Below are 53438 nucleotides of genomic sequence, written 5' to 3' on the forward strand. Positions count from 1 at the left end.
TAAACCCGATATTATACCTTAACCTGATGATTGCACCAGTATATCTACTGCCTAATAAATTAATTCTCAAAATGCCTGGATCAGGAATTTGGAAGCGTCTGCTGCGCTCCAACAATTTTTAGAATCGTGGTTATTCGATCGAGATGATTTATCGGTTGACATTAGTCGACAAAAGTGCGCGGCAAGCATCCTGCTAATATATTCTGGATGTCTTTTGTGCATGCGGATAAAGGCATCTTAGCGGAAATATCTGTTACTGATAGCGTTCGACAAATACCATATTCGCTTATTTTGTTCATCAATGACCTTGAAATTCATCTGATGTCAAAGTCGTGGCATGATGTTCAGGTCATGTGCCGCTAATCGCAGCGTGACGGAATACCCGGTGTTGGGTCAAAAAAATCTTTGGTCTGTTATGTTGTGTTCTGGCTGAGATGGCTGGCGGATCAGGATTTGTCCCGCCCGTATACATCCTCAAAGCGCACAATATCATCTTCGCCAAGGTAGGAGCCGGACTGTACCTCAATCATTTCGAGCGGGACACGGCCCGGGTTTTCCAAGCGATGGCGGGTGCCGACCGGAATGTATGTCGATTCGTTTTCGGTGACCAGAAAGCTTTCTTCGTCACGCGTTACGCGGGCCGTTCCACGGACAACAATCCAGTGTTCGGCACGGTGATGGTGCATTTGCAGCGACAATGCGGCACCGGGTTTGACGACGATGCGTTTGACCTGGAAGCGTTCACCGGAATCAACGCCGTCATACCAGCCCCATGGACGGAACACCTTGCGGTGCAAATGGCTTTCAGATCTACCGGTTTCCTTGAGGCTGTCGACGATTTTTTTCACGTCCTGGGTCTGATCCTTATGTGCAACCAGTATGGCGTCTGGAGTCTCAACAACTATCGTGTTTTCAATTCCAATGCATGTGACAAGCCGGCTTTCCGAGATGGCCAGGGTGTTTTTGCATTCATGCATGAGAACATCCCCCTGGGTGACGTTGCCGCCGCTATCCTTGGGCAGGACATGCCACAATGAATCCCACGCGCCGACATCTGACCAGCCGACAGCAAGCGGAATGACTGCGCCGGCAGGCAATTGTGGATTCTGACCCAGGGCAATGTGCTCCATGACGGCATAATCAATTGATTTGCTGATACACTGCTCAAATGCCGTTTTCTCGACACGGATGAAATCACCGTCGGTACTGCCGCCGTGCCATGCTGTGCGACATGCAGACAAGATTTTCGGATGACAGAGCTCTATGGCCTGCAGCCAAATCGATGCGTGCATCAAAAAAAGCCCGCTATTCCACAAAAATGACCCGGCCTCGAGATAGGCCTGTGCGGTGGCGGTGTCCGGTTTTTCGACAAAACGCGCGATGTTGTATGCATCGGCACCGGTCAGTTTGTCGCCTGTCTGAATATAACCATATCCCGTTTCCGGCTTGTCGGGCGTGACGCCAAAGGTAACAATGAAGCCTTTGAGTGCGAGCTGAATACCTTGTTGAACCGATTGCTTGAAGGCGTCCGTGTCGACTATGACATGATCGGAGGGCATGATCAGCAGAATCGGGTCATCGTTTTGATGAAGTGCCGATAGTGCCGCAATGGTCAGCGCAGGTGCCGTATTTCGTCCGCTGGGTTCCAGCAGTATGGTGCTCTTGCGTCCCATCATGCGCAGTTGTTCGGCAATGACAAAACGGTATTCTTCGTTACAGACGACAACAGGGTCTGCAATATTGATGTCATCGAGGCCATCCATGCGGCGTACTGTTGCCTGAAGCAGTGAATCGTCACTGACCAGCGTCAACAGCTGTTTCGGATGTTTTTCGCGAGAAAGCGGCCACAGGCGCGTGCCAGAGCCGCCTGAAAGGATAACGGGTATCAATGTATGCATATCGACTTTCCTTGAGATGTATGGCGAACGGTTAGGAGCATAAGTTTATGATTTTGATGGATTAATCCGTTCAGGAGTGGTTTTTTCGCCGTGATCGGATAAGTTTTCGAGTACCCTTCCCAGAATGGCGACGATTCTCTCGGCAGCTTTGCCATCCCAGAGTTCAGGTCTGCGGCAGGCTGCCTGTGGGCTGCGCAATATGTCAAGTGTTTCATGAATAATGGTGGCCGGATCAGTGCCCGCCAGCCTGTTGGAGCCTTCGTCAACGGTGATGGGTCTTTCGGTGTTTTCGCGAATTGTGATGCATGGCACCCCCAGGGCCGTCGTTTCTTCCTGCAGGCCGCCACTGTCCGTTAGCACCACTGCAGCATCTTTCCATAAATGAAGAAATGACATATAAGACTGTGGCCCGGTCAGGGTAATATCAGCCCCGAGGTCAATTGCAAATTTCTCCAGATTCTGGCGCGTGCGTGGATGTACAGGAAAAATGAGCGGTAATTCCTGTGCGATCGTTTTGAGTGCGTGACTGATCTTTGTAAATGTGTCTGCATCATCGACATTGCTAGGGCGGTGCAGTGTGACGACCCCGTATCGTTTTCCGGCCTCAGCCTGTGTCTTTTTATACGCTGTGGTAGCCAGATTGCGGGTGTCCATGCGTGAGAGCTTTTCAGCCTGATAGAGCAGATTATCAACCATCACATGTCCGACGTTAAATATGGCGTCATCAGGTTTGCCTTCATGTTGCAAGTGGTGCATGCCGCTGGGTTCGGTGACAAAAAACCAATCGGAAATGCTGTCTGTGACCAGCCGGTTTATTTCTTCAGGCATGCGCATATCGCCGCTGCGCAGTCCAGCTTCGACATGCGCTACCGGGATCTGCAGCTTTTTGGCGACAATGGAACAGGCGAGTGTTGAGTTGACATCACCTACGACGAGAACGGCATCCGGTATGGTTTTTTGACAGTATTCCTCAAAAGCAACCATGATTCGTGCTGTTTGTTGCGCGTGTGAGCCACCGCCAACACCCATGAAGAAATCGGGTTGAGGAATACCCAGTTCTTCAAAAAAAATCGCGTTCATTTCCGGATCGTAGTGCTGGCCTGTGTGGATGATTTTGTAGGTCAGCGTTGGATGTGCGTTCAACGCACGCACGATTGGCGCGATTTTCATAAAATTCGGTCGCGCGCCGGCAACGAGATAAATTGTTTTTGGCATAGATTAGTGCGAATGAATTGCGGTTCCGAATACGTTCGAAGCAGCGTTAAAAAAGAATTGAGGGATCACTATTTTAGTTGATTTCATTCAATGGTTAAGTTGAATTTATATTCTTTTTTGGGGTCTTATTTAAAAAAAAGAAGTGGATATATCAAATATTTCTTCGATATCGCTTGCAATCTTTTTTAAGTAGAATATAATTACGAATCATTCTCATTAATGTCATTATTTTTGATCTGATTTGTCTGATTTTATCAGGTGGTTTGCTTACAAGGATATAAAACGCTTAAGGTTAAGCCATTCATCATGTATATTTGTGTGTGTAAAGGAGTTACGGACGGTGCGATTCGCGAGGCTGTCAATAAAGGCGCCGAGCGTATGCGTGACTTGAAAAACTGTCTGGGTGTTACTGAGCAGTGTGGTGTCTGTGCCTGTCATGCGAAAGAAGTTCTTGAGCAGGCGCGCCAGCAAAAGGCTCAGGTACAGGCTTCTGTGCCGGAAACGGTGTATAAACCGGGTTTTATATATATGAAACAACTGCCTGAGGAGACAAACGATGAAAGGGAATGCCGAAATCATTCAGTGGCTGAATCGCCAATTACTGCATGAGTTGACTGCGATTAATCAGTATTTTTTACATGCTCGTATGTACAAAAACTGGGGATTTGACAGTCTTGCCAAGCATGAATACGATGAGTCGATTGAAGAAATGAAGCATGCAGACGATTTGATAGAACGTATATTATTGCTGGAGGGACTGCCCAATCTACAGGAACTGGGCAAGTTATTGATCGGAGAAAAGGTAGAAGAATGCGTGGCTTGTGATCTGAAGCTGGAACAGAATTCACATGAGACACTGACGGCAGCCATAGCAGCTTGTGAAGCGCAAAAAGATTATGTGTCACGTGAGATCCTGGAGCGTATTCTGGAGGACACGGAAGAACATATTGACTGGCTGGAAACGCAGCTAGATGTGATGCAGAAAGTGGGTATTCAGAACTGGTTGCAAAGCCAGATCTGATTCTTACAGTGCATTTTTTGCTGTAACTGCTCCATAAATCATGATGTCGTTATTAACGGGTGATTTGAAGGCGGAATATACTACCGCGTGAAATTGCAAATCACCCGAAGGATCAGAATTTGTATTCAGAAATTTGGCGTCTGGTTGTAACGTTGGATGTTGTGATCATGGGACGCGACTGACTTACTCTCTATCGTGTCAGCGCACTACGCGAACAAGTTTCAAAGTATTTCTTGAAAAAACCTATCGTGCATCAATAATGGATCAATTAGTCGGGATGATACAGAAAGATACAGAATTTAATAATAAAAATGAGCGGTATATTCAAAAAGAATCAACAAAGATCCAGATTTTGTCTGCACGTATATTCAAGTTGTTTAGCATTACTGTGTTGCTTTTTGCTGAATCCAGCGATTGCTGAATCCAGCGGAAATCAGCAAACTGCGGTAACGGAGCGCGTCTATAGTATACCTGCTGGTTCATTGCTTGATGCGCTGGAAAAGTTCTCGCTACAGGCCGGTGTCGATCTGATTTACAACTCCGGTTTGCTGGAAGGTTTAAAAACTCGGGGCCTTGACGGTAGATATGATGTTGCGTCAGGGCTAAATTTATTGTTAATCGGCACCGGATATCGGTTTGTACAACAGCCGGGCGGGTTTGAGATAGTAAGCGCTCAACCTTCAGGCGACCTTGAAATTTCGGGATCCAAAACGGACGAGAAAGTTACCGTATTACCCACCATACAGATTTCTGCCAGCAATGCAGGAAGTTATGCTGCAACCAGCAGCGTGACCGCAACCAAAACGAACACCTTATTGCGCGACGTACCGCAATCCATCACTGTCGTAACCGACGAATTGATCAAAGATCAGGCGATTCAAAGTCTCGGCGATGCCGTGCGCTATGTGCCGGGAGTAGGTGTTTCTCAGGGTGAAGGTAATCGCGATGCATTGATTTTTCGTGGAAATCGTTCAACCGGTGATTTTTTTGTTGATGGTGTTCGTGATGACGTCGCTTTTTTTCGTGATTTGTATAATATCGAGCGCGTTGAAGTGCTGAAAGGCGCCAATGGAATGATTTTCGGTCGTGGCGGCTCGGGCGGCGTCGTAAACCGTGTGACTAAACAAGCCAACTGGAATCCGGTACGAGAATTCTCATTTCAGGGCGGATCATTCAATCGAAAACGAATGACGGGCGATTTCGGTCATGTATTCAATGATAAAGTAGCTTTTCGTGTGAATGGGCTGTTTGAAGATTCAGACAGTTTTCGCGACGATGTTGTAATGCGGCGGCGCGGTGTATCACCAACCGTTACCATTAAGCCCACCAATCGCACCAAAGTTGTGTTGAACATGGAGCGCTTTCATGACGACAGAACGGCTGACAGGGGAATTCCATCATTCACAGGTCGACCTCTGGATGTCAAACGTTCTCAGTTTTTCGGCGATCCGCATCGCAGTCATGCGGACGCAGAGGTGTTGTCTTTTAATTCGTTAATCGAGCATCACTTTGACTTCGGTGTGACCCTGCGCAACCGGACGAACTACGCGCAGTATGATAAGTTTTACCAGAATATATTCGCCAACAGTCCTGTTTTCGCTGATCGCGTATCGCTGGGGGCCTATAACGATACAACCGATCGCGAAAATGTGTTTAATCAAACAGATATTCTGTACTCAGTAGACACGGGGCCCATCAGTCATACACTGCTGGCGGGTGTTGAAATTGGTCAGCAGATAACCAGCAATGTTCGTCAGACTGGTTTTTTTAATAACGATCCACGAGGCACGAGTTTTCGCGTGCCAGTGAGTAATCCGGTAACAAATGTTCCCATTGCGTTTGTCACACAGGATACTGATGCGGACAATCGCAGCGTGGTCGATATCACGTCATTGTATATTCAGGATCAGATTGAACTGCTGCCACAACTGCAGGCCATCGCCGGTGTACGCTATGATTTGTTTGAGGTGGATTTTCGCAAAAGAAATGGTGATGCCGCTCAAATCAATACTACTGATCATCTGATATCACCGCGTTTTGGCCTGATTTTCAAGCCGATAGAGCCGCTGTCAATTTATGCAAGCTACAGCCAGGCGTTTGTACCCAGAGCTGGTGAACAATTAACGGGAATTATTGTTACCAGGGCAACGCTCAAACCTGAAAAATTTACCACTTACGAGGCGGGAATTAAATGGGACATTTATCCTGATCTGGCATTGACCGGTGCAGTGTTCAGACTGGACCGGACCAACGTGATTACTGTCGATCCCAACGACTCGACGCGTACGTTTCTTGCCAAGGGTCAGCGTACCGAAGGTGTAGAAATTGGTTTGAGCGGACGAATTACGCAGAGCCTGAGTGTTATGGGCGGTTACGCCTACCAGGAGGGAGAACTCACCAGTACGCAATCGGCAGATGCGCAAAAGGGTGCGACCATTGGCGAATTGCCTCGAAACACCTTTTCGATGTGGAGCCGGTATGATTTCACGCCACGTATTGGCGCTGCATTTGGCGTGATATATCGCAGCTCCATGTTTGCAGCAGTAGATAATACAGTACGAATACCCGATTTTACGCGTGTTGACGCGGCCTTGTTTGCACAATTTACACGTCAGGTTCGCGGGCAGATTAATATCGAAAATATTTTTGATACCCATTACTTCGCATCGGTGCATAACAATAACAACATATCACCCGGTTCACCAATTGCTGTACGCGCCACGCTTGTGGCCAATTTTTAGTTAACACGTTGTTCGCAAGGTAAGAACCTGGAAAATAAATATATTAATAATAACTATTATTATTAATATTTGTATTCTTTTTATTAAATAATAACTATTATTATTAACATTATCGTAATAATATTGTTTTTGCCTCAAATAGAAAAAAGGAGAGAGAGTATGATTGCAAATACAAAAGCACTGATCCTGGTCAGTGCGGTAATAGCATTAATGAGCGGTTATTTCATTTTTAGTCCCGACAGGATGACGGTACATGCCGCAACGCTGGAAACTACATCCAACGCCGAAGCGGTTGATACAGCCGTTGCGGCATTTCAGGAGATCGGTGCGCTCAGGCGGGAAGATCCGATTGATGCGGATGCTATTCGTAACGTTTATGTAAATTCGTTGCAGGCGCTGACGCAGCAAGTCGATACGGATAACGGCCTGACACTGGACAGCGATCTGCTTGTAGCGATTGATGAAATCAGTACCGGCAACGAACCCACACTGGCTGCTCAGGTGATCGATAAAACACTGCAGCGGGTGTTTTATTTGACTATTCTGGATCGTGTGACAGCCGCCCGCGATGATTTCGAGACCGCATCGACAGAGGCATTGAATGCTATGTGGAATGAGGCTGCTGCAGCATTTGAGGCGATCAAGGGCACAGCTGCTCGAGAAAACAAGGTCATTTCCGCTGATCGACAGTCAATAGAAACCGGTGACAACCCTGCGCTGGATGTCCAGGTTACTCTGGCGTTTGAACGGGGAAGAGCAGCTTTAAACAAGCAGAATCCGGCTGAGGATCTGATTGAGATCAAGATTGTACGACAAATTATTCGCTTGTCTCTGGTGCGCGCATACTATATTGGCGTGCTGCGTGAAGTCGAGGGCGTGGTGTCCAATCGAGACCGCGATATCGAAGAAGCCAGGGAAAAACAGAAGGAAGGCGAAATTTTCTATCGCCTCATTGAAGAGTTTATTACCCGTGAAAATGCTACCGGTAGCGAGCTTATCAAAGCCCAGTTTACCGGAAATATTGCATCCGTAAATGCGGATGCAATTGTCAGCGAGTTGAGCAAAGGATTTGTCGGCCGTGTACGCGCAGAACTGGATGCAAATGAAAGCAGCATACTGGATGATCGCGGGCGTGCGATGGAAGTTGCCGAAGAAGCACTTTTATATGCCAACATGTTTCTGGCTGACCTTGAAATACGCCTGGATTCGAACGCGCGAAGCGAAATTGAAACCGCGTTAAACAATCTTAAAGAAGCCAGTAACGCCTCGGATGCGACCGGTGCCGAGCAGGCACGTCTGGAAATAGACAGCGTACTGATGGCATATGAGCAGGCACTGGCAATTGCAGAATATGAGCAGACGGTGGAGACACCATTCGTTGATGCAGCAGTAACGGCTTTTCAGACTATCGGTTCGCTGCGGCGACAGGATCCAGTCGATGCACAGGCTATCCTGAGTACATATACCGGCGAACTGCAGCAGTTAACGCAAATTATAGACAGCATTTACCGGTCGTCAATGGACAGCGATGTTCTCTCAGCGATAGACGATATCAGTAATGCCCAGCAGGTACCGCTTGCTGCCCAGGCAATCGACAAAACCCTGCAACGAGTTTTTGCGCTGACAATTTATAACCGGTTAACTTACGTACTTGATTTTTTCGATGATCAGACCACAGGTGAGCTGGAGCTGGAATGGGATAGAGCATATTCGGCATTTCAGGCGATAAAAGGCACGGTCGCCAGAGAAAACAAGGTACTGACCGCAGACCGGCAGTCTATCGAAAGCGGCAGCAATCCGTTTCTTGATAGCCGGGTTGCATTGGCGTTAATCGATGGTAAAACGGCTATCGGCGGCACAGCCTCAAATAGCATGGAACAACTGGTCATTGCACGTGAACAGGTGATATTTCCTGTGGTGCGTGCGTTTCTGATAGGGGTTCTGCGTGAAGTTGAAGGTATTGTCGAAAACCGGGATCGGGATATTGACGAAGCGCTTGAAAAGCAGGTTGAAGGCATTTATTTCTATCGAATTGTTGAACCTGTGATTGCGGCAGGTAATCCGAATAGCAACGCTCGGATTAAAACACAGCTAGCAGGTGATTTGGCGGTCGTTAACGCTGATCAGATTGTCAGTGACATCAGCCGTGGAGTTATTGGTCAGATCAATAGTAGTTTGGGAATATATGAGCAGTCGTTCGATGCTGATAGGGCGCAGGCCAGATGGGCTGCGGAGGTCATAGCGCTGTATACGCAGATTCTGCTTCCTGATCTTGAGCTTCGCCTGGATGCAACAAGGCGCGTCAGAATCGAGAATGCTTTGCAGGATTTGATTGAAGCTGCTGTGCAAGGTGATTCAACGAAAGCTGAGTCCGCTCAGCAAACAATTACCGGATTTATTGTGGAATACGAGAATGAATTAAACTAATCGTTAGTGCGTCCATCAGCTATTTTCTGATGGACGCTTCCGGCACATTTTTGTTAGATTTGTGTTTGCACACGACTAGTGACAAGTGTCGGGGCTCGATTAAAACCCCTAATAAGACGACCAGATCGAGTGATGCGTATTTGTTTCAATCTTCATTTGACATGATCCGGTTTTTCCTGACATTGCTCCAAAATAGACGCGGCTGCACCCTGTTTACTGTGTAAATGATGCCTGCTACTTTTTTATGTTAAGAGCTGGTATTGACTAAAACCGAACAGCACAGAGTTTGGCACGTCGCAGTCTATCTTGTAGTCAGTCAATCCCTAAAATCTGTACATTCTTTCTCTTGAAAGAGTATAGTTGACGTTGAAACGAACTGAAAATATTCACATATTTCATGTATGACTTTTTTGTTCGATCTATCCATGAGCATTGCATCACTTGAACGTGACCTGGTATAAAAAAATAATACGTTACAGACAAGCTGAAATATGGCTATGGATTCGAAACAGGAAAAATGGAGTTGACTGGCCTTGTTTGGGGCGATAATTGATTGGAGAAGAGATGGGATTGCTGTTGATCCAGTTGCGAGGAAGTGGAGTGGTTATTATGAAATTTCAGGCCATGTTCATCCAAAAAAATGTTCAAATAGAACCGGAATATGCAATTGTTTCTGTATTGTTCAATTCAATTGTCCACGCGGACTGCTGCATCTGATATTGTGTGCGTTTTGTAGTACTGCGAGAATAAACTCGTTTTTCGAAAGTTCTTTGCCGAGCAACATTCTGGAGTTATTCTATTGCGTGAACTGGAAGATGTGCCGCTACAGTGAACAATTGATATCAGCTTCCGTAAGGGCTTGGATCATCCTTTGGTCAGCATAATAGTGGTGGCATCATAAGCTGCTATTTTTCAACAAGTGTCATGGCCATGAATTTACATTTCCTTCTTCTTGAGGATGCACTTAAATTTCAAAAATTCATTGATGTATTACCTCTGGCTGTTTTCATAAAAGATGCCGAGAGTAAAATTCTCGCAATGAATAAAGCATGTGAACTACAGTGGGGGCTTTGTTTTGAAGATCTGTATGGCACAGATGCTCGTCAGTATTTCCCAGCCGATCAGATGAAAATTTTTCTTGCCAAGGACAGGGAAGTATTTGCAAATGGCAGTCAAATTGATTTTGAGGAAACGGTCTGGAATACTTCACTGAAAGAAAATCGAATTGTGCATACGTTCAAAAAACCTTTTTGTGATGGTTCTGGAAAACCGTTGTATCTGGTTGGCATGTCCATTGATATTACTGAGCGTAAAAAAGCGGAGCAGCGTATCATAGAGATTGCGACTCACGATTTACTGACTGGTTTGCCAAACCGGATTTTATTGAATGACCGGATAGAACTGGCGCTTGAACATGCCCGTCGCAATCAGCATAAGGCAGCAGTGCTGTTTATCGATCTGGATAATTTTAAAGTAATCAATGATTCTATGGGGCACAACGTCGGCGACCTGCTGCTACAGAAAGTAGCGGAAAGATTCGAGGCAGCCGTGCGCAGTGAAGACACTGTTGCGCGCCATGGTGGAGATGAATTTATTGTCCTGTTATCGAGTCTTTCCTGCGCACAGGATGCACAAAAAGTTGCCCAAAAAATACGTGATGCATTATTGTTACCCTTTTATATCAATGGGCTAAAGCTTCGTCTTAGTTGCAGTATTGGTATCTCACTGTTCCCTGATGATGGAGAAGAGGTCCTGGGATTGCTGAAAAATAGTGATGCAGCCATGTATTGCGCTAAAAGCAGAGGCGGTAACAATTGGCAATTCTTTAAATCGCATATGAACAAACCGACGAACTGAATCGATTGGGTAGTCTGATGTGAAGTGAAAATCTCAGGATAAAATGACTAAAATTGCATGATACCATCCAGTTCTGGTTTGATATTTTGTTATGAGAGTCTCCTTTAGGTGGATATTCCAGATTTGAGGCCAATAACCCCTGCAATGATCAATCCAAGACAAACCAGCCGATACATATTGGCTGGCTCGTCAAATACAACGATGCCAAATATTGCTGTACCGACTATACCTACACCAACCCAAACCGCATAGGCAGTTCCCACGGGTAATGATTTCATTGCAGCACCAAGCAGGCTGACGCTAATGACAATGGCTAGAACTGTCCAGACTGTCGGCCAGAATCGTGAAAAGCCATCGGTATACTTGAGCCCGATTGCCCATCCGATTTCGAATAACCCTGCCAATATTAAAATCGCCCAATTAGTATTCATAGAAACCTCTCTGATTTTACGGGGCCGTCCCCGGTCGAATAGAGAGGTGGGGCCGTCCCCACTTCGAATAAATTCAATGGATAATAACCAGCTTGCTCAGCCTGATGTTAGTATCTAAACAGCAATACAGTCCGTTTTTTTACGTTGGTCTTAGTGTTAATATTTATTCCGCCTGCTCCTTAAGCCGCCTGCCTTCAGTCTCAAGTACTTTCCTTTCTTTTTCCAGTTCAGCAATGGTTTTTGTGATTGATTCTTTATCCATGACGTCTGGATTGGCGTCGATTAATTGTTGAAGCTCATACTTTTTCTGGTCCCACTCGTCCTTTTTTTGGTTCCAGTTATCAATTTCTTCGAGTAATTCATCGCCTTGTTCCCTAAGCGTACTCAATAAATGACTGATATTGTCAAGTGCCTGATCATACTTGCCATCCTGATATTTTTGATATTCCGATTTCAGCAGATCAGCGCCAGCTCCGACAACCTCTGTGCCCTTGGTGAAAATTTCCTGTGCCTGTTTCTTTTCTTCTTCGGTACCAAAGAAGTAGTTATAACTTAGCAGTGCAATCACCAAAAGGAACGCTGTAGTAAAAATGAATCTGATCATGATAGAGACGTATATCAGGTAAAATGTTGACAGTAATTTTTAGTCGTACAGACCGTTGCCAGTATGTGAGCAGGAGTGGCGAGTCTGTTTAAGGCTGAATACTGCTGTTTCTAGTCCGGCTTTATTGCGATTCTGCCGCTGCCAAGTAAGAAAACCGCAAGTCCGGTCAGTAAAAAGAACAGTTGAAGTTCCAGCGTCAGTCCGCCATGATCGGTTAGCGAAAAAAATTGATTGCGATGCGCCAGTACGATCGCAAATATCATATTGCCGAATATCACCAGGCCACCCAGTCGCGAAAATATACCAAAAATAACCATTAATGGCGCAACAATTTCTCCCAGATAAACCCCGTATGCAAGCACCTGGGGCAAATCAATTCCGACAAGCTGTCTGCTGATAAATTCAAGTGAATCCGGGTTGATTACCTTGTGAATACCATGAAACAACATCAGCACGCCAACGGTTAGACGCAGCATCAGTTTACCCGTTGCGTCACTTTGAAACGGAAGGTTCAATGCGGCTTCTCCTAACATATCATCTGAAACCTGAAAATATATCATTAAAGCCGTCTAGAATTGAAAAAAATAAGCATACTTCATCGCGACCGTGAAATGACGCTATACACCAGTTTTCTATTCGGCATATGAACAGGTGCGGGCACCGAACACTAAAAGACTGTTCGATTAAAGTGTCATGTTAAGGGAATGCATGATAAACCGTTTGTCTGTTGCAATTATGCGTACAGGTCGTACAGCATTTTTACGGCCAGACCGTACAGCAAGACGATAAATAGTTTTTTTAGTGTTGCTGTACGTGTTGAATGGGTGGTTCTGGCACCAAGCGGCGCAGTGAGCATACTGGCCGGTATCAGCCATCCTAAAGCGGGCAGGTAGACATATCCTAGACTATAGACCGGCAGATGTTGAGTTTGTGCAATGCCGTTTGCTATATATCCGATTGTTCCTGCCAGTGCAATCGGAAAGCCGATGGCTGCAGCTGTACCGATGGCGTGCTGAAGCCTGATTTGGCACAGTGTCAGGAAAGGTACTGTCAATATTCCGCCGCCGATGGCTACCAGACTGGATACACTGCCAATAATGCTGCCGGCGGTGAAAAAAACGGTTTTTTGGGGAAGTGGATAAGGATACTGGTTTGGATCTGCGCCTAGCTTTGTGTCGGGCCGAGGTTTTGAAATGAGTTTTAGCAACATGCTGGTTGCAGCATAGCAGATAAACAGCGTAAAAATAATGCGCAGAATCAAGGTGGATAGTGTGCCGGCCAATACGGTTCCCGCAAGCGTGCCAATAACGATGCCGGGCGTCATGTACCTGAATATAGTCCAGTTCACAGCGGCATGTTTGTGGTGGGTATACAAGCTGGCAGCTGATGTAAAAATAATGGTCGCCATTGTTGTGCCCAATGCAAGGTGCAGAATTCGGTCGGGTGGAAAATCCTGAGCAGTGAACATGTACGTAAGCGCCGGTACGATAAGTAATCCGCCGCCGATGCCCAGCAGTCCGGCAAAAAAACCGACCACGGCACCCAGTATCAGATACATCAACCACCATTCCATCGTACCGGGGCTATGCCTTCAGGAGTTGCAGAATAAAATGCCATTCATACGGATCAACCGGTGTGATGGATAACCGGTTGCCGGTTTGCAGCACGCGCATACGACTGAGTTCCTGATATTGGCGTAATTCCCTGATAGGCAAAAGTCGCGTTTTCTCCTTGAAGGTAATTTCAACGTTATACCAGCGTGGATTATCATGAGTGGCTTTGGGATCATAATATCTGCTTTGAGGGTCAAACTGAGTGACGTCCGGGTACGCGGGTGTGGAGATTTCAGCGATGCCGGTGATGCCGGGGTCGGCACAGCATGAATGGTAAAAAAATGTCCGGTCTCCCACGCACATCTGCCTCCACATGAAGTTGCGTGCCTGGTAATTGCGCACGCCGTCCCAGACAGTTGTTTGACCGGGCTAGGCGGCCAGGTCATCTATACTGAATTTGTAGGGCTCGGATTTCATCAACCAATAGCGCATTTGAATTTTAGTGTGATAGATAGTGATAACTCTAACGAGATAGGATCATAGATGATAGTGTTGCCAGTTGCTGAGACATTTGAGAACTAAATAAAATGCAATCACCGGCCAAAAAAGAAATTTAAATTGTTGGTTCATTTTTTATAATAGTGCCTTAGCAGCATTTAAGCTAACTGGATTTTAGTAACTGATTGACAATAAATGGAAGAGATTATATGACTGAAGAGGAAAAAAAATCTGTAAATCCCGGATGGGAAAGGCAGTTAATAGAAGGACTTGCGTTTGCGGCGGTACGAGAGCAAAGGCGAAACCGCATTTGGGGAATTTTTTTTAAATCGCTTACGTTTATTTACCTGTTTTTGCTGCTTTTTGCCTTCACAGACTGGTTTGGCGATTCGGCTGCGCGAATTTCGGATAAACATACCGCTTTGGTTGAACTGGATGGCATGATTATGCCAGACACGATTAATAACGCCGATAGTATCAACGCGAGTCTGAGGTCCGCATTCAAGGATAAAGGTACGCAGGGCGTGATATTGCGGATCAATAGCCCGGGGGGCAGTCCTGTTCAGGCAGGGTATGTCAATGATGAAATACGTCGCTTGCGCGCTGTGTATCCTGACATACCTCTGTACGCAGTTATTGGTGATGTATGTGCTTCAGGTGGTTATTACATTGCATCTGCTGCTGACAAGATTTTTGTTGATAAAGCGAGTCTGGTCGGCTCGATCGGGGTGTTGATGGATGGTTTTGGTTTTGCGGGTACTTTGGAGAAACTGGGTATAGAGCGCCGATTGCTGACTGCGGGCGAGCATAAGGGTTTTCTGGACCCTTTTACACCAATGGATCCGAAACAGCGTGAACATGCCACTGGCTTGTTGAAAGAAATACACGAGCAGTTTAAACATGTTGTCCAGATGGGTAGAGGGGAACGTTTGAAAGACTTGCCGGAGATTTTCAGCGGCGTGATATGGACGGGTCAGAAAAGTATTGAGCTTGGTCTGGCCGATGGCATAGGAAGCGCCGAGTACGTTGCCCGTGAAATAATAGAAGCCGAAGATATTGTCAATTATTCAACGCGCGAAAGCCTGATCGATCTGTTCGCCAAGCGCGTCAGTACAATGATGCTGGGAATGCTGACAAATAGCAGCTGGGGATTTAGATAGACAATTCAGTAAGTGCCCCTAGCGACAGCGTTGATGGAGCCTGTTATTGATAATTTAAGCCAAATTTCAGACTGATTGTTCACAGACCGTTCTGGATCTCGAGAATGATAAAAGCGGCACGGACAATGCAATATATACATAATTCCGATATTTCGGAATTGGCAAAGCTGGGGCGGCAGTCCGGGCCGTTGTGGTTATTCTGGCGGTCTGTTAGTCCGCATCGGTCTTTATCTTGCTGAATCATTTAAAAATATAGCCAGGACAATGCCGCTTTGTGCTAGAAAATCAGTAGAATCAATTTGTTCTGGCCCAATTATTCAGGCGTTTCTCAGGTATTGTTTTTTTTGTATTGGAGTGTTGTTAAGTTCTGTTAAATTCGCTAATAAACTGTACTTTTGGACAATAAAATGCAATAATTCTTCATGAGTGCGGAAAACATGGTCGCTGATAGAATCCTGGTTATTCATGGGCCGAATCTGAATCTTCTTGGAATGCGCGAACCGGAGATTTATGGTAGTGAAACGCTGCTGGATATTAACAGGAAATTAACCGGAATTGCGAAAAAAGGATCGGCAGATATAGCTTTTTTTCAAAGTAATGCCGAATCAAGGCTGGTTGACAGGATTCAGGAGGCCATGACTGATGGTACTAGTTTTATCATCATTAATCCGGCTGCTTATACACATACCAGTATTGCCATGCGTGATGCGCTGGCAGCAACACGTTTACCTTTCATAGAGATACATTTGTCCAATATTTTTTCTCGTGAAACTTTTCGTCACCATTCTTATTTCTCAGACATGGCTTTGGGTGTAATCAGTGGTCTGGGCTCCAAAGGTTATGAATTGGCGTTGGAATATGCCTTAACGGTGCGTCGATAAATTATGATTGATTATTTGGTTTATGCCTGAAGCAAACTATTGCCAGGCTAGCCACAGGTGCGATTGAACAGTCGAAAGTATTAATTTGAAAGTCGGTTGCGTGCTGATTGATTAGTTAGTCATTGGGTCTATATGTTGAAGTAATTTGTTTTTCAATGGCCCCGGATTCTTGGGGTGATGTCAGGGGGTGTTATGGATTTAAGAAAGCTTAAAAAGCTCATCGAATTGGTTGAAGAATCTGGTATCACTGAGTTGGAAATTACTGAAGGTGAAGAAAAGGTTCGTATCAGTAAATCAGGGGCGTCGGCACCTGGATATGCTTGGCTACCGCCCATGCATCAGTCCGTTATCCCTTTGCAACAGGGGCAGTCACAATCGGAACAGAATGCTGCGCCTGGCAACACAAAAACAGCGGATACCGAGGGTAAAGCAGATGCGCAACCTGATGGACATGTAGTTAAGTCCCCAATGGTCGGCACTTTTTACCGTTCGCCATCACCGGGTGCAGGTCCTTTTGTAGAAGTTGGCCAGACTGTGAAAGCAGGTGATACATTGTGCATTATCGAAGCAATGAAACTGCTGAATGAGATTGAAGCTGATAAGGATGGTGTGATCAAGTCGATACTCGTCGAAAACGGACAGCCTGTTGAATATGGCGAGCATTTGTTTGTCATTCAGTAATGCTGAATGATTGCCGGATAACCGTATGTCTGTTGATTTCAGAAGGTCAAGCTAATCTCTTGTGAGTAAATATGTTTGAAAAAATTCTTATCGCTAACCGGGGCGAAATAGCCTTACGTGTTCAAAGAGCCTGTCGTGCTATGGGGATAAAGACTGTGATTGTATATTCTGAGGCGGATTCTGAAGCCAAATACGTCAAACTGGCCGATGAATCGGTTTGTATCGGTCCCGCGCCTGTTGCACAGAGTTATTTAAATGTACCGGCAATAATCAGCGCCGCAGAAGTGACAGATGCTGAGGCCATTCACCCCGGCTATGGATTTCTTTCGGAAAATGCCGATTTTGCTGAGCGTGTGGAAAAAAGTGGCTTTGTTTTTATCGGTCCACGTCCTGAGACGATTCGTTTGATGGGCGACAAGGTCAGTGCGAAGAATGCCATGAAAGCGGCTGGCGTTCCTTGTGTGCCGGGCTCGGATGGTGCGCTGCCTGAGGATATCGATGCGATAAAGATAGTGGTCAAGGAAATCGGATATCCAGTAATCATTAAAGCTGCTGGTGGCGGGGGTGGTCGCGGTATGCGTGTAGTACATACCGAGGCTGCATTACCAAACGCAGTAATTATGACGCGTAATGAAGCGCAGGCAGCTTTCGGAAATCCCGTGGTGTATGCCGAGAAGTATCTGGAGAATCCTCGTCACATTGAATTTCAGTTACTGGTTGACGAGCAGGGCAATGCTGTCCATTTGGGGGAGCGTGACTGCTCGTTGCAGCGCAGACACCAGAAAATTCTTGAGGAGGCGCCCGCTCCGGGTATTTCCGAAGCATTACGAAATAAAATCGGTGAGCGGTGCGCAGAAGCATGCCGTCAGATCAGGTATCGCGGAGTTGGGACATTTGAATTTCTTTTTGAAAAAAATGAATTTTACTTCATTGAAATGAATACGCGGCTGCAGGTTGAGCATCCCGTGACAGAAGCCGTCACTGGTATTGATCTGGTGCAGGCGCAGATCAATGTGGCTGCAGGTAGTACGTTACCAATCAAGCAAAAGGATGTCGTCATTAAGGGCCACGCGATTGAGTGCCGCATTAACGCCGAGGATGCGTATAAATTAACGCCTTCTGCAGGACGCATCACCCAGTACCATGCGCCTGGCGGTCCGGGAGTGCGCGTTGACACCCATGTGTATCATAATTATATGGTGCCGCCTTTTTACGATTCCATGATCGGTAAAATTATTACCTACGGCGACACCCGTGAGCAGGCGATAGCGCGCATGCGTATCGCTTTATCTGAAACGGTGGTTCAGGGCATCAAGACAAATATTCCACTACATCTCGATTTACTTACAGACGCTACTTTCCTGAATGGACAGTTTTCAATTCATTACCTGGAACAAAAGCTTGCGCTGCATAATCAGCAGACAGACTGATTGAATTCCTGCAGATTGTCTGCCGGTGCGGCAAGACATTGTGTAGATTTGCCGATATGTCCTGGAAAACGATCATTATTCAGACCGATAACGCATCAGCTGAGGCGTTGAGCGAGGCGTTGATGGAGCAGGGGGCGCTGTCGGCTGATATTCATGATGCCGCGGCGGGTACGGATCAGGAGCAGCCGTTATATGGCGAGCCTGGTCTGCCTTTGGGAGAAGTGTGGAGAAAAGCCGAAGTCAGTGGAATATTCGAACACGATGCCGATTTGGATGCAGTGATGCAATTGATCACCAAAACACTTCGGTTAAGCGATACCCCATCCTACCGGAAGGGAATAATCGAAGAACAGGACTGGGTTCGATTGACACAATCGCAGTTTAACCCCATTTGTATCTCATCGCGGTTGTGGATAGTCCCGACATGGCATCAACCTCCCGACCCGTCTGCAATAAATCTTATTCTTGATCCGGGACTGGCATTTGGTACTGGCAGTCATCCAACGACGCAGCTATGTCTTGCCTGGCTCGACCAGAATCTACAACGGGGGGAAACGCTTCTGGATTATGGCTGTGGCTCAGGAATTCTCGCCATTGCAGCACTAAAGCTGGGTGCGGTGCATGTTACCGGTATCGATATTGATCCTCATGCTGTCAAGGCAAGTTATGCCAATGCGCTTCTGAATGCGTGTGAATCGTCGAGATGTTCGTTTGCATCACACTATCCGATACTAACAGCGGATACTGATGCTGTTGAGCAGGTTGATGTAGTCGTGGCAAACATTTTATCCAATCCTTTAATCCTGCTGGCGCCGATTCTTACCCGTGCGGTTCGCGCAGGTGGACGGATTGCGTTGTCAGGCATACTGGCGTCCCAGGCGGATGAAGTTTTGTCATTGTACAGACCGTGGTTTGACATGCACATTCATGCTGGGCAGGAAGACTGGGTATTACTGACAGGAACCAAAACCACGGATGTGTGAATGTGTTGTCAGCCCAAACCACACAAATTGCCACTGATGGTGATAGCAAAGATATAAATTTATACCTGACAGACGAATGAACGGAGAAACCGATGGCGCTGGTAACATTGTGCCCGGATTGCAGCACGACATACAAAATCTATCCTGAACAGTTACAGGTAAAAAATGGCCTGGTTCGTTGTGGAAAATGTCAGGTTGTTTTTAACGGGTTCTCTACATTGATCACAATTGATGAGACTGAAATAGAGTATTTATCAGCGCGCGCTGACACAGGTAGCGTTCTGGGAGAATCTTCCGAGCATCAAGAAATTGCCGACAATTCTGCCGGATTGCACAACATGACAAACGAGCAGCTGATACAGGCAAGTACCGCACATGTTTTCGAGAACAAACCTGAAACGTCGGTGCAACAGAACAAAGCTGCAGTCGCAGGTGTTACTTCGGTGTCGGAAAATTGCTCAGAAAATACAGATCCCGACAAACCTGTAAGTGATTTTCTGTCCGATGCAGTGTCTGAGTCTTCGTCCCGGTACTGGTTTTGGAGGGCCGGCAATCTGGTATTGTTTTTTTTGCTGATTGGGCAGGCTGTTATTACATACCGTGCGGATCTGGCGACGGAGTTTCCACAAACCAGACCATATTTGGAACAGTTTTGTAAAATATTGAGTTGCTCGGTGCCTCTGCCTGCAGATATCCGTCTGCTGAGTATCGTATCGTCGGATCTGCAAGTGAACGATCCCGAAAATCAACCGGGCGTGGCAACACTGACTGCGATTATCCGTAATCATGCGAAGCGGCCACAAGCGTTACCTGCGTTGAAATTGCTTTTAACGGATGTGCACGATCAGTTGCTTGCCAGTCGAATTTTTACCTCGGCAGACTATCTGTCGCCGGATATGCGGAAAAAAATATCAATTTTGCCGAATCATGAGATTACTGTTCAGCTTTATCTGGATAACAGCCAGATTAAACCAACCGGATACCGGCTTCAGATACTCTATATCTAATTTTTTCAGTAAGTTATAAGCGTAATTATGTGCGCTGGCTGATTGACTTTAGGCTTGAGGTGGCTGGTAAGGTATAATCAATTGCTTTATTTTAAATTCAAAAAGCACACAAAGTAATGAAAAAAAATCTTCGAACGAACCTGTTGGAAAACTTAATTGCCCAGAGAATTGTGATCCTGGATGGCGCAATGGGCACAATGATTCAAACATATAAACTGGAAGAGGCCGATTTTCGCGGCGAGCGGTTTGCCGATTTTCCGCATGATCTCAAAGGCAATAATGATCTGTTGACGTTGACACGTCCGGACGTGATTCGTTCTATTCATACCGATTATCTTGAAGCCGGTGCAGATATTATCGAGACCAATACATTTAATGCCAACGCGGTTTCGATGGCGGACTATCATATGGAGGAGCTGGTATACGAACTTAATGTAGCAGCAGCAAAGCTGGCCTGTGAAGCGGCACGCGAAGTGGAAACAAAAACACCGGACAAACCCCGTTTTGTTGCTGGTGTTATTGGACCAACAACAAAAACAGCTTCCATCTCGCCGGATGTAAATGATCCCGGTTTTAGGAATATTAGCTTTGATCAACTGGTTGACGCCTATACAGAATCCATACGCGGACTGGTAGACGGTGGTGCGGATATTCTGATGGTTGAAACAATTTTCGATACGCTGAATGCCAAAGCAGCGTTGTTTGCCATCGACCAATTTCTGGAGGTGAACGCGCTCAGCCTGCCCATCATGATTTCAGTAACAATTACGGACGCTTCCGGCCGTACGCTCTCGGGACAGACGCCTGAAGCATTCTGGAACTCGGTACAGCATGCAAAACCATTATCAGTAGGTATTAACTGTGCGCTGGGTGCCGAACTGATGCGGCCATATATCGAGGAGTTGTCCGAAATTGCGGAAGTCTACGTCAGCGTACATCCCAATGCTGGATTGCCGAATCCGCTGTCTGAAACCGGTTATGACGAAACACCCGAGTATACGGCACGTCAATTGAAAGATTTTGCGCAGTCCGGTTTTGTCAATATTGTCGGTGGCTGCTGCGGTACCACACCAGCACACATCAAGGCCATAGCCGAAGCCGTAGAGTCACTGCCTCCAAGAAAAATGCCGGAATTGCCCAAAAAGCTTCGTTTGTCAGGACTGGAACCGTTGAATATCGGTGACGATTCGCTTTTTGTGAACGTTGGTGAGCGGACTAATGTGACAGGTTCTCGTGCTTTTGCGCGACTGATTCTGGGAGATCAGTATGCCGAAGCGCTGGATGTTGCGCGCAGTCAGGTTGAAAACGGTGCGCAGATCATCGATATCAATATGGACGAAGCCATGCTGGATTCCTTGCAGGCAATGGTGAAATTCCTGAATCTGATCGCTACTGAGCCAGATATCTGTCGCGTACCGATTATGCTCGATTCAAGCAAATGGACGGTAATAGAGGCAGGGTTAAAATGCATACAGGGTAAATCCGTTATCAATTCCATCAGTCTCAAGGAAGGTGAGGCAGAGTTTATTGAACAGGCTAAACTGGCGCGCCGCTACGGGGCGGCAGTTATTGTGATGGCGTTCGATGAAACAGGTCAGGCGGATACGCTGGCGCGCAAGGTGGACATCTGCACCCGCAGTTACCGCGTGCTGGTGGATAAAGTGGGTTTTCCACCTGAAGACATTATTTTCGATCCGAATATTTTTGCCATTGCAACCGGGATAGATGAACACAATAATTATGGCGTGGATTTCATTGAAGCCACGCGCGAGATTAAAAGAACGCTGCCATATGCAAAAATCAGCGGCGGCGTATCCAATGTGTCGTTCTCTTTTCGCGGTAATGAGCCAATTCGCGAAGCAATTCATACTGCATTTCTTTATCATGCCATCAAAGCCGGTATGACCATGGGTATTGTTAATGCCGGGCAATTAGGCGTGTATTCGGATATTCCCGCCGATGTGCTTGAATATATTGAAGATGTTATCCTGAACCGCCGTGATGATGCTACGGAGCGCCTGGTTGATTTTGCAGAAAACTTCAAAGGGAAGAAAAAAGAGCAGGTTGAAGATTTAAGCTGGCGCGAAGAGCCGCTGCAGTCGCGCCTGACGCATGCGCTGGTCAAGGGTATTGCCACGTATATTGTAGAAGATACTGAGGAGGCACGACTGGAAATCAAGGCGCAAGGCGGGCGGCCGATTCAGGTTATCGAAGGCCCGTTGATGGAAGGGATGGGCGTTGTCGGTGATTTGTTCGGTGCCGGAAAAATGTTTCTGCCGCAGGTCGTGAAATCGGCACGCGTGATGAAGCAGGCGGTAGCGCACCTGCTGCCTTTTATCGAGGAGGAAAAGAGGCTGCTCGGCGATTCAAAGCCGAAAGGCAAAATCGTGGTGGCGACCGTCAAAGGTGACGTGCATGACATTGGTAAGAATATAGTAGCAGTGGTGCTGCAGTGCAACAACTACGAAGTGATCAATATGGGTGTCATGGTGCCCAGCACGCAAATTCTGGATATGGCCAGAAAAGAAAATGCCGATATCATCGGATTGTCAGGACTGATCACACCTTCGCTAGAGGAAATGACCCATGTGGCCAAGGAAATGCAGCGAGAGGACTTCAGCATTCCATTACTGATCGGTGGCGCAACTACTTCCCGTGTGCATACTGCTGTCAAAATTGCACCGCATTATGAAGGACCGGTGGTGTGGGTGCCGGATGCCAGTCGTGCCGTAGGTGTGTGCAGCAGCTTAATGTCTGAAGACCTGAAGACGGACTATGTGCAGAATATTCAAAATGAATATGACAGGGTGCGCACGCAGCATAAAAACAAGAAAGGCCCGTCCAAACTCCTGTCGATCGAAGATGCCCGGGCCAATGCCTTTAAGCCGGACTGGGCCGCTTATCAGCCGCCGCAGCCGGAATTACTGGGTATTCGTACCTTGAATAATTATCCACTGGAAAAAATCGTGCCGTTTATCGATTGGACGCCTTTTTTTCAGGCCTGGGAACTGGCCGGCCGTTATCCGGCCATTCTGGAAGACGAAGTTGTGGGTGAAACCGCGAGCAATCTGTTTCGTGACGCGCAAACGATGCTGAAAAAAATTGTGGAACAGAAATGGTTGTCCGCGAACGCTGTGTTCGGATTGTTTCCGGCCAATTCAGTCGGTGATGATATCGAGATCTACACCGATGAGAAGCGGGAGAAGATTGCCATGACCTGGCACGGCTTGCGCCAGCAAACCCAAAAACCGGCCGGAAAACCTAACCGTTGCCTGTCCGATTTTATTGCACCGAAGGCGACAGGGCTCAAGGACTATATCGGTCTGTTTGCCGTTGGCGCAGGTTTTGGCATTGAAGATCGTATTAAGGCGTTCGAAGATGTTAATGACGATTACAGCGCAATTGTACTCAAAGCGCTGGCCGACCGTTTGGCCGAAGCGTTTGCTGAACATATGCATATGCGTATCCGACGTGAATTCTGGGGCTACGCCAGTGATGAGGCTCTGGATAACGAACAGTTGATTAAAGAAGAATATCTCGGCATTCGTCCGGCACCGGGTTATCCCGCATGTCCGGATCACACTGAAAAAGGTCCATTGTTTGAATTACTTGGTGCTACCGAAAAAGCAGGCATAATCATCACAGAATCTTTTGCCATGGTACCTACTGCCGCAGTATCCGGATTTTATATTGCGCACCCGGAATCAACATTTTTCGCGGTTGGAAAAATCGGCAAGGATCAAGTGGAGGATTATGCGCGGCGAAAAGGTTGGGCGGTGGAAAAAACGGAGCAGTGGCTGGCCCCTGTGCTTGCCTATGAACGTTAATTGCTATTGCATTTTACCGTGTTCGGAACGGAATTAAGAAACCTATCATGAGGTCTATATCCAATATTTCTTGGGAAGATTGAAAATGAGTATTCTGGACAAGGCAAAGGAACTGTCAAATCGCGTGGCCGACAAGACTGTAGAGTTCAGTAGCGATGAGGTAATCGCCAGTACGATTATCAAAGCCGTGGAGAAGCAGGAGAAAGTCAATGCTATTCTGAAAGCGCGCGGCTCGAACTATCGCATTGGCAGCCTGAATCTCGGCATGGGCATTCCACCCAGCGTAACGTTTGGCATCTGGCGGTTATCGGATCTTGGCTCGGAAGAAACGGGCGAAACGGCGGCAATGGTTAAAAAAGGGCCGGTTGCCGAATAATCCATGGGTTGATCAGTCAGAATAAGCTCGATGCGTTTTGCGTCATGTGGGCTTATTTTGATGGAGTGTATTATTTTATTCCAACAGTAACTGAGCGAATATGGTCACAGCGCCCAGTCAGCAGCATTTCGCTAGAAAATGTGCGAAATGATCATCGCACAATCAACGATTTGTTTGTTATTCCCTGTTAATTTGAGCTGCTAAACAACCGCGCCAGCTCAACACCCGGATCGTCAGCACGCATGAATGCCTCGCCGACCAAAAATGCATTGACGTTGTGCTGGCGCATCAATGCCACATCTCTCGGTGTGTGAATGCCACTTTCGGTGACGATAACACGGTCATTGGGTATCTGTTCCAAGAGTTGCAATGTGGTATCCAGGTGTGTTTCAAACGTGCGCAGGTTACGGTTATTGATGCCGACGAGCGGGGTTTTGAGTTGTAATGCGAGCGACAGTTCTTTGGCATTGTGCACTTCAACGAGGATAGACATGCCGAGTTCATGTGCTAGTGCTTCCAGTTTGGACATCTGTTCCAGCGCGTTTGGGTCGAAATTGTCCAATTTTTCGGCGCCGAAATCATTGTCCATGGTGAATGCCGCGACGATGAGCAGAATGCAGTCCGCACCCATGGCGCGCGCTTCCGCGATCTGATATTCCTCAAGGATGAAATCCTTGCGCAGTACTGGCAGTTGACAGGCGGCGCGGGCCTGCTGCAGGTATTCGGAGTCACCCATGAAATACTGGCGGTCTGTTAGGATGGACAGACAGGCCGCACCGTGTTTTTCGTACGTTGTTGCAATCTCTGCCGGGTTAAAGCTCAAATGTGGCGCGTGTGCCGATTCGGGGCCACGCAATACGCCTTTGCTAGGGCTGGCCTGCTTGATTTCGGCAATCACGGCGGATTGACCGGCAGTGATTTTGTTTTGAATGGCTGCGAAGAAATTGCGCGCAGGCGTGGTGGATTTGGCCGCTGCCATTATTTCGGTTAATGGTGTTTTTGTTTTAGCGGCAACGACTTCTGCAACCTTGGTGACAAGAATTTTTTTGAGAATATCTGACATGATGTTTTTTAATGAGGCTCAAGCCGAACGCCGGTTGGAAAATGCAACCAGTTCATGCAGTTTTTGCAACGCTGCACCGCTCTCAATGGCACGCTGAGCCAGACGTATACCCTGTACGAGAGAATCGGCGACGCCTGATACATAAATGGCCGCTCCAGCGTTCAATAAGACAATGTCTCTTGCCGGTCCTTTTTTGTTTTCGAGCACGGACAACAACATTGCCTTCGCCTGATTACTGTCTTTCACTTGTATCGATGTGATGGGTGCTGACTGCAGTCCGAAATCTTCAGGCCGGATTGAATATTCTGTGACCGTACCTTGTTTGAGTTCACCTACACGAGTCTCAGCGCTGATGGTGATTTCATCCAGCCCGTCTGCACCGTTGACAACCATCACATGCGTACTGCCGAGTTGTTGCAGTACTTGAACGAGAATTAAAACCAGTTGTGCATCGAATACGCCGAGTACCTGATTCTTTGCGCCGGCGGGGTTAGTCAGCGGCCCTAGAATATTGAAAATAGTTTTAATGCCGAGTTCTCGGCGTACCGGTGCAGCATGTTTCATGGCGCTGTGATAATTGGGCGCGAACATGAAACCGACCCCGATTTCACTGATGCTTTCGGCAACCTGATCAGGAGTCTGATTCAGATTAATCCCCAGTGCCTCCAGCACATCGGCACTGCCCGATTTGCTGGAAACAGATCGCCCGCCATGTTTAGCCACCTGTACGCCTGCGGCTGCGCTGACGAAAGCCGCAGCAGTAGAGATATTGAAGGTGTGCGCTGCGTCCCCGCCGGTGCCACAGGTGTCGATTAAGTGCTGGTTGCCAGTGATGTTGACTGGTGTGGCAAATTCGCGCATGACCCTGGCGGCAGCGGCGATCTCCCCGACTGTTTCTTTTTTGACACGCAAACCGGTAATTATGGCGGAAATCAGAACAGGCGAAACATCTCCCTTCATAATCTGGCGCATGAGTGACAGCATGTCGTCATGCTGGATTTCCTGATGACCGATGATTTGATGCAAAGCTTCTTGTGGATCCATACTGTCGTTTGTTAATGGTGGGTTTGTAAAAGAAAATTTTTCAGCATGTCATGACCGTATTCGCTGAGAATCGATTCCGGATGGAATTGTATACCTTCGATATTCAGCGTTCTGTGTCTGACACCCATGATTTCACCATCTTCCGTCCATGCCGTGATTTCCAGACACTCGGGAAGCGTGGCGCGTTCGATGACCAAAGAATGGTAGCGTGTCGCGATAAGCGGATTAGGCAGGCTGCGAAAAACACCTTTGTCATGATGGAAGATTGGCGATGTTTTGCCGTGCATCAGCTGTTTGGCGTGGATGATATTGCCACCGAATGCCTGTCCTATGCTTTGGTGGCCAAGACAGACTCCCAGCACTGGAATATTTTTACTGAAGTGCTTGATGACTGACAGGGAGATACCAGCTTCATTAGGTGTGCAGGGACCGGGAGAAATTACAATTCTTTCCGGAGCCAGTTTCACAATCGTGTCAAGATTGATTTCATCATTACGGTGTACAACGACATCCTCACCCAGTTCGCCAAAATACTGCACCAGGTTATAGGTAAAGGAATCGTAATTATCGATCATCAATAACATGTTTCTAATTATTTTATAATGCTGTTCAGCAGCAATCCTTATCCTCAGCGATCCTTGGTGATCCGCAGCGTTAGAACCGCTGGAATTCTGATTGCAGCCAAAATTTAGGATTTTATCAGTTCATGCAGTGCTTTGGGTGGAGATACATTTGATAGGCAGAAAAAATTTGAATAGGCGTCCCGAATCAGCCGTGTATTATGAACAACTGCATGGTTTGAGATAGGCTGTAAATAAGTTTGCTGTCTGAAAACAGTGAAGTTTATTTGATGTTATCGGTGGAATTCAGTAAAATTCAGCCTTTTTAACCCCTTGTCTTACCATATATTTATTATGGAAGGCTTTACCCGAAAGAGGAATAGCAAACAGCAATGATGCGACATTACGAAATCGTATTTATAGTTCATCCTGATCAAAGCGAGCAGGTGCCGGCGATGATTGAACGTTACCGCGGCATAGTTGCAGCTAAAAACGGCAAGGTACACCGGTTGGAAGACTGGGGCAGGCGGCAGCTTGCTTATCTGATTCAGAAAGTGCATAAGGCGCATTATGTGTTAATGAATATCGAATGCGATCAGGAAACGTTGAATGAACTTGATTATGCGTTTAAGTTTAGCGATGCCATTTTGCGTCATTTAACGATCAGAATGGATGGGCCTGTAACAGAACCTTCACCCATGATGCAGCAAAAAGAAAAGGATGATGCTGTACCGCGTCCGGCTGATAATAGTGAAAAACCGGATGAAAAGAACGAAACAGACAACAAAGCTGAATCGTCCGGTGAAGCCGAAGAAACTGACGAATCAAAAAATACTGAAGATTCTGAGGCAGTGAATTCGGCATCATAAATATCAAGTGGAATGCAACCGGACGGTTATCTGTGGTGAAATTATCCGGCTTGGCGCATTACGTTATACTCCGGCGGGATTACCTGTGATTGATTTTGTCATACAGCATCAGTCGCGTCGAAGGGAAGCAAATATGACTCGAAAGATACAGTGTGAATTGCAGGCGGTAGCGCTGGGCGAGACTGCCAAAATGATCGCCGAAATGAATACGTTCGAGAGTGTCAAGATTTCCGGTTTTCTCAGTAGAAAAAGCCACACTAGTCAGCAGCTGGTATTGCATGTAGAGCACATCGTTCAAATTTAATTGAAAACAGGAAAACATATGTCACGTATAAACAGACGAAATGACGGAAAAGACAAAGAAAAGGAAAGGAGAGCCAACCGTCCTTTGTTCAAACGCAAGAAGTTTTGTCGCTTCACTGCGGAAGGTGTAAAAACAATCGACTATAAAGATATCGATGTATTGAGAGATTTTATCAGTGAAAATGGAAAAATCATTCCAGCCCGAATCACAGGGACAAGAGCATACTATCAAAGGCAATTGGGCACAGCGATAGAACGTGCGCGTTTTCTTGCGCTACTTCCGTACACAGACCGTCACTGAGGAGTAATACACATGCAGGTTATATTGATGGAGACTGTTGCTAAGCTGGGACGCTTGGGTGAGATTGTGAATGTAAAAAGCGGTTATGCAAGAAACTATCTGATCCCTCAGGGAAAAGCACAGCGCGCTACCGAGCAAACCATAGCAGAGTTCGAAACGCGACGTGCTGAACTGGAGCAAAAACAGGCTGATGTTCAGGCGGCAGCACAGGCGATCGCTGAAAGACTGGAAGGTTTGATGCTGCAAATTTCACAAAAAACCAGCAGCGATGGCAAGCTGTTTGGTTCTGTAACAAATGCCAATATCGCCGAAGCCCTGAATGAGCAGGGTTTTACTATCGAAAAATCAATGATACGCATGCCGCATGGTCAATTAAAACAGGTTGGTGATTATCCGATCAAAGTGATGTTGCATGGGGATATCTCGGCGCAGATTACCGTCTCTGTACTGGGCGAAGCGACTATCTAGCAGTATTACACTGTCATACATTGAAAAAGGACTCTTGCGAGTCCTTTTTTTTGTCTAAAAAACTCGAAGGGATTAAATAGTGCGTTAATCCGGCTGTTAAATTGTGCCTTCAACAGTGCAGCTTCACGTTAAACTGTAATCACCCATTTAAACTTTGATCAACACAGTGGTGATTTCTATGAGCTCAGATCATCTCTATTCGATTCGTCAGGCGATGAGTGTCGCCTATTTATCCGATGAAAAAACTCTGGTTAAAAATTTACTGAAGCAGCTTACCGGTTACGATGCATCCACAGCCGTGAATCATGCACGTGACTTGCTCAGTCAGTTACGTGGACAAATGGCTTCTTCTTGGTTGCAAGCCAAACAGTCGGTAGTACAAGCGTTTCTACAGGAGTATCAACTTAATAGCGAAGAAGGCATTGTGCTCATGAGCATTGCTGAGGCGCTGTTGCGCATACCTGACCGCGCAACCCAGGATCGCTTTCTGGCTGATCGATTAAACTCGGCCGATTGGCGTCTGCATGCTTACCACAGTGAATCACGGCTGGTCAATCTGGCTACTGGTGCATTGATGTTTTCCAGAGTACTGGAACAACAGCACAAGCTACTGCACGCAGACCAGCACTCGCGCATTCAGACCGTTCTGGATACGCTGGTTGTGCGTTTGGGGCAGCCTGTTATCCGCACCGCATTGAAACAGGCAATGCAATTATTGGCCGAGCAGTTTGTTATGGCGGAAACTATTGAGCGGGCGATCGGAAAATCAACCAGTGTGCCGGAAGCTTTAGCAGATTCCGCTGTGCGCTATTCTTTCGATATGCTTGGAGAAGCGGCGATTACCGCGATAGATGCCGAACGGTTTTTCCAGGCATATAGCCACGCGATAATACAGTTGGGAAAAGATTTCCAGAACACTGGTTTTGATAAACCTGATTTGCTATATGCAAGACCAAGTGTTTCAGTAAAGCTTTCCGCCTTGTATCCACGATATGAGCCTTACCAATTCCGTTATGCCGTACCGGCGCTAACTTCCAAATTGTTAAATCTTGCTATACTGGCACGTAATGCAGGCATTACGCTTACTGTTGATGCTGAAGAAAGTGATCGTCTCGATCTTTCACTGGATGTTTTTTCGGCTGTATTTAACTGTGCTGAACTGGATGACTGGCCGGGTCTGGGTATCGCCGTACAGGCATATCAGAAACGGGCGACACATGTTATTCGCTGGCTTGCAGCGCTTGCGCGTGGTCAGCAGCGCAAAATTCCCGTCAGATTGGTCAAAGGAGCTTATTGGGACAGTGAAATCAAACGGGCACAGGAAAACGGACTTGCCGGCTACCCGGTATTTTCACGAAAGTCGGCAACAGACATCAGTTACCTGGCGTGTGCCCGGTTGTTAATTGATCGCTCCGATTGTTTTTATCCTCAGTTCGCCACCCATAACGCTCATACGGTTTCTGTCATTATGCAAATGGCATGCCGGTATGAACATTATGAATTCCAGCGTTTGCATGGCATGGGGGAGGCACTTTACCAGGTAATTCAGAGAAATCATCCCGGAATTGTGTGTCGCGTATATGCGCCTGTAGGTGAATATCAGGATCTGCTGCCGTATCTGGTTCGGCGATTGCTGGAAAATGGCGCCAATACTTCGTTTGTCCATGATATGGAAAATCCGCATATCGCAGTGGAAGAGATTATCACCGATCCTGTTACTGTATGGCAAAGTGGCGTGCAGTCGGAGCTGGCACTTCCTGCAGCACTTTATGGTAAACAGCGCTGCAATTCTATCGGGCTCAATTTGGCTGATCCGCAAGTACTTGAGCAGGTAAAACAAAGTCTAAACAAGCTTGCTCACAAGCAGTATCAAAGTTTTCCATTGGTAAACGGCAAGACCTGTACGGGTCAGACGAACTCGGTGAATGCGCCTCATGATAACTGTCATATAGTTGGTGAAGTGATTTATGCAGATAAAACACATGTATCCGATGCATTCGATGCCGCAGAGACCGCTTTTTGTGATTGGCGCTTGCGTGCTGTGAGAGAGCGTGCGGATTGCCTGCTTAAAGCAGCTGACCTCATGGAACAACAACGTATGGAGCTGGTGAATCTGTGCATGCGCGAAGGTGGTCGCACGATAAAAGATGCGCTCGCTGAGGTACGCGAGGCAGTCGATTTTTGTCGTTACTACGCAGTCGGTGCACTCAAATTATTTGAACACCCAGCCGTTTTGCCAGGACCAACCGGAGAAGTAAATACGCTGAAATACTATGGGCGTGGCGTGTTTGTATGCATTAGTCCATGGAATTTTCCGATTGCAATTTTCACTGGTCAGATCGCTGCAGCGCTGGTAGCAGGTAATACGGTAATTGCCAAACCGGCTGAGCGTTCAGCGCTGACTGCAATGGCATGTATACGTATTCTGCATCAGGCTGGTATTCCGGAATCCGTACTGCATTTTTTGCCAGGTAAAAGTTCTGAAATTGGTCAGCATTTACTTGAAGATTCCCGTGTGGCCGGTGTGGCATTCACCGGTTCCATTGATACTGCAAAATATATCAATCGTCAACTTTCAGATCATCCAATGATTGTGCCGTTGATTGCCGAAACCGGTGGGCAAAATGTGTTGATTGCAGATACGTCTGCACACAAAGAGCAGTTGGTTCAGGATGCTGTTTTTTCAGCATTTAACAGCGCCGGACAGCGCTGCTCAGCATTACGCGTCTTGTTTGTACCTGAAGAGACGGCAGAATTGGTCAAGCAAATGCTGATCGGTGCAATGCAGGAACTACGGCTAGGCAATCCCGATGATGTAACTACAGATGTAGCCGCTGTTATCACTCAGCAAGCCATGCATCAATTAGGAAAGTATGTCAGGAAAATGAGAGCGGATAACTGCGAGATTTATCAATTGCCGCTGGCTTCTCAGGCAGATGAACTTCATTCCGGAAATTTTTTTCCGCCAACACTGATTGAAATAAGTGAGCTGCGGCAATTGCGTAGTGAAGTGTTTGGTCCTGTATTACATATGGTACGTTATCAATCTGGTGATCTTGATGCTGTGATCGACAGCATCAACGCCAGCGGGTATGGGTTGACACTTGGCATCCATAGTCGCATTCAAGGCACAATTAAAAAAATCTGCCAACAGACCAGGGTTGGCAATGTTTACGTAAACCGTAATATGATTGGTGCAGTAGTCGGTGTGCAACCTTTCGGTGGTATGGGGTTATCCGGTACTGGTCCCAAAGCGGGTGGACCTGATTATTTGCGCCGTTTCTCTGTCGAGCAGGCGGTGTCCGACAATGTGGCTGCTATGGGTGGAAATCCTACTTTGCTTGCGCAAAGTCTGCGCTAGGAAGCTGATATTATTCAAATGGATAACATAAAAACCAGTCGGCATTTTTTTCTAAATTACGGTATTGTCTTAAAGCTCAACGGTATGAAGACGTAATTAACACAATGAGAAAACAATTTAAAGCGAATTATGCTAAGAAATAACCTAAGATTGCTATTTGTCGGATACTCAGATTCAGAAGCCGAACAGTTGCGTGCAGAGTTATCAAAAATTAATGTCAAAATAAACTGTAAAGCGATAACTGACGCAAATGATATCCGGATTGCCTTTTATGAATGTGAGTGGCATGTGCTGATCTGTAACTACACAGCGGATTCCGGCAACCTGAAAGAAGCGCTGGAAGTCTGGAAACAAGTGGGTCGTGACATACCCTTTATTATTTATGCAGATGAAACGAGTGATGAAAATGTCATTTCTGCAATACATTATGGCGTACATGACTATATATATAAAGGGCACATTGGGCGTCTTCTGCTGGTTATTGACAGGGAGTTGAATAATCTGGAAGTTAAACGTGCAAAACTACAGGCTGAAAGCAAAATTTATCGCTTGACCTACTATGATAATCTAACTGGTTTGCCTAAACGTAATTTGTTTTGCGAAAAAGTTACAGGCATTTTATCAAACCTATCCGATCGAGATAGGCTGGCAGGGGTGTATTTAGTTAAAATCAGTGGTCTTTCTGATATCAATAATATATATGGATACCATGTGGGTGATATGCTGATTCAGCAGCTTTCATATCGAATGTCTGTATATACAAACAGTCAATGTTTGTTATCAAGAATTGAAAGTAACAAATTCGCTTTTTTTAACTGCGACGTCAATAACCTGGAAGGTATACGAAAATTTGCTGACAAGATCATGCATATGGTGTCTATACCGGTTGTGATCAATAATCTTGAATTTTATGTAACGCTCAATATTGGAGTTTGTGAATACCCGACACATGGCGAATCCATTTCATTACTGTTGTCAAATATAGAGAATATGTTGTCTGATTCTCAAAACAAATGGCAGAACAGTTGCCGCTATTTTTTGAGCAGAGTGGATGAAGTTTCCGCCAAGCGGCTTATGACAAGGGAAGCACTTCGAAAAGCCATTATCAATAATGAGTTAGAATTATTGTATCAGCCAATTATCAACCTCGATACGGGTGTTATAAAAGGAGCCGGGGTTGTTTTGAGATGGCATCACCCCGAAGCCGGCCCTTTGACACCCAGTAAGTTTTTTCCTTTCATTCATGAAAGCGGCTTAATTCTGGAAATCGGAAAATGGATGCTCAAACATGTGTGTTTGCAGGCAAAGCTATGGCACGAAATGGGTTACGATGGATTGACGATCACGCTGGCCGTAGCTGTCAACGGTTATGATCAGACACATTTTATAAAGTATGTGCAAAATTTGCTGACCGAAACCAAACTGCCGCCGCAATTGCTTGAACTGGAACTGCCCGAATCATTTTTACAAAGCGCAGAATTCAGTATGAATAATTTAAAAGAACTGGGTGATGCCGGGATACAGTTTTCAATCAGTAATTATGGAACCGGTGGTGCTTCGCTCAGATGGTTAAGTATACTGCCTGTCAACAGTATCAAACTGGACCCTGCATTGACCATGAATCCAAAGTCATGCACGGAAAATGCCAGAGTAGTGGCGGCAATCAATGCAATGGCAAAGAATCTGGGGCTGGCTATGGTTGCTGAGGGTATTACAACCAAGGAGCAATTAAAATTTTTATATGAAATACAATGTAAATTTGCACAAGGAAATTACTTCAGCCAACCGGTCAATGCTGAAAATTTTCTGAAACTGCTTGAGCAGCGTAAAACCGGTACACTTGATTAATATCCTGTTATTTTCAGTTAACTTTTTCCAGACACTTCGTGTAGTTATCATTTCAGTGTAAAAACAAAGTATTAAATAAATATAATAATTTACTGTAATGAATTAATCTAATCATCTAAATTCACGAGTTTTTTTAATTATGTAGGAAAAATTCTTATAGCATGATAAGAATTTTTCCTAATTTTGTTTTAGATATGTGTCCATTTACTTAAATCGACTCAGCATTGAAAATTCATACCTATTCAGTGTGTTGTTTAGATTATTTAATTTTTAAACAGGAGAGTTTAAAATGGAGACAAAACAGTATTTGGAAGAAATAAGAGAAATCAATTTAGGTTATTTACTTCTTGCACAACAACTGATTCGTGAAGATAAAATGGCTGCAATTTACCGGCTGGGTATTAATCAGGATGTCGCCGAGCTAATTGAAAAACTGACAACCAGTCAGCTTCTAAAAATGGCATCTTCCAATAACCTGTTATGTCGATTCAGATTCAATGATTCCCTGATAGCAGAATTGCTCTCTAATAATGAAAGGGATAGTAGCAGTGCCGTTTCTCACTCACATGCTGCCATACTTATGGCCGGACAACCCGCTGAAACAATTTCCTAAGCTTTTGGTATAACCTGAAGGGATATGGCATATGCGCAATCGAAGCATACTTACTGAAGCGAAACAAATACAATTGGCATCTGAGTTGATTAAATTGGGTGCAAGGTTACAGGTACTGGAGGTGAATTCCAACTTGAGTCGGGAGAGACTCGTTAAACTGTATAAAGAAATTAAAGGAGTATCACCACCCAAAGGCATGCTTCCTTACTCTGAAGACTGGTTTATGAGCTGGCAGCCCAATATGCATTCCTCATTATTTGTCAATATCTATAATTATATTACGACGCACGGAGATATCGACTGAATTGATGCATTGATTAAAAGTTATAAGCTCTATCTGGAGCATATAGAAGCACATAAGCTGGAACAGGTGTTAAGTCTTACTCGTGCGTGGACATTGATTCGTTTTGTTGAAAGTGAAGTATTATGTGTGACGCCATGCGTCAAATGCGGTGGGAAATTTTTAGTGCACTCTCTGGATATTCATTCAAATCATATCTGTGGTTTATGTAATATTCCATCCAGAGCGGGAAAAACCAAGAAAGCTGCCGCTGAATCAGAACTGCATTAGCTTTGAATCTGGTTATTGATCTAATGCCTGTTTAAGCCGGACAGATGCTTTTTCCAGGTTTTCCATGGATGTGGCAAATGACAAACGCATATAGCCTTCGCTGCCAAATGCTGAGCCTGGAACAACTGCAATACCAGATTTTTCCAGTAAATATTCACTGAATGCCAGATCGTTTTTGTGCTGAATTAGGTGTTTATCGTAAAGATTCGCTATCGCCTGCCGTACATCAGCAAATGCGTAAAAAGCACCTTCAGATTTCAGACAGGCGATTCCTTTACATTGATTTAATTGATCGGTGATAAAATCATTACGTGCAATAAATGCATCGACCATTGGTCTGATGCAGGATTGATCAGCGTTCAGTGCCATTTCTGCTGCTGCTTGTGAGATTGAACTTGGGTTTGAAGTGCTTTGTGACTGAATATTTTCCATTGCAGTTACAATTTCGGCGGGCCCGCCGCAGTATCCAATGCGCCAACCGGTCATGGAATATGCTTTAGAGACACCGTTCAGAACGACCGTACGTGAATGTAAATCAGGACAAGCATTTAAAATATTAACGAAGCGCTTACCTGATAAAAGTATATGTTCATACATATCATCCGTAGCAATCAGAATCTGAGGGTATTTTCGCAACACTTCACCTAGTGAGCTCAGTTCTTCCAGCGTATAAACTGCACCGGTGGGATTGCTGGGGCTGTTTATGACAACCAGCTTTGTTTTTTGAGTTATGGCTTTTTCGAGTTGATCGGCTGTAATCTTGAAATTTTGCTCAATACCCGCAGCAACGAACACTGGCTTTCCTTCCGCGATTTTCACAATATCGGGATAAGACACCCAGAAAGGGGCAGGTATGATGACTTCATCCTCTGGGTTAAGCAAGGCCAGAGCAAGATTAAAAAAACTTTGTTTGCCGCCGCAAGAAACCAGAATCTGTGAATGATCGTACTCTAGCTCGTTATCACGTCTGAATTTTTCAATAATCGCTTTTTTTAAGCCAAGTGTACCTCCAACAGCGGTGTATTTGGTTAAACCCTTGTTAATAGCTGCAATCGCAGCATCTTTAATATGTTGAGGTGTGTCAAAATCGGGCTCGCCAGCACCTAAACCGATAATATCCTTTCCCTCAGCCTTCAAACTTGCAGCTCGGGCAGTAACAGCAAGGGTAGGGGAAGGCTTGATGGTTTGTACGCGGCTGGATAATTGCACTACAGGCTCCTCACTCTAAAATGGACAGATCGGCATGTTAGAATAGACGATCAAACAATTACGCTGATAATGGATTATACCTGTGATTCAAACCTTCCCCAATAGTTTGTATAAATTGCATCAATCGTTTAAACCCGCCGGTGATCAGCCGCATGCGATCAAAAAACTGGTTGAAGGTATTAACGATGGACTGGCCTACCAAACGCTGCTGGGTGTTACGGGGTCGGGTAAAACTTTCACCATAGCTAACGTCATTGCGCGTCTGGGGCGACCAGCAATATTGATTGCTCCCAATAAAACACTGGCAGCGCAATTATACGCTGAGATGCGTGAATTCTTTCCCGAAAATGCTGTTGAATATTTTGTCTCTTATTATGACTATTATCAGCCCGAAGCGTATGTACCTTCGCGTGATTTGTTTATTGAGAAGGACTCGAGCATCAATGCACATATAGAACAAATGCGTCTATCGGCGACAAAGTCGTTGCTGGAACGTGACGATACGGTGATTGTGGCAACGGTTTCATGTATCTATGGTATCGGTGACCCTGTTGATTATCACGGTATGATTCTGCATTTGCGGCGAAACGAAAAATATTCGCAGCGCGATATTATTAAACGTTTGACGGAAATGCAGTATGAACGCAATGAAATAGAGTTTGCGCGCGGGATGTTTCGTGTCAGGGGAGATGTGCTCGATGTTTTTCCGGCGGAAAGCTCCGAAGCGGCTGTTCGAATCTCGCTGTTTGATGATGAAATTGACGATTTGTCGTTGTTTGATCCTTTGACAGGTCGCGCTTTGCAAAAATTATCGCGCTATACAGTGTATCCTTCCAGTCATTATGTGACACCAAGAAGCACGGTTTTGCGCGCAATGGAGTCAATCAAGTGTGAACTGCGTGAACGGTTGGATTATTATTATCAGGACCATCATCTGGTAGAAGCCCAGCGTCTCGAGCAGCGTACTCGATTTGACCTTGAGATGCTTAATGAACTGGGCTTTTGCAAAGGTATTGAAAATTACTCCCGGCATCTTTCGGGAAAAAATCCCGGAGAGCCGCCACCAACACTTATTGATTATTTGCCCAGAAATACCCTGATGTTTATCGATGAGAGTCATGTGACTGTGCCACAGATTGGCGGTATGTTTAAAGGCGATCGCTCGCGAAAAGAAAATTTGGTGCAGTACGGTTTTCGCTTGCCATCCGCCTTGGATAATCGACCGCTTAAATTTGAAGAATTTGAAAAAATGATGCCGCAAACCGTTTTTATCTCCGCGACGCCGGCGGACTACGAACACAAGCATAGCGGGCAGACTGTCGAACAAGTCGTTCGGCCGACAGGACTTGTCGACCCGAAGATAGAAGTGCGTCCGGTCACATCACAGGTGGATGATCTGATGTCTGAAGTAACTATCCGTGCTGACAAGAATGAACGTGTTCTGGTGACGACATTAACCAAGCGGATGGCGGAAGACCTGACGGATTATTTTGCGGATCACCGGATCAGAGTGCGTTACCTGCATTCTGATATCGATACTGTAGAACGCGTTGAAATCATTCGCGATCTAAGGCTTGGCGAATTCGATGTACTGGTTGGCATTAACCTTTTACGCGAGGGTCTGGATATTCCGGAGGTCTCACTGGTCGCGATACTGGATGCGGACAAGGAAGGGTTTTTACGATCAGAGCGTTCTTTAATACAAACCATTGGTAGGGCTGCACGGCATATTAACGGAACAGCTATTCTGTATGCAGATCACATTACGCGTTCCATGCGTGCAGCTATTGATGAAACAAACCGTCGTCGCGAAAAACAACTGGCGTTTAACCAGATCCATCAAATTACACCGCGATCTGTGCATAAGCGGATAAAGGATTTGATCGATGGCGTTTATAGTCTCGAAACGGCACAAAAGAAACTTAAAGCCAGTGACACGCTGGCAGAATATCAAACAATGGATGCAAGACAGATCAGCAAAAAAATCCAGCGGTTGGAAAAGAATATGCTGAATGCTGCCAAGAATCTCGAGTTCGAGCAGGCCGCACAGTATCGGGATGAAATTAAACAGTTAAAAAACTTATTGTTTATTGGCGCAGCTGAAATAGAATGACTCTATTTTTTTATCATTGTTGATGACGCGAATATAACGCGTCTGAATGTGCGGTTTAATGTTTTACTGGTAAAGTTTTCCATTGACATGCTTTCCACAAATCGAATGTGATCGCCGAGTTTCACCTGGGTTGTCGGTGCTGCTATCCAAAATTGCCTGTCACCATTTTCAAGTTGCATATAGGTATAACCAGTGGTGTCCAGAATCTCTATAACCTTCCCCTCATTGTTTGGATATTGCTTTCCAGACGCAACCACGGTGGATTCTTCATGATGCAGTGCCAGCGTGCTTAGTGGATAAAAAAGTAAGCTGCTCATAAATAGCGTAATTGTTGCAAACAATATTCTCATGTTGTCTCCAAGGTGTCTGAATCAAACCTGTTATGATACACCGCTATGATTTTTAGTTCCAACTATGCCTTGAATCCATATTTTTGCTGGCGCACCATTTCGAATAAGCAGACAGCAACAGTACTAGCTGCGTTGAGTGATTCTGTTTTGCCTGGCATTGGAACAAAAATTGTTTTGTCTGCTGCTCGAAGCATTAATTCTGATAGTCCCGTACCTTCATTGCCAAATACAAAAGCAGTGGGTTTGGTTAAGTCCGATTGATATAGTGCCTGATATCCGTTAAGAGCGGTGGCAAATATTTGTCCATGAAAATGCTTGGCGATTTCTAAAAGATTGCAGTCGCTGTGTATGGTTGTCAGGAAGTGAGCGCCCATGGCGGCGCGCAAAGTTTTTGGAGACCAGGCATCAGCGCAATCGCGGGATAAAAATATGTCAGATATATCAGCAGCAGCGGCTGTGCGGATAATCGTGCCCAGGTTACCGGGGTCCTGTATCGATTCAAGCAAAATGCAATTCGATAGTTTGGAAGCGGCTATTGTCGATGGATCTGTAACCGCCGGAACCGTAATACAGGCAAGCACACCGGTTGGCGTTTTGACCGAGGAAATTTTTTCGAACACTTGATCGGTAACCCGGTAAATGCACGTATCTGGAAATTGCCTGCAAGTATCTAACAAAGAAATGATTTCGCTGTTCTTTTGCCCCGCTTCACTGATTATAATACTCCTTGGTGCTGAAAAGCCTGTGCCAGCGGAAAGATAGGATTGTATCAGGTGAATTCCATCCAGAATTGTACTGGCTGACTGCTTGCGTAGTTGTGCCGATTTTTGCAGCTTGACCAGATATTTGACATATGGATGCTCACGCGAGGCTATGCGTAGCATTTGATTCTTACACTGAACTGCTGAAGCATCTAAAGGACGGTCCGCTTGTCAAGCCAGGCACAAAGACTATGCTTTAATACGATATTCTGCGGAGCGGGCATGTGCCTGCAGGCCTTCACAGTTTGCCAGTATTGATGCGACCTCACCAAGCTCTGCGGCACCCTGCTCGGAAACCTGTATCAGGCTGCTGCGTTTCTGAAAATCATAAACCCCCAGTGGGGATGAGAACCGCGCTGTTCTCGAAGTAGGCAGCACGTGATTGGGACCAGCGCAGTAATCACCCAACGCTTCACAGGTATGTCGTCCCATAAAAATAGCACCGGCGTGCCTGATTTTATCAACCCAGTGTTCCGGGCGATCAACAGAGAGTTCCAGATGTTCAGGAGAAATTGAATTTGCGATTGTACATGCTTCTTCCAGATCCCGAACTCTGATTAATGCGCCGCGGTTTTCCAGCGCCGCGCAAATAACATTTTTTCGGGGCATGGTCTCGATTAACTGATCGATACTTTGGGCGACTTTGTCTAAAAAACCGGCGTCAGGTGATAGTAAAATCGATTGTGCAAGCTCGTCATGCTCAGCCTGTGAAAACAGATCCATGGCAATCCAGTCAGGATCTGTTTTGCCATCGCAAATCACCAGAATTTCGGAAGGGCCCGCGACCATATCGATACCGACAATTCCGAAAACGCGGCGCTTGGCAGCCGCTACATATGCATTGCCAGGACCTACAATTTTATCAACCTGTGGTATGGTTTCAGTACCGTAAGCCAGAGCGCCAATAGCCTGGGCACCGCCAATGGTAAACACGCGGTCCACATCACTGATTGCTGCTGCCGCCAATACCATGTCGTTTTTTTCGCCGTGTGGTGTCGGTACAACCATAAAAAGCTCTTTGACACCGGCAACTTTAGCGGGTATGGCATTCATAAGAACTGACGATGGGTACGAAGCCTTGCCGCCAGGCACGTAAAGTCCAACGCGGTCCAGTGGCGTGACTTTCTGACCAAGCATGGTATCATCAGCTTCCTGATAATGCCATGAACTGGCAACCTGTTTTTCATGATAACTTCTGATGCGGCTGGCTGCATGCTCGAGCGCTTGCCGCTGCTTAACCGGTAATGTTGACAGGGATTGCTGTAATTCTCTCCGGGTTAATTCCAGAGTGTTAATTGAACTGGCATGTACATGGTCAAAACGATGTGTATACTCAATCACCGCTGCATTTCCCCGCGCCTTGATATCGGCGAGAATCTGCGCGACGGTGGTGTCAACCGATTCATCCATGATTGTGTCAAAAGACAGCAGTTGTTGCAGCGCCTGATTGAAATTACTGTCGGCTGAATTGAGTTTTTTGATTTGAACCATGTTAGTTGTCCAAGTGATAAGCAAAAAATGACAGGTTGTTAATTGTTTACGGCGCGTGAAAATGCATTCAGGATAGGCACTATGGTAGCTCTCTTCAGTTTTAATGCCGCTTGATTGACAATCAATCTGGAAGAGATTGGCATGATTTCCTCTACCGCCCGCAGGTTATTGGCTTTTAGCGTACTGCCAGTAGAGACCAGATCGACGATTGCGTCAGCAAGCCCGACCAGTGGTGCCAACTCCATTGAGCCATACAGCTTGATCAGGTCGACGTGCACTCCCTTGTCTGCGAAATGCTCGCGTGTGGTTTGCAGGTACTTGGTGGCGATTCGTAGTCGTGCTCCTTGTCTTACTGCCGAGTCATAATCAAATCCTTCTGGTGCCGCGACCATCATGCGGCAGCGCGCAATGTTTAAATCAAGCGGCTGATACAGTCCGTTGCCACCATGTTCCAGCAAGACGTCTTTCCCGGCAATACCCAGATCAGCCGCGCCGTATTGTACATATGTTGGGACGTCGGAAGCGCGCACAATGACCAGTCGTACATTGGCTCGATTAGTCAACAATATCAGTTTGCGTGATGATTCCGGATTGTCCCGGGAGACGATACCGGCAGCTTCTAATAATGGCGCGGTATCGTCAAATATTCGCCCTTTTGACAGAGCGATAGTGATATCAGTCATACAATCAATCTGCTGGTTGATCAGGTTTACGCCAGATTCGATTGCGCAAATTCCCAGTTAATCAATTTGTCCAGAATGGTATTAACATAATCGACGCGGCGGTTCTGGTAATCCAGGTAGTATGCATGTTCCCAGACATCAATCGTCAGTAACGGGCGAAGATTCTGTGTGATAGGGGACTCCGCATTACTGGTTTTTGCAACAGCAATCTTGTCTCCGTCCTGAACCAGCCAGGCCCAGCCGCTGCCAAACTGTGTCATGGCCGCGTTGGCAAATTCCTTTTTACAGGCATCAATGCTGCCAAATGACTGCTCGATTTTCTGTTTGAGCGTTGAAGATGGTTCTCCACCTCCATCAGGGCTAAGGCTATGCCAGTAGAACATATGATTCCACACCTGCGCGGCGTTATTAAAAACCCCCGCCTTATCCGCTTTACCTGCAACTGCTCGAATGATTTGTTCAAGAGACTGACCTTCAAGCTCAGTACCTGTAACCAGTTTGTTCAGATTGTCAACATAGGTTTTGTGATGTTTGCCATAGTGAAAGCTGAGTGTGTTTGCGGAAATTACAGGCTCCAATGCATTATCTGCATATGGTAATGGCGCCAAAATGTACTGATTGCCTGATAATGCTGCACTGGAAAAATTGTCAAGGTTAAATGACATCCAAGCCTCCTTTTTATATAAAATAGTTGAATAAATGAGTGATGAAAATTTTCGTGGTTACATGGTTGCAGTTTTATTATGGATTGGTTTCTGATTTAATTTTCAGGTTTTATTTCAGCGACGAATGTGATCTTGTTGTACCCGGCGAGACGCGCAGCTTCCATTATTCTGATGACGGATTGATAAGAAGCGTTCTCATCCCCATTTATAATAATCAAGGGATCTTCCTGATCCCTGGCAGCATTTCGCAGAGCATCGCGCAGATATTCAATACTGGTTGATTTGACCGGCACCGTATCGATTGTATATTCTCCCATTGCCGTGACTGCTATATCTATTGATTTGGGGCGCTCTACTTTTTTATCAATCTCTGTACTATTGGCCTCTGGTAATGTGATTTCCAGTTCGGCAAACTTCGAATAGGTTGTGGTAACTACCAGAAAAATCAGGATCACCAGCAAAACATCTATCATGGGAACTAGATTAATTTCGGGTTCTTCTTTCGGTCTGCCACGTTGAAAATTCATAGTAATACGCTTTCAGTTCAAGTTATGGTTTAAAATTATATAACGCGTATCGAGTATTATAAACTGACAAAACCGAGTTATACCTGAAGCATGCTTTGCAGTGCGCATGGTACGACATGTATATTTATGACTTTATTCGCAAATGTAATTTCCTGGAACTGCTGAACAAATAATATGAAAGTTAAAGAGCCATTAGTCAGTGTCGTCATGGGCAGCAACAGCGATTGGAATGTCATGCAGTACGCAGTGGCGATTCTGAAGGATTTTGGTCTTCCGTATGAAGTACGCGTGGTTTCGGCACATCGTACGCCCGATGAAATGTTTGAGTTTGCTGAAACTGCAAGCCAGCGGGGCATCCACTGTATAATTGCCGGCGCCGGTGGTGCTGCGCATCTGCCAGGTATGATTGCCGCAAAAACGACAGTACCTGTTCTGGGAGTGCCTGTCAATTCGCGTTACCTGAATGGGCTGGATTCACTGCTGTCAATTGTTCAGATGCCTAAGGGCGTACCCGTTGCATCTTTTGCTATCGGTGAAGCAGGTGCTTCGAATGCAGGGCTTTTTGCTGTAGCTATGTTGGCGAACAGCGATGACCGGATTCGAAATCAACTGGTTGAGTTTCGAAAAAAACAGGCGGAAAGCGTGGCTGCAATGCGGTTACCTGAAGTGTAAAAATTTTGCTTCGTGAAGAAATCTGAATGAAACCAATTCTGCCGGGTGCAATGCTGGGTTTGCTGGGAGGAGGTCAGTTGGGCCGAATGTTTACCATGGCGGCGCATCGTATGGGGTATCAGGTAACCGTGCTGGACCCGGACGCTGACAGTCCTGCCGGGCGAATAGCCGAGCAGTTTATTTGTAAAGAATATACCGATCAAACCGCTCTGCAACAGTTGGGCGCGCAGTGCGCTGCAATTACAACCGAGTTCGAAAACATTCCGGCAGATGTGCTTTCTGCATTGGCTTCATTCGGTACAGTCAGTCCGGACGCTCAGAGTGTGGCGATTGCTCAAAACAGAATTGCTGAAAAATGTTTTTTGCAAACACATGATTTTTCCGTGGCACCGTTTGCCGCGATTGAACATATTGACTGTGTTGATGACGTAAAACATTTATTCCCGGGTTTATTGAAAGTCAGTCAGTTCGGATATGATGGCAAGGGTCAACGGCATGTGAACAGTAAGACCGAATTGCTGGATGCTTTTGTTGAGATGAACTCAGTACCATGTGTTCTGGAAAAAAAACTGCCACTGAAATCCGAGATTTCCGTTATATTGGCAAGAGGGTGCGATGGCTTGACGGCGATATTTCCAGTTACAGAAAACCGGCATGTCAACGGAATTCTCGATATCAGTATCGCGCCAGCCAGAATTTCAACCATGCTGGCGAAGCAGGCCTGTGATGCGGCAGAAAAGCTGGCTCACATTCTGCAATACCAGGGTGTGCTTTGTGTTGAGTTTTTCGTGCTGGATGATAACCGGTTGGTGATTAACGAAATTGCGCCGCGCCCACACAATAGTGGACATTACACTATCGATGCGTGTATCACTTCGCAGTTTGAGCAGCAATTGCGCGCTCTGTGCGGCTTGCCGCTGGGTAACGTAGTGTTACATCATCCTTGCGTAATGGTTAATCTACTGGGTGATTTATGGCAGAAAGGTACGCCGGACTGGTACTATCTGTTTGAGCAGTCATTTGCAAAACTACATTTGTACGATAAGAAAGTAGCGCGTCCGGGACGCAAAATGGGACATTTTACCGTTCTTGGTGCGTCGGTTGATGAAGCATTGAAAAACGCGCTCCTGATTCAGCAGCATCTGGAATCCAGGAATCCAGTTAAATCAGTATGATAAACGAGTCTGCACTATATGAAACACATATCGAAAGTCTGCCACTGGTGCATCGTGGCAAGGTGCGCGATATATATGCGGTAGGCGGTGATAATTTGTTGATTGTTCAGACTGATAGAATTTCTGCCTATGATGTGATACTTCCCAATCCCGTGCCGGGCAAAGGGAAGCTGTTGACACGATTATCAGCATTCTGGTTTGAAAAGCTGGCGCATATCCTTCCCAACCATCTGACTGAAACAACGCCCGAATCGGTTGTGGCAGTTCATGAACGTTCGCAGGTGAGTGAGCGGGCATTTGTTATTCGTAAATTCGATCCGTTGCCTGTCGAGGCTATAGTTCGTGGTTTTGTCGCCGGTTCCGGCTGGAAAGAATATCAGCAAGCCGGCACTATTTGCGGGATATCCTTGCCACCAGGACTAAAACAGGCTGATAAAATACCGGGCGGGGCTATTTTTACACCGTCAACAAAAGCCCAGTCGGGCGAGCATGACGAAAATATTTCATTGGCTGAGACTGAACGCCTGATCGGAAAAGGGCTGACTGAAAAGGTTAGAGAAAAGGCAATCCGACTTTATACCGAAGCAGCTGATTACGCTGCCGAGAAAGGCATTATTATTGCAGATACCAAATTCGAATTCGGACTGGATAAAGTCGGCGAGCTGTATTTAATTGACGAAGTATTGACACCCGATTCCTCACGTTTCTGGCCCGCTGAACAGTATCAGACAGGGATCAGTCCGCCTAGCTACGATAAGCAGTTCGTGCGCGATTGGCTCGATACACAAGCATGGAACAAAAAACCTCCTGCACCAGAATTGCCGGAAGAAATAATATGCCTGACGATGAAAAAGTATGAAGAAGCGCTTAAGCTGCTTGTTACACCGCAACGAGAGGGCGTCTGAATCAGTTTGTATTCAGCTGTGTCCTGTTAACGATTACATGATTTGTAATTGGCGGTAATAAACAAATTTCTGCTAAAATATCGGATTCTATTAGTGTCACGCAAGGAATAATTTAATGGCTTATGTAGTAACCGAGAATTGTATAAAGTGTAAATACACTGATTGTGTGGATGTATGTCCGGTAGATTGTTTTCGTGAAGGTCCTAATTTTCTGGTAATCGATCCGGATGAATGTATTGACTGTACGTTGTGTGTCGCTGAATGTCCGGTTGAGGCGATATATGCAGAAGATGATGTGCCCGAAACACAACTGGATTTTATCGCATTGAATGCGGAACTATCTAAAGAGTGGCAGCCCATTATTGAAAAGAAAGAGCCGCTCCCTGAAGCTGATGATTGGGCTAGTATTAACGAAAAGCGTGATCATTTACAACGCTGACCTGAATTGCGGTAACCTATTGCCGCATGAGAAAATCCCTCCCATTAAACCAGCTTTCATTTCATGAATTTACCAGGCGCCTGAATAGCGAGAATGCGGCTGCAGTTTCGGTGGTGACGCCGAATCGCAGACTCGCTCAGGTGCTGAAAGACAGCTTTAGCCGAGAACAATCCAATCGCCAGAATGCGGTCTGGCGAACCCCTGATATCCTGCCAATCACTGCGTTTGTTGAACGCATTTATCAAGATGCGGTTTATTCTATACATTCCGTAGAAATTCCGTTGTTGCTGACAGTGATCCAGGCGCAAGCGCTGTGGCAAACAATTATTCAGACTTCTGAAACAGGAAGCGAACTGCTAAATACATCGCAAACAGCCCAATCTGCATATGAAGCTTGGCAGATCGTTCATGCGTGGCGATTAACATCGGACATGCACGCATATTTTCTAAATGACGACTGCAGTGCTTTTCAGGAATGGATGGAGCAATATCAGTCTGTACTGAGAGAAAATCAATATATAGATCCGGCATGTTTGGTTGATTTGGTTGTAGAACTTTATACGCAGATAGAACTCAACCGACCCGATAACCTGTATTGCTACGGTTTTGAATTGCTGACGCCGCAACAGTATTTTTTATTGAGCGAATTACAAGCGCTGGGCACTGCAGTGCATTGCATTATTCCTCCCTACCTTAATCACCAAAAAATTGGAAACGCTAACATTGCGCGTATGAGTTGCAGAAATACTCAAGAAGAGATTTTCCAGGCTGCAACATGGGCGCGGTCGAGATTAGAAGCGGATTGTTCTGTATCAATCGGCATCGTTGTGCCCGCACTTACAAATTGCCGAAGCACCGTTCAGCGGATTTTCCAAGAGGTCATGCAACCTGATGTGCTTGATGCTTTGCCACAGGCGCAGTCGTTGCAAAGAAATCAACCGTTCAATATTTCATTGGGGCTGCCGCTGACAGCTTATCCTGTGGTTGATCTTGCACTGTCGGTGTTGTCGTTAGTTCAAAGTGGCCTGCCATTTGATTGTGCTAGCAATTTATTGCGTTCACCGTTTCTCATGGGTGGAGAATCTGAAATGCATCAACGTGCAATGCTTTGTATGCATATGCGTCAACAGGCGGAGCCTTTTGTAACGTTAGAACAATTGGTATCACTCTTGCATATAGTATCTCGACAAAGCAGGCAAGATACCGGCAATTGTCAAACACAAAATCCGGTACTCCTTGAAATCTTTACCACATTGCTTTCGTTCAGCAAGACAGACTTACCGCAGAAATCTCATCATGCGGCCTATGCGAAATTGTTTTTACAAATGCTGCAAATCGTGGGATTTCCTGGTGAACGTACGCTGGATTCGACGGAATACCAGACAGTTATAAAATGGCAGGAAATCGTGGCCGATTTCGCGACGCTGGATTATGTACTGGAGTCGACCTCATATGCTGCTGCAGTTGAAAAGCTTAAAGCCGTTGCGGCCAATACGTTGTTTCAACCTCAAACGCCACATACCCCTATTCAAATACTGGGTGTGATGGAAGCTGCCGGAATGGTGTTCGATCACTTGTGGGTTTTGGGTTTGTCTGAGGACCATTGGCCGATGCCTTCACGTCCTAACCCTTTTCTGCCATACGAACTGCAGAAAAAAGCGGGCATTCCAATGAAGTCAACAGATGAAGCCCTGAATTATTCGCGCCAATTGCAAAAAAACTGGTTGTGCGGCGCCAAAGAGGTGGTGTTAAGTCACCCAAAATTTTCAGATGTAGCAGATGCACAAACGATTGCTCCGAGCTCATTGATCCGAGGAATACCCGAACGGACCACTGCCGTGCAGCACTATAAATTACATCGTGACCTGATTGTTGATACAGCGCGTGTCGAACGTATCATTGACCATCATGTAAATTTATCAAAAGTGCCGAAGGTGAGCGGCGGTACTGCTGTAATAAAGGATTATGCAGCATGTCCTTTTCGCGCATGGGCCAGGTATCGTTTGCGTATTATGTATAAAGACAAGCCACATGTGGGGTTAAATGCTCGGGAACGCGGCTTGCTTGTGCATCGTGTGCTACATCTGCTTTGGCAGGAGCTAAAGTCTAAAGAAACGCTTGATACTGTTTTACAGGCAGACCTTGAAAAGATACTGTGCAGTATAGCAAATCGTGCAATCGAGGAAATTGGGCAGTGGCGTCCTTGCGCGCTGTCGGAACGGTTTAGGGCGTTAGAGCGCCAACGCTTGATTCATTTGATGCGTGAGTGGCTGGAGATTGAAAAAAAACGCGACTCGTTTAGTATTGCAGCAACAGAAAAAAAATATATGCTGCAGCTTGGCGATTTGGCATTACAGGTACGTGTAGATAGAGTGGATAGGCTGGCTAATGGCCAGTTTCTAATTATTGATTACAAAACCCGGTCATATAGTATAAATTCGATGCTCGGTGAGCGTCTCGATGAACCGCAGTTGCCATTATATCTTGTGATGGCCGAATCCGAAGGACCAACTGTTGCTGGTGTTGCTTTCGCTGCAATAAGTCCTGGGCAAATGGGTTTCTCGGCTATTGTCAATGAAACAGGATTGCTACCGGGTATCAAAGCATTCAACGAACTTACTGCATGCGCACAATTTTCAACCTGGCATGGACTGACGACAAAATGGAGGCAGGATTTAACCGACCTAGCTAATGGTTTTATCAACGGAGACGCCCGTGTATTACCTAAACGCTATCCTTTGACCTGTCAGTATTGTGATCTGCACGCACTTTGCCGCATACACGAGCGACTCAAAAACTCAAACGAAGAATGAGAAGTTAATCATGATTAAATCCAAAGATCCGTCCGATGCAACTGAACGTCTGCGTGCCATTGATCCTGGTTGCTCATTCATTGTCCAGGCACCAGCAGGATCAGGAAAGACTGGTCTGCTGATACAGCGCTATCTTCGACTTCTGGTCTGTGTCAACGAACCTGAAGAAATTGTGGCTATAACGTTTACTCGCAAAGCTGCAGCAGAAATGCGCGAACGAATTGTCAAAGCGCTGGACGCAGCAACTGGAGCAGACCACCCTGGGAATGCCTTTGATAAATTGACGTACGAACTTGCAACTGCGGTCATACTGCATGATCAGAGATCCGGCTGGAAACTGGTTGAAAATCCCATGCGATTGCGTATACAGACAATAGATGCACTGTGTGCTTCGTTGACACATCAAATGCCTGTGTTGTCAAAATTCGGATCACAACCTGAAGTATCGGATACTGTGCATAAGCTATATCGAGAGGCGGCACGTGCGACGATAGCACTGCTTGATCAGGATTCTGATGTGGCAAATGATGTCGCCATATTGCTGGAACATCTTGATAACGATATTGCACGTATTGAGAGCCTGTTGGCGTCTATGCTGGCACGACGCGACCATTGGCTGCGGCATATTCACGGAAAAAGAAAAACACGCGACGAGCTGGAAGCATCTCTAAGAAGCATCCGCAACAAGAAGGTCGCTCAGTTACATCGCTTATTGCCAGATGAGGTGCATCAGGAATTATTGGCGCTTTTACGATATGCAGCTGCAAACTTAACGGCGGAGCAAAAAACTTCCGTATTGGTTTCGTGTGACGGTCTGGAGAGTCTGCCGAATAATGTCGATCAATGCTGTGGGATAGCTGAGTTGTTGCTAAAGACAGACGGTCAATGGCGCGACAGAGTGGATGCAAGGCAGGGCTTCCCGGCAGGAAAAACGAAAATCGAAAAGGAAACAGCTGGTGCCTGGAAAGAACGCTTCTTGAAGCTCTTGGACCGGCTCAAATCAAATCAGCCACTGCAGCGTCTATTATGCGACATCCGATCTCTGCCGCCTCCCGCATACAATGAGGCTCAATGGAAAATTCTGGGTACAATCACGCGTTTACTGCCACTCGCGGTGGCGCAGCTGAAAATCATATTTCAAATGACAGGGCAGGTGGATTTTACCGAGATCATGCAAAGTGCTCTTGCTGCGCTGGGTGAATCCGAAAAGCCCACAGATCTGGCGCTGGCGCTGGATTACCGTATCAAACATATACTTGTCGACGAATTTCAGGATACATCCATCAGTCAGTATCGATTGATAGAGAAATTAATTGCTGGATGGGAACCCGGTGATGGCCGCAGTTTGTTTGCCGTTGGTGATCCCATGCAGTCGATCTATCGTTTCAGGGAAGCAGAAGTGGGCTTGTTTTTGCAGGCGCGCCAAACAGGAATCGGTCATATCGACTTGCATCCCATCACGCTTAGAAGCAATTTTCGCTCTCAGCGTGGCATTGTTGACTGGGTTAACGATACTTTCAAACAGATAATGCCCGTTACTGAGGATGTCACAGTTGGTGCTGTTACATATGCACCCGCTAGAGCGATGCATGATGCATTGGAAAATGCGGCTGTCACTGTTCATCCCGCGTTTGAAAATGACCGTGTTGCTGAAGCCGAAAAAGTTTTGGAGGTGATTGTGCGAGCCAGGCAGAGCTATCCGGCAGATTCAATAGCCGTGCTTGTAAGAAATCGCAGTCATTTGTCTGAAATTGTGGCGTCCTTTCAGTCTTATGGTTTACGTTTTCATGCAGTGGATATTGATGCGCTGAGTCAAAAAACAGTGGTGCAGGATTTATTGATGCTGACACGGGCTTTATTGGATCCTGCTGATCGGCTGGCATGGCTGGCAATATTGCGTGCGCCCTGGTGTGGTCTTCAGTTAGACGATTTGCAGGCGCTGGTATCGATTCAGGCAGTTCAGTCCGGGCTACAATCAGAACAGCAACCTCAAACTATTCTGGAGCTGATCAATGAGAAAGAGGCATACCCTTATCTATCCTGTGATGGCGCCAAACGTCTGAAAGTTATCGCCAAACTGCTTACACAATGCATCAACAATCGGTACAAACAATCGCTTCGAGCTACAGTTGAAGCGGTTTGGCTGACATTGGGCGGACCTGGCTGTGTCGAGATACAGCACAGGATGAATTTAATCTCTGAGAATCAAATTCTGCAGTTCAAGCCAGAAAAATTAAAAACGGGTACATTAAATGACGCCATGGTTTATCTGGACTATCTTGAGGCTCATGAGTGCGCGTGTAACATTACAGATTGGGATGAGTTTGAGGCAGGGTTGTCTAGACTTTTTGCAGCACCCGATTCTGAAGCAGGAGATTGTCTGCAGATCATGACCATTCATAAGGCCAAAGGGCTGGAATTTGATACGGTTTTGTTGCCCGGCCTGGGCTATTCTTCAAGAAATAATGAAAGACAGTTGCTCAGATGGATGGAACAGCCTCGTCAAACACAGCAACCCGATGCTGGTCAAAACTCCATCAGTACTAGCGATGTTGATTTGTTTCTGGCGCCAATTCAGAGGTCGGGGAAGGAAAATGATGCTATTAATTCCTGGCTGGAGTCACTGGAACGAGAAAAGGAAGAATATGAGGTAGAACGCTTATTGTATGTTGCTGCAACCCGTGCAAAAAAATATTTGCATCTCTTTGGTCATGTGAGTGTGAATGAACAAAATACTAAGTCTGGTCAATCAATCCCTCTACAACCGAGAGCCGGTAGTCTATTGAATAGACTGTGGCCAGCTGTCGGTGATATTTATATCAATGCTGCTGGGCACAGTAAGGCGGATAGTACAGAAAGCCTGAAAAGACGGGTTGAATCTGAAGTAAAGATTAATATTGACCAATCTATCATACGATTGGAAAGTGGATGGCAACTACCTGAAGCACCTGCGCGAATCGACTGGCAGTCAACCGAAGATACTGGAGAAACGGAGTCTACGGTAGAATTTTCATGGGCTGGGGAAATAGCAAAACGTGTTGGTAGTGTAGTGCATCGCTGGTTGCAGCAGATAGCAGAGGATAAGCTGCAAGGATGGACTGTTCATCGTATATACACTTTACGTAAGAAAATCATTAATGGATTGTTAATGAAGGGAATAAACAAAGAAAACGACGTACTTGAGCAGGCAGTCGAGCGAGTTGTTATCGCTTTGATCAACTCAATAACGGATAAGCGCGGGCAATGGATCCTGGGTGAGCAGCTTGATGCACAAAATGAGCTCAAATTAACACGTACAATTAATGGTAAAGCTGCTGAATTTGTTATTGACCGTACTTTTTGCGACGACCATGGTGTGCGGTGGATTATCGATTATAAAACCAGCAGTCACGAGGGTTCAGGGCTTGAGGAATTTTTGGACAGAGAACAGGAAAGATACACTTATCAACTTAACAGCTATGCGGCATTATTTCAGAAATTAGAGAAACGACCCACTTGCCTGGGTTTATATTTCCCGATGATGCCAGGGTGGCGAACATGGGTGTATTCGGGGAATAATTCTTGACACAATTTTTTGAGATCCCTATATCGCTGTACCTGGCAATATCAAATTGATAGAGTACTAGGTTGAATTAAGCAACTAAGACTAAGTAAAGTGCTATATCGAAATTTGAATACCGGATTGGAATATTGAAAACATAAATATTATCCATTAATATACTCAAAGTCCCTATGGTTCGAGTGGAGATTTTATGACAAATGACTTGACTTTATGGTGTAAGGTCGACTAGCCTGTGGGACGCAGCGTAAGAAGAGTCTTTGTAAGGCGCTTGAGCTGTTGTAAAAAGAGCAGTACTAATTAATTAGTATTAGAGACAAGAGAAGGTAGTATTAATTAACAAGTAAGTAAGGAGGAATAAAGATGGCAACAACAATGGGAACGAGCGGTGCTGCGAGTGCTGACTACGACATGTCATTGTGGTACGACTCCAAGTACTACAAGATAGGTCTGGGGCTGATGCTTGCGGTAGCGATATTCTGGAT

Annotated in this window: 43 protein-coding genes and 3 pseudogenes; 29 read left to right on the forward strand and 17 right to left on the reverse strand. The window is 46.0% G+C overall.

Annotated features, from left to right (window positions below; all coding sequences use genetic code 11):
• Window positions 1-446: 446 nt before the first annotated feature.
• Window positions 447-1898 (reverse strand): mannose-1-phosphate guanylyltransferase/mannose-6-phosphate isomerase, encoded by a 1452-nt coding sequence (locus tag BMY62_RS05190; RefSeq protein WP_090657352.1) that lies wholly within the window; start codon window positions 1896-1898, stop codon window positions 447-449.
• Window positions 1899-1943: 45 nt separating this feature from the next.
• Window positions 1944-3113, reverse strand: coding sequence for a non-hydrolyzing UDP-N-acetylglucosamine 2-epimerase (gene wecB / locus BMY62_RS05195; protein WP_090657354.1), 1170 nt, complete (start codon window positions 3111-3113; stop codon window positions 1944-1946).
• A 306-nt stretch (window positions 3114-3419) separates the two neighbouring features.
• Here wecB and BMY62_RS05200 point away from each other — a divergent pair, with 306 nt between their 5' ends.
• The 5 genes from BMY62_RS05200 to BMY62_RS05220 all read left to right on the forward strand — a co-directional run bounded on the left by BMY62_RS05200 (window position 3420) and on the right by BMY62_RS05220 (window position 11159).
• A complete protein-coding gene (locus tag BMY62_RS05200) occupies window positions 3420-3722 on the forward strand; it encodes a bacterioferritin-associated ferredoxin (RefSeq protein ID WP_090657356.1) in 303 nt (100 codons plus the stop codon).
• Window positions 3670-4134 (forward strand): bacterioferritin, encoded by a 465-nt coding sequence (gene bfr, locus BMY62_RS05205; protein ID WP_090657358.1) that lies wholly within the window; start codon window positions 3670-3672, stop codon window positions 4132-4134. The genes BMY62_RS05200 and bfr overlap by 53 nt, the downstream gene beginning before the upstream one ends.
• A 398-nt stretch (window positions 4135-4532) precedes the next feature.
• Entirely contained in the window at window positions 4533-6875 is a 2343-nt protein-coding gene (locus tag BMY62_RS05210) for a TonB-dependent siderophore receptor (RefSeq protein WP_256207435.1), read from the forward strand.
• Window positions 6876-7034: 159 nt separating this feature from the next.
• A complete protein-coding gene (locus BMY62_RS05215; RefSeq protein ID WP_090657362.1) occupies window positions 7035-9302 on the forward strand; it encodes a hypothetical protein in 2268 nt (755 codons plus the stop codon).
• A gap of 930 nt (window positions 9303-10232) precedes the next feature.
• Complete coding sequence (locus BMY62_RS05220; protein ID WP_256207436.1) at window positions 10233-11159, forward strand: sensor domain-containing protein; 927 nt, start codon at window positions 10233-10235, stop codon at window positions 11157-11159.
• 104 nt (window positions 11160-11263) lie between these two features.
• Here BMY62_RS05220 and sugE read toward each other — a convergent pair whose 3' ends face one another.
• The 5 genes and pseudogenes from sugE to BMY62_RS05245 form a co-directional block, all read right to left on the reverse strand.
• Entirely contained in the window at window positions 11264-11590 is a 327-nt protein-coding gene (sugE, locus tag BMY62_RS05225; protein ID WP_090657366.1) for a quaternary ammonium compound efflux SMR transporter SugE, read from the reverse strand.
• Between the two features lie 163 nt (window positions 11591-11753).
• Window positions 11754-12194, reverse strand: a complete 441-nt coding sequence (locus tag BMY62_RS05230; protein WP_090657368.1) for a hypothetical protein — start codon at window positions 12192-12194, stop codon at window positions 11754-11756.
• A 110-nt stretch (window positions 12195-12304) separates the two neighbouring features.
• Window positions 12305-12727: a DoxX family protein gene (locus tag BMY62_RS05235; RefSeq protein ID WP_090657445.1), complete on the reverse strand. Its 423-nt coding sequence runs from the start codon at window positions 12725-12727 to the stop codon at window positions 12305-12307.
• A gap of 200 nt (window positions 12728-12927) precedes the next feature.
• On the reverse strand, window positions 12928-13767 hold the full coding sequence (locus tag BMY62_RS05240) for a sulfite exporter TauE/SafE family protein (RefSeq protein WP_090657370.1): 840 nt from the start codon (window positions 13765-13767) through the stop codon (window positions 12928-12930).
• Window positions 13768-13777: 10 nt separating this feature from the next.
• Window positions 13778-14239: pseudogene (locus BMY62_RS05245) on the reverse strand (EVE domain-containing protein).
• 215 nt (window positions 14240-14454) lie between these two features.
• Between BMY62_RS05245 and BMY62_RS05250 the strand changes: the two are divergent.
• From BMY62_RS05250 to BMY62_RS05285, 8 genes are all read left to right on the forward strand, one after another.
• Entirely contained in the window at window positions 14455-15405 is a 951-nt protein-coding gene (locus BMY62_RS05250) for a S49 family peptidase (protein WP_090657372.1), read from the forward strand.
• A gap of 437 nt (window positions 15406-15842) precedes the next feature.
• A complete protein-coding gene (gene aroQ, locus BMY62_RS05255) occupies window positions 15843-16286 on the forward strand; it encodes a type II 3-dehydroquinate dehydratase (protein ID WP_090657447.1) in 444 nt (147 codons plus the stop codon).
• A gap of 192 nt (window positions 16287-16478) precedes the next feature.
• The gene (gene accB / locus BMY62_RS05260) at window positions 16479-16967 is read left to right on the forward strand and encodes an acetyl-CoA carboxylase biotin carboxyl carrier protein (protein WP_090657375.1); all 489 of its coding nucleotides are present in this window, start codon (window positions 16479-16481) and stop codon (window positions 16965-16967) included.
• Between the two features lie 71 nt (window positions 16968-17038).
• The gene (accC, locus tag BMY62_RS05265) at window positions 17039-18397 is read left to right on the forward strand and encodes an acetyl-CoA carboxylase biotin carboxylase subunit (protein WP_090657377.1); all 1359 of its coding nucleotides are present in this window, start codon (window positions 17039-17041) and stop codon (window positions 18395-18397) included.
• 56 nt (window positions 18398-18453) lie between these two features.
• On the forward strand, window positions 18454-19380 hold the full coding sequence (gene prmA, locus BMY62_RS05270; RefSeq protein ID WP_090657378.1) for a 50S ribosomal protein L11 methyltransferase: 927 nt from the start codon (window positions 18454-18456) through the stop codon (window positions 19378-19380).
• Between the two features lie 92 nt (window positions 19381-19472).
• On the forward strand, window positions 19473-20387 hold the full coding sequence (locus BMY62_RS05275; RefSeq protein WP_090657381.1) for a zinc-ribbon and DUF3426 domain-containing protein: 915 nt from the start codon (window positions 19473-19475) through the stop codon (window positions 20385-20387).
• A gap of 116 nt (window positions 20388-20503) precedes the next feature.
• A complete protein-coding gene (gene metH, locus BMY62_RS05280) occupies window positions 20504-24214 on the forward strand; it encodes a methionine synthase (RefSeq protein WP_090657383.1) in 3711 nt (1236 codons plus the stop codon).
• An 85-nt stretch (window positions 24215-24299) separates the two neighbouring features.
• Complete coding sequence (locus tag BMY62_RS05285) at window positions 24300-24590, forward strand: hypothetical protein (protein WP_090657384.1); 291 nt, start codon at window positions 24300-24302, stop codon at window positions 24588-24590.
• 187 nt (window positions 24591-24777) lie between these two features.
• Here BMY62_RS05285 and trpC read toward each other — a convergent pair whose 3' ends face one another.
• From trpC to BMY62_RS05300, 3 genes are read right to left on the reverse strand one after another with little or no spacing between them, the layout of a single operon-like run.
• Window positions 24778-25653: an indole-3-glycerol phosphate synthase TrpC gene (trpC, locus tag BMY62_RS05290; RefSeq protein WP_090657386.1), complete on the reverse strand. Its 876-nt coding sequence runs from the start codon at window positions 25651-25653 to the stop codon at window positions 24778-24780.
• 18 nt (window positions 25654-25671) lie between these two features.
• The gene (trpD, locus tag BMY62_RS05295) at window positions 25672-26697 is read right to left on the reverse strand and encodes an anthranilate phosphoribosyltransferase (RefSeq protein ID WP_090657388.1); all 1026 of its coding nucleotides are present in this window, start codon (window positions 26695-26697) and stop codon (window positions 25672-25674) included.
• Window positions 26698-26708: 11 nt separating this feature from the next.
• Window positions 26709-27281, reverse strand: a complete 573-nt coding sequence (locus BMY62_RS05300) for an anthranilate synthase component II (RefSeq protein WP_090657390.1) — start codon at window positions 27279-27281, stop codon at window positions 26709-26711.
• Between the two features lie 371 nt (window positions 27282-27652).
• Here BMY62_RS05300 and rpsF point away from each other — a divergent pair, with 371 nt between their 5' ends.
• From rpsF to flhC, 8 genes and pseudogenes are all read left to right on the forward strand, one after another.
• Window positions 27653-28126, forward strand: coding sequence for a 30S ribosomal protein S6 (gene rpsF / locus BMY62_RS05305; protein ID WP_090657449.1), 474 nt, complete (start codon window positions 27653-27655; stop codon window positions 28124-28126).
• Window positions 28127-28133: 7 nt separating this feature from the next.
• Window positions 28134-28430 carry a primosomal replication protein N gene (gene priB / locus BMY62_RS05310; protein WP_090657391.1) on the forward strand — a complete coding sequence of 99 codons (297 nt, stop codon included), beginning with the start codon at window positions 28134-28136 and terminating at the stop codon, window positions 28428-28430.
• Between the two features lie 18 nt (window positions 28431-28448).
• Complete coding sequence (gene rpsR / locus BMY62_RS05315; protein ID WP_090657393.1) at window positions 28449-28730, forward strand: 30S ribosomal protein S18; 282 nt, start codon at window positions 28449-28451, stop codon at window positions 28728-28730.
• Between the two features lie 12 nt (window positions 28731-28742).
• Complete coding sequence (gene rplI / locus BMY62_RS05320; protein ID WP_090657395.1) at window positions 28743-29198, forward strand: 50S ribosomal protein L9; 456 nt, start codon at window positions 28743-28745, stop codon at window positions 29196-29198.
• Window positions 29199-29376: 178 nt separating this feature from the next.
• On the forward strand, window positions 29377-32559 hold the full coding sequence (putA, locus tag BMY62_RS05325) for a bifunctional proline dehydrogenase/L-glutamate gamma-semialdehyde dehydrogenase PutA (RefSeq protein ID WP_090657397.1): 3183 nt from the start codon (window positions 29377-29379) through the stop codon (window positions 32557-32559).
• Between the two features lie 129 nt (window positions 32560-32688).
• Window positions 32689-34407, forward strand: coding sequence for an EAL domain-containing protein (locus BMY62_RS05330; RefSeq protein WP_090657399.1), 1719 nt, complete (start codon window positions 32689-32691; stop codon window positions 34405-34407).
• A 289-nt stretch (window positions 34408-34696) separates the two neighbouring features.
• Window positions 34697-35020 carry a flagellar transcriptional regulator FlhD gene (gene flhD, locus BMY62_RS05335; RefSeq protein ID WP_090657401.1) on the forward strand — a complete coding sequence of 108 codons (324 nt, stop codon included), beginning with the start codon at window positions 34697-34699 and terminating at the stop codon, window positions 35018-35020.
• A gap of 31 nt (window positions 35021-35051) precedes the next feature.
• Window positions 35052-35591: pseudogene (gene flhC, locus BMY62_RS05340) on the forward strand (flagellar transcriptional regulator FlhC).
• Window positions 35592-35603: 12 nt separating this feature from the next.
• On the opposite strand, the gene BMY62_RS05345 reads toward flhC, so the two are convergent.
• Window positions 35604-36800: a pyridoxal phosphate-dependent aminotransferase gene (locus BMY62_RS05345; protein ID WP_090657403.1), complete on the reverse strand. Its 1197-nt coding sequence runs from the start codon at window positions 36798-36800 to the stop codon at window positions 35604-35606.
• Window positions 36801-36882: 82 nt separating this feature from the next.
• Here BMY62_RS05345 and uvrB point away from each other — a divergent pair, with 82 nt between their 5' ends.
• Window positions 36883-38913 (forward strand): excinuclease ABC subunit UvrB, encoded by a 2031-nt coding sequence (gene uvrB, locus BMY62_RS05350; RefSeq protein WP_090657404.1) that lies wholly within the window; start codon window positions 36883-36885, stop codon window positions 38911-38913.
• 2 nt (window positions 38914-38915) lie between these two features.
• On the opposite strand, the gene BMY62_RS05355 is transcribed toward uvrB, so the two are convergent.
• The 6 genes from BMY62_RS05355 to BMY62_RS05380 all read right to left on the reverse strand — a co-directional run bounded on the left by BMY62_RS05355 (window position 38916) and on the right by BMY62_RS05380 (window position 43390).
• The gene (locus BMY62_RS05355; protein ID WP_090657405.1) at window positions 38916-39263 is read right to left on the reverse strand and encodes a hypothetical protein; all 348 of its coding nucleotides are present in this window, start codon (window positions 39261-39263) and stop codon (window positions 38916-38918) included.
• 62 nt (window positions 39264-39325) lie between these two features.
• Window positions 39326-40147 (reverse strand): TrmH family RNA methyltransferase, encoded by an 822-nt coding sequence (locus BMY62_RS05360; protein WP_090657407.1) that lies wholly within the window; start codon window positions 40145-40147, stop codon window positions 39326-39328.
• Window positions 40148-40213: 66 nt separating this feature from the next.
• Window positions 40214-41515, reverse strand: coding sequence for a histidinol dehydrogenase (hisD, locus tag BMY62_RS05365; RefSeq protein ID WP_090657409.1), 1302 nt, complete (start codon window positions 41513-41515; stop codon window positions 40214-40216).
• Window positions 41516-41553: 38 nt separating this feature from the next.
• A complete protein-coding gene (gene hisG, locus BMY62_RS05370; protein WP_090657411.1) occupies window positions 41554-42198 on the reverse strand; it encodes an ATP phosphoribosyltransferase in 645 nt (214 codons plus the stop codon).
• 26 nt (window positions 42199-42224) lie between these two features.
• A complete protein-coding gene (locus BMY62_RS05375; protein WP_090657413.1) occupies window positions 42225-42863 on the reverse strand; it encodes a superoxide dismutase in 639 nt (212 codons plus the stop codon).
• Window positions 42864-42958: 95 nt separating this feature from the next.
• The gene (locus tag BMY62_RS05380) at window positions 42959-43390 is read right to left on the reverse strand and encodes an ExbD/TolR family protein (protein WP_090657417.1); all 432 of its coding nucleotides are present in this window, start codon (window positions 43388-43390) and stop codon (window positions 42959-42961) included.
• A gap of 174 nt (window positions 43391-43564) precedes the next feature.
• Here BMY62_RS05380 and purE point away from each other — a divergent pair, with 174 nt between their 5' ends.
• From purE to BMY62_RS16680, 7 genes and pseudogenes are all read left to right on the forward strand, one after another.
• Entirely contained in the window at window positions 43565-44062 is a 498-nt protein-coding gene (purE, locus tag BMY62_RS05385) for a 5-(carboxyamino)imidazole ribonucleotide mutase (RefSeq protein ID WP_090657419.1), read from the forward strand.
• Window positions 44063-44088: 26 nt separating this feature from the next.
• Window positions 44089-45237 carry a 5-(carboxyamino)imidazole ribonucleotide synthase gene (locus tag BMY62_RS05390; protein ID WP_090657421.1) on the forward strand — a complete coding sequence of 383 codons (1149 nt, stop codon included), beginning with the start codon at window positions 44089-44091 and terminating at the stop codon, window positions 45235-45237.
• Window positions 45234-46142, forward strand: a complete 909-nt coding sequence (locus BMY62_RS05395; RefSeq protein ID WP_090657423.1) for a phosphoribosylaminoimidazolesuccinocarboxamide synthase — start codon at window positions 45234-45236, stop codon at window positions 46140-46142. Before BMY62_RS05390 ends, BMY62_RS05395 begins: the two co-directional genes overlap by 4 nt.
• A gap of 115 nt (window positions 46143-46257) precedes the next feature.
• The gene (gene fdxA, locus BMY62_RS05400; protein ID WP_090657425.1) at window positions 46258-46581 is read left to right on the forward strand and encodes a ferredoxin FdxA; all 324 of its coding nucleotides are present in this window, start codon (window positions 46258-46260) and stop codon (window positions 46579-46581) included.
• A gap of 26 nt (window positions 46582-46607) precedes the next feature.
• Window positions 46608-49394: a PD-(D/E)XK nuclease family protein gene (locus BMY62_RS05405; protein ID WP_090657427.1), complete on the forward strand. Its 2787-nt coding sequence runs from the start codon at window positions 46608-46610 to the stop codon at window positions 49392-49394.
• A gap of 10 nt (window positions 49395-49404) precedes the next feature.
• Window positions 49405-52959, forward strand: a complete 3555-nt coding sequence (locus BMY62_RS05410) for a UvrD-helicase domain-containing protein (protein ID WP_090657429.1) — start codon at window positions 49405-49407, stop codon at window positions 52957-52959.
• A 357-nt stretch (window positions 52960-53316) separates the two neighbouring features.
• Window positions 53317-53438, forward strand: a pseudogene (locus BMY62_RS16680) (methane monooxygenase/ammonia monooxygenase subunit C); the annotation flags it as partial.

It is taken from the genome of Nitrosomonas marina (genome assembly GCF_900111605.1).
GTDB lineage: Bacteria > Pseudomonadota > Gammaproteobacteria > Burkholderiales > Nitrosomonadaceae > Nitrosomonas > Nitrosomonas marina_A.

Excerpts from the sequence above, each read along its gene's own strand:
- BMY62_RS05190 (WP_090657352.1), bottom strand. The coding sequence starts at position 1,898 with ATGCATACATTGATACCCGTTATCCTTTCAGGCGGCTCTGGCACGCGC.
- wecB (WP_090657354.1), bottom strand. The coding sequence starts at position 3,113 with ATGCCAAAAACAATTTATCTCGTTGCCGGCGCGCGACCGAATTTTATG.
- BMY62_RS05200 (WP_090657356.1), top strand. The coding sequence starts at position 3,420 with ATGTATATTTGTGTGTGTAAAGGAGTTACGGACGGTGCGATTCGCGAG.
- bfr (WP_090657358.1), top strand. The coding sequence starts at position 3,670 with ATGAAAGGGAATGCCGAAATCATTCAGTGGCTGAATCGCCAATTACTG.
- BMY62_RS05215 (WP_090657362.1), top strand. The coding sequence starts at position 7,035 with ATGATTGCAAATACAAAAGCACTGATCCTGGTCAGTGCGGTAATAGCA.
- BMY62_RS05220 (WP_256207436.1), top strand. The coding sequence starts at position 10,233 with ATGAATTTACATTTCCTTCTTCTTGAGGATGCACTTAAATTTCAAAAA.
- sugE (WP_090657366.1), bottom strand. The coding sequence starts at position 11,590 with ATGAATACTAATTGGGCGATTTTAATATTGGCAGGGTTATTCGAAATC.
- BMY62_RS05230 (WP_090657368.1), bottom strand. The coding sequence starts at position 12,194 with ATGATCAGATTCATTTTTACTACAGCGTTCCTTTTGGTGATTGCACTG.
- BMY62_RS05235 (WP_090657445.1), bottom strand. The coding sequence starts at position 12,727 with ATGTTAGGAGAAGCCGCATTGAACCTTCCGTTTCAAAGTGACGCAACG.
- BMY62_RS05240 (WP_090657370.1), bottom strand. The coding sequence starts at position 13,767 with ATGGAATGGTGGTTGATGTATCTGATACTGGGTGCCGTGGTCGGTTTT.
- BMY62_RS05250 (WP_090657372.1), top strand. The coding sequence starts at position 14,455 with ATGACTGAAGAGGAAAAAAAATCTGTAAATCCCGGATGGGAAAGGCAG.
- aroQ (WP_090657447.1), top strand. The coding sequence starts at position 15,843 with ATGGTCGCTGATAGAATCCTGGTTATTCATGGGCCGAATCTGAATCTT.
- accB (WP_090657375.1), top strand. The coding sequence starts at position 16,479 with ATGGATTTAAGAAAGCTTAAAAAGCTCATCGAATTGGTTGAAGAATCT.
- accC (WP_090657377.1), top strand. The coding sequence starts at position 17,039 with ATGTTTGAAAAAATTCTTATCGCTAACCGGGGCGAAATAGCCTTACGT.
- prmA (WP_090657378.1), top strand. The coding sequence starts at position 18,454 with ATGTCCTGGAAAACGATCATTATTCAGACCGATAACGCATCAGCTGAG.
- BMY62_RS05275 (WP_090657381.1), top strand. The coding sequence starts at position 19,473 with ATGGCGCTGGTAACATTGTGCCCGGATTGCAGCACGACATACAAAATC.
- metH (WP_090657383.1), top strand. The coding sequence starts at position 20,504 with ATGAAAAAAAATCTTCGAACGAACCTGTTGGAAAACTTAATTGCCCAG.
- BMY62_RS05285 (WP_090657384.1), top strand. The coding sequence starts at position 24,300 with ATGAGTATTCTGGACAAGGCAAAGGAACTGTCAAATCGCGTGGCCGAC.
- trpC (WP_090657386.1), bottom strand. The coding sequence starts at position 25,653 with ATGTCAGATATTCTCAAAAAAATTCTTGTCACCAAGGTTGCAGAAGTC.
- trpD (WP_090657388.1), bottom strand. The coding sequence starts at position 26,697 with ATGGATCCACAAGAAGCTTTGCATCAAATCATCGGTCATCAGGAAATC.
- BMY62_RS05300 (WP_090657390.1), bottom strand. The coding sequence starts at position 27,281 with ATGTTATTGATGATCGATAATTACGATTCCTTTACCTATAACCTGGTG.
- rpsF (WP_090657449.1), top strand. The coding sequence starts at position 27,653 with ATGCGACATTACGAAATCGTATTTATAGTTCATCCTGATCAAAGCGAG.
- rpsR (WP_090657393.1), top strand. The coding sequence starts at position 28,449 with ATGTCACGTATAAACAGACGAAATGACGGAAAAGACAAAGAAAAGGAA.
- rplI (WP_090657395.1), top strand. The coding sequence starts at position 28,743 with ATGCAGGTTATATTGATGGAGACTGTTGCTAAGCTGGGACGCTTGGGT.
- putA (WP_090657397.1), top strand. The coding sequence starts at position 29,377 with ATGAGCTCAGATCATCTCTATTCGATTCGTCAGGCGATGAGTGTCGCC.
- BMY62_RS05330 (WP_090657399.1), top strand. The coding sequence starts at position 32,689 with ATGCTAAGAAATAACCTAAGATTGCTATTTGTCGGATACTCAGATTCA.
- flhD (WP_090657401.1), top strand. The coding sequence starts at position 34,697 with ATGGAGACAAAACAGTATTTGGAAGAAATAAGAGAAATCAATTTAGGT.
- BMY62_RS05355 (WP_090657405.1), bottom strand. The coding sequence starts at position 39,263 with ATGAGAATATTGTTTGCAACAATTACGCTATTTATGAGCAGCTTACTT.
- BMY62_RS05360 (WP_090657407.1), bottom strand. The coding sequence starts at position 40,147 with ATGCTACGCATAGCCTCGCGTGAGCATCCATATGTCAAATATCTGGTC.
- hisD (WP_090657409.1), bottom strand. The coding sequence starts at position 41,515 with ATGGTTCAAATCAAAAAACTCAATTCAGCCGACAGTAATTTCAATCAG.
- hisG (WP_090657411.1), bottom strand. The coding sequence starts at position 42,198 with ATGACTGATATCACTATCGCTCTGTCAAAAGGGCGAATATTTGACGAT.
- BMY62_RS05375 (WP_090657413.1), bottom strand. The coding sequence starts at position 42,863 with ATGTCATTTAACCTTGACAATTTTTCCAGTGCAGCATTATCAGGCAAT.
- BMY62_RS05380 (WP_090657417.1), bottom strand. The coding sequence starts at position 43,390 with ATGAATTTTCAACGTGGCAGACCGAAAGAAGAACCCGAAATTAATCTA.
- purE (WP_090657419.1), top strand. The coding sequence starts at position 43,565 with ATGAAAGTTAAAGAGCCATTAGTCAGTGTCGTCATGGGCAGCAACAGC.
- BMY62_RS05390 (WP_090657421.1), top strand. The coding sequence starts at position 44,089 with ATGAAACCAATTCTGCCGGGTGCAATGCTGGGTTTGCTGGGAGGAGGT.
- BMY62_RS05395 (WP_090657423.1), top strand. The coding sequence starts at position 45,234 with ATGATAAACGAGTCTGCACTATATGAAACACATATCGAAAGTCTGCCA.
- fdxA (WP_090657425.1), top strand. The coding sequence starts at position 46,258 with ATGGCTTATGTAGTAACCGAGAATTGTATAAAGTGTAAATACACTGAT.
- BMY62_RS05405 (WP_090657427.1), top strand. The coding sequence starts at position 46,608 with ATGAGAAAATCCCTCCCATTAAACCAGCTTTCATTTCATGAATTTACC.
- BMY62_RS05410 (WP_090657429.1), top strand. The coding sequence starts at position 49,405 with ATGATTAAATCCAAAGATCCGTCCGATGCAACTGAACGTCTGCGTGCC.